The following is a 51,383-nucleotide window of genomic DNA, read 5'->3' on the forward strand; positions in this document are numbered from 1 at the left end:
TCAGACGTGTATAAGAGACAGGTCTGGTACTACCCCACGGACCCCCGCTCCGCGGGCGCCGCCCGCCGCGACCTCGCAGCACAGCTCCACGAGTGGGGGCTCGGCGAGCTGATCGATCCCGCTGTCCTGGTGGTGTCGGAACTGGCCAGCAACGCCCTCATCGCCAGCCTGCGAGCACGAGACCAGCACGGTGACGACGCTGCGGTGTCTCGGGTCGCGGTGCGCCTCACCTACGGCCACCACAACGTGATCGTCGAGGTGTGGGACGGCGTAGCGGACGTTCCGATTCTCCGGGCCGCCGACCCCGACGCGGAGAACGGCCGCGGCCTGCACCTGGTGGCGGCCCTGGCCCGGGACTCGGGCTGCTACCGGGTCCGTGTCCAGGACACCGACGGCGGCCATCGGACGAACGGCAAGGTCGCCTGGGCGATCCTGCCCCACGGCACCTCACCCGCCCGTCCCGTCACGGACACCCCGCCGGACTCGCCGGGCCTGCCACGGCGTAGCCCCGACATGCCTATCAGCGGGAACGCACCGGACCTGGACCCGGACGCCGTCGACCTCGTACTGCTGCAACGGGTGATCGACGGCCTGCGCGCCCTGAACGACTGGACACGTGACGCCACGCCAACCCGATCCGACCGGCCCGCCCTACCGACCTCGAACGGAGAAGCACTCCCATGACCGACGACTTCGCCTGCCCACCCTGGTGCCAGCAGTCCGCCGGGCACCTGCACGTGGAGACTGACGGTCCCGGGGACTACCACACCGCCGAGATCGCCCTGATCGACCTGCCGGAGATCCCCGGGCTCCGTGGGGAGACCGCCTTCGCGGTGCGGGTCGAGCAGTACGTCACCGCGGGGGCGGTCTACCAGCCGGTGATCTCCCTCGGCCTCGGCGGCGCCGGCGAACCGGACGACGACGCTTTCACCCTCGACGAGGCCGACATTCTCGCCTCCGCGATCAGCCGCGCAGTCACCGCGGTCCGCAACGCTCGGACCGGCCGCGACCAGGACGACGATGCCCAGGGATAGCGGCCCGACCGGCGCGGTGGCGAAGGTCAGCGCACCGGAGCCGACCTCGCGCAACGCCGGCCAGAACGGTGCACCGCCGCGCTGGCCCCAGAGCAGCAGCCCGCCCCCGGGAGCGATCGGGGCTGGCTTTCCTGCCCGTCGGAATGAATCAGCCGAATCGGGGGTGCGGTGGACGGTGCTTTCGCGGCATTAACCAACCGGAATTTCCGGCTGTACTTCATGGCGAAATGCGTTTCGCATGTGGGTACCTGGATGCAGCGGGTCGCGCAGGACTATCTGGTGCTGCATCTGGGGGGCGGGGGCACGGCGCTGGGGATCACCGTGGCCGTGCAGTTCGCGCCGACAGCGCTGGGCGGCGTCCACGCCAGCGTGTGGGTGGATCGGCTGGCACACCGGCGTCGGGCGATGGCCGCCGAGCAGGTCGCTGCGGCGATGCTGGCGGTGTTCCTCGGCGTGGTGGCGCTGGCTGGGGGTGCGGTGTGGCAGGTGTACCTGCTGGCGGCCGGGCTCGGGGTGAGCACGGTGGTCTCCAATCCATTGCAGCAGTCGTTGTTGGCGGAGATCGTGGATGGACCGTTGCGTTCGTCCGCGGTCGCGCTGAACAGCGCGGCGTTTACCTCCGGGCGAGTGGTCGGGTCCGCGCTCGCCGGGGTCGTGATCGCTGGGCTGGGGGTGGCCGCTGCCTGCTGGGCCAACGCGGTCTCGTTCGCGGCGGTGCTGGTGGCGCTCGCAGCGATGCGCCGCGAGGAGATGTATCCGGCTCCGCCGGTGCCGCGGGTGCCCGGTCAGGCCCGCGCCGGACTCGCCTACCTCACCCAGCGCGGTGATCTCCACGTGCTGTTTACGGTCACCGCGATCGCCAGTGTGCGGCTCATGCCGTTTCAGACGGTGCTCGTGCCGCTGCTGGTGATGGACACCTTCGGGGCGGGTGCGACCGGTCTCGGGATCGCGGGTGCCGCCCTCGCCGCCAGTGCGGTCGTCGGCCAGCTGGCGGCGGGTCGGCGACCGCCCGACGCGTGCGGAGCAGGCAGCACCCGGACGCGTCAGCCGCCAAACCGTCCTCGCGGGCGGGGGCCAGGTCCACGGGGTTGCCGAACCCGATCTATCCTCGTTGTTCGCCTTGGGCCACAGCGGATGCACGGCCCGGGTAGTGATGGCGGACGGAGCGGGGGATGTGGGCGGACAACGAAACAGATGTTGATCTTCTCGGCTTCGACTTTCTGGTGGACGCGCTTGTCGTCGCCCTCACCGAGCCTCGGCTGCTTCCGCTAACGGTCGGCCTCCTCGGGGACTGGGGTTCGGGCAAGAGCAGCCTGATGAAGATCACGCAGCAGGAGCTGTTGGAGATCCGCGCCGGCAACGAGACGCAGTCCTGCTATGCCTGCGTCGAGTTCAGTCCGTGGCAGTACGAGGACTATGACGATGTCAAGGTCGCCCTGATGACGAAGGTCCTCGACGAGGTCAGCCAGAGGACGACCGAGAAGGCGCAGCAGGAGCAGGTGTCCAGGCTGCGTGGTTTCGTCCAGAATCTGGGCCAGTGGGGACGCAAGGGCGGGCGGCTGGCGCTGACTGCCGCGCCGCTCCTGCTCCCGACCGTGCTTCCCGATATCGACCCGACGCTGGCGGAAGGGATGCTGGCAGGGGTAGCGGGCGGGGCCGGGCGGCTCCTGGAAGAGCCGCAGGACGCGACGGGGGAGGACGATGATCGAGGAGGAGCGCGCCTTGATGCTGGCCGTTTTCGTGCCGAGTTCGCGGAGCTCGTCGCATCGTTGGACGGGACGGACGCTGTCGTGGTGTTCATCGACGACCTCGACCGGTGCCTACCGGGAACGGTGGTGGACACGTTCGAGGCGATCCGGCTCTTCCTGAACACGCCGAAGACCGCTTATGTCATCGCGGCGAATCAGGCGGTCGTCGAGTCCGCGATCGACTCGCGGTACCCGCAGCTACAGCAGCCTGGTGGTGGCGGGATCGGTGCGAACTACCTGGAGAAGATGCTCCAGATCAAGGTGGTCATCCCTCCCTTGGCCGCCCCCGAGGCCGACACATACGTGAACCTGCTGCTCGCCGAGCTGCACCTCGATGACGAGCAGTTCACCGCGGTCTTGGGCGAGACTCGTGGACGTCGGGCCGCCGGGGTCTTGCAGGTGGCGTTCAACCTCGGAGTGGCCGGCGAGGTTCTGGGCGACGTGCCGGTGGAGCTCGTCCGTGACCTGGAGTGGGCCGCCAGCATCTCGGAGGTACTCGGTTCAGGGCTGAGAGGAAACCCCCGTCAGCTGAAGCGATTTCTCAACAACCTGCTTCTGAAGCATCGGAGCGCGAAGCGCCGGGGTGTCACGCTTCAGCTGCCGGTACTGGCCAAGCTCATGGCGTTGGAGGAACAGCACGTCAGCGACTTCCAGCGTCTCTACGCCTGGCAACTCACCGCGCCAGGCCCGATTCCCGAACTCGCGGCGGCGGAATCGGTCAACGCGCCGCCGGCGGATGCCGCCGGAGAGGACCCAGATGAGGAGCACACGGCTGGATCGGGAGAGGGCGGGCAGTCTGACCGGGTCCCCAGTGCTCGAAGGTCCCCAGGGGGTCGAACTCGGCGGCCGACAGACGACCAACCCGAGATCGCCGAGGAAGTGCGGAACTGGGCGGGCAAGTCGCACATCACCGCCTGGCTGCGGCTGGACCCGCCGCTCCGGGAGATAGACCTACGCCCCTACTTCACCTACTCGCGCGACAGGCTGACGCTCGGCGTCGCCGTCACACGGCTACCCCCGCGGTTGCAGGAGCTGCTGAGCAAGGTTCAGTCGGAGGTCGCGGGGGCTCGACGGGGCGCCTGCGGCGAGATCGCGACGCTCCCCGCCGGAGATCGCCTTCACTTGGTGGAGGCCCTGGTCGAAATGCTCATACGGCGGGCAGACAGTCCCGCGTTCGTCGCGGCCCTCGAACTCGCCGAACGCGCCCCCGACACCGTGCGACCCGTCTGCGAGGCCCTGATGCGCATCCCGCCGGCGGCGATCCCGGTGCACCACGCAGGGAAGGCTGCCCGGCTGCCCGGCGACAATCCCGCGGTGGCCTCCCTCCTCGAACGTTGGGAGAACAGCACCGCTCCCGGACTGGCAACCGTCATCCGGCGGGCACGTGAGATGCGCCAACTCTCGGGCAGACGCTGATGGGAACCTCGACCGACCGCACGGCGGGCAGCGGCGGCGCCTGGACTCCCCTCAAACACGCCACCGCGTCCTACACACGAGGACTCGCCACCGGTTCGCCGAACACCCCGACCTTCGCCCGGCGGGTACTCGCCCGCCACGTCCCGGTGCTGGGCGGCCCAGGTGCTGCCGCCAGTGCCAGGGCCGGTAGCACAGGGGTCCAGCGGCTCGGCGCGCTGCTCGCCGGCGTCGGCGGCGAGGGCCTCGAAAGCACCCTGGGCTCTTTCGGATTGTCCGCGCTTATCGGCCGGACACGCTTCGACGTCCTCGACGAGATGATCACTTTCGTCGCCGGGGATGGGGACGACCTCGACTCGCAGGCCGCCCGGGACGCCGTGTGCGACGTCCTGGAGGAGGTGTTCGGTGACGCCGACACCTGGGCCGACCTGACCAGCACGGCCGACGCGACGGTCACCCGGGAGACCCTGGCCGCCCTGCTGGAGTCGTTTCTGGCTCACTACATCTACAACCGGGTTCCGGTCATCGCCGAACGGCTCACCCGCATCTCCGACCCCCACGCCGTGCGCCGGGCGGACGAGGAGATGCGTCAGATCATCCAGACTATGGTCTCGCTCCGGCTTCCCGACGACCCGTTCGCGGTGGACTGGTCGGGTCGTCAGGGGCGGCAGATCGCGGACGACGCCCTCCGCGCGACGTACGAGGCCATCCAAGGGCTGGACGGAGACCAGCAGTGACCGACTATCTGGTGCGAAGCGACCTCACCACGCCCGCTGCGGAGCCTGACGATGTCCGGCTTCTGGACTGGTCGCCGGGCCAGACCGCGGCCACGATCCAAACCGGCGATGCTGGGCCCGAGTTCTTCGCCGGCTGGCGACCGCCCCGCCCGGCCGCCGACCTGATGGTTCTCGGAGCGGCGGTCTATTGCGCGGACAAGACCACCTTGCGACGTGGCACGGTCGACTCTTGGACCAGGGACATCACCCTACGGCTCCCCGTGGGCGATACCGCCAGCTGGCAGCGCGCCGACTTCGAGACACCCCTGCGCTTCCTGACCGGCGACCGCTGGCAGCTCCGGCCTTACCACGCCGCTCGACACCCCTTGACCCAGGTCAGCGATGTTCCCCAAGTCAAGGGAGTGGTCGGACTTGGTGTCGACGGCGTGTGCCTGTTCTCCGGAGGGCTCGACTCGTTGAGCGGCCTTATCGACCTCCTGGAAGCCGACCCCGGTCGGCGTCTGTGCCTGGTGTCCCACCACGAAGGCGGGCGGGCGTCCACCGCCCAGCAGCACCTGCTCGACGCCCTCCGCAGCCATTACGGCGCTGAACGCATCATGTCCCGCCGCCTCTACCTGCGACCCGCCCCAGCGAACGGCCAGCAGGCCCACCCACTTCCCGGGCCGCGTGAGAACACCACCCGGTCGCGATCCCTGCTCTTCCTGGCCGCCGCGTTGACCCTCGCCGCGGCAGAAGGCGCCGACGTGCCGGTTTACCTCCCCGAGAACGGGTTCATCGGCCTCAATGTCCCGCTGACCCGAGCCCGCGTCGGCAGCGCGAGCACCCGTACGACACACCCGCACTTCCTGCGACGGCTCGCGGAGGCCACCACGGCGATCGGAGTCTCGAACCCCATCGTCAATCCATACCGCCTGTCGACCAAGGGCGAGATTCTCGCAAGGTCGGCCAACAGCACGCTACTGCAACGCCTCGCCCCGCTCAGCGTCTCCTGCTCCCACCCCGAAACCGCACGCTATGTTGGGCGCAAGCAAGGCAACTGCGGATACTGCTTCCCTTGCCTCATCCGCCGCGCCTCCCTCGCGCACGTCGGCTGGGACGACGAGAAGTACGCCTACGACGTGTTCGATAACGACGACCTGGCAAGGCTGCTCCGTCGCCGCAGCCGACGCGGCGCGGACCTGCGAGCCGTCGTCAGCGCAGCGGTCACCGACAGCCCGGACCGCGACGTCCTGCGCAATGGCCCACTCCCGTTCGGTGAACGCGCCGCCTTCACCGGCGTCTGGCGGCGCGGACTCGCGGAACTCCGAGCCTGGCTCACCAGCCGAACGGGCACCGACCTCACCGACCTGATGCAGGCCGCACCATGACACCGGCCACGCTTACTGACACGCACTGTCACATCGACGCGTACGACGATCCCCTCGCCGTTCTCGACGAGGCCCGCGCCGCGGGAGTACACGTCGTCGCCGTGACCGAGGACCCCGGCAAGCATCGCCTGCTCCGTGCGCGTCTCGGCCGCCGCGCCGGCGTCGAGGTGGCACTCGGTCTGCACCCCCTCCGTGTTGGCGCAGCGAGTCCTCACGAGTTGACCCGGTTTCTGCGGCTTCTACCTCAGTCGACGTGGATCGGTGAGATCGGGCTGGATTTCTCCCGCGTCGGCGCACAGACCCGCCACCAGCAACTCCGCGCCTTCGAGACAATCCTGGCAATCCCAGAACTGCGGACGCGGCCGGTCACCGTCCACAGCCGGGGTGCCGAACGCGAAACCATCGCCCGCCTCACACAGGCCGGAGTGCCAGCTATTCTCCACTGGTACACCGGACCGCTCGCGGCCATCGACGACGCACTCGCCGCAGGACTGTTCTTCTCCATCAATCCTGCGATGATACGGACAAAGAAGGGTGCAGCGCTCCTCCGAAATATTCCGCGGGACCGGGTGCTCCTGGAGACCGACGGCCCTTTCGCCCGCCACGGCGGGCGGCCCGCCCATCCCGCTGACCTCGTGGGCACACTGAAGCTTCTTGCATCCCTCTGGGAAACATCGGCAGCCGAGACACAAACAACGATCTCGGACAATCTTCGTCGACTGCCCGGAGCCCCCGCTTCCTGAGACAAGCGCACATCCTCACACAGCGTTGAAGGCACGTTAGTCGGTGCCTGCTCGTAGCCTTGGCTACGAGTCCGCCGTGCGGTCCTCTTGCGTCGAGTTCGCCCGCTGGTCATCGATGATCCGGTTCATGAGCTCCACCGTCGACAGGTACAACCAGAATACCCAGTCCAGATAGAAGTCGTCGTAATCACGTTTCTGCTTTGCGTCTTGGTGGCGAATATGGAAGTTGTTGGCGATGTCGAACAAGGCGCCACGGTCGGACTTCGCCAGCACCTCTCGCAGTATCCCGTGACGACGCTCCTCGATCACCAGCGCCAGAGCTGCAACCGCGGAGCGCCTCTGGTGCCGCCCGGCCCCACGGCCGCGAAACAGCGAGATCGCGTGCCGAACCTGGTCGTCCTGCTCGCTTGTCTCTCGGGCAAGCAGCGATCGCACAAGTTCCGAACGTTCGTCGTCGGTCACATCGACGAGTCGACCAACGTCGGCACCTTCATCCGCAAGGCGGTAGCGGATGTCACTTCGACGAAGGAGACTGTTTACTCGCCAACGGTACACCGTGCGGCCGGACGCGAGATCGAACTCGCTATGGTGCCACCCGCACTCGCCGAACGAGTGATGCCGTCGTTGCCGCGGCCGTGCTACAAAATCATGCAGGACCTCGATCATCTGGAAGAGGTTCTCTCGGTCCGTAGCCAGCATCTCCGGGTCGATGGGCCATGTAGTCTCCCCGCCAAACGCGTCTTCAATCAAGTATGCGGGAGACGGGTCATACTGATCGTCGACGCAGTCCTTACCGAATCGCCGCTCGAAGTAGCCCGCGACTTCGAGCTCACGGACGAGATCTACATACTGGCGAGCCAGTGCGTTCATGCTCAAGCTCACCGGCCCACGTCGCCCTCGCGCCCGCTCTCGCCAATAGGGCTCCCGGGGAGGTGGATCTTCGTGGAGGCTTTCGGCATTGACCATGAGCTCGCGCAGGAAGAGCTGCTTTCTCGTGAAAATCTGCCCTTGACGTGGGCCGGATGATCCGAATCCGTAACCCGGTTCGGTTACTTCCCGGAAATCGACGACGGGGCCTCCTGCATAGCCGTGAACAAACGCATCTTCCAGCAGCAGCTCGCATCGGTCGTTCCAGTCGCTCATATCGCGCCTGTTCAAGAGCTCGGCAGATTCTGCTACGAACAGCGCTCGGGGCCAGACCAACTGGTAGTCAGGCTCGGCAAAACGGGCGGTCACCACACCATCATCCCGTACCGTCACGGCGATCGCGCTACTGGCCCGGCCGGCACACCCCTGCTGGTAAGGAGAAGCCGCGGAACGGCACGGACGTAGACGACCATGCCGACGACCTCGACGAGGGTGTGTATGACCACGGCCACCGAGGCCCCCGCCCTCGGACCGCTCCCGCACGCCGCTCTGGCCTCCGTGCCGGTGACGCTAGCGATGCCCGCCTGCGCCGCGTGCTGCGCGCTGCCGCTGTTGGTCGGCGCAGGGATACTTACGGCCGGATTCGCCGCCGCGGTCAACCAGATCCTGATCGCCGCCGCGATCGCGCCGGCCGTCCTCGCGGTTGTCCTGGTGGCATGTCGCCAGCGTCGCAAGGCTGCCGCACACGCCACGCCTGGGGGTCCTGCGACTGCGGCGGAGGATGCGCCTGCTGACACCAAGGCAGGACGGGTCACCGCCCTCGCCGCACTGACCGTGGTCGCCAGGCACAGGCGAGTGGCGAGACGGCCTCCTTGCCATCCGCCTGGCCGCTGTCCGGCGGCCTTCATGCGTCCGCGGCCCGCGAGCAGTACAGCGAGGCCGGCGGGAGTCGAGGTATGACGCCATCGAGAACGCCTGCGGAAACAGCAGCGCCGAGCCGAAGCCCTGGACAAGGCGCGCGACGACGAGAATGTTCTGGTTCACCGCGAGGCCGCAGGCGGTCGAGGCAACGGTGAAGATGTTCACTGACAGCGGCGAACAACCAGTGTTGTCGGCCCTTGGCCGGTTGTCAGGCAGGAGACATGGGGCCTAACGCGTGCGGCACCTCGTCCCATGCGGTGCTCACAGCCGGTTTTGTGGGTCCGGGGCGGCAGGGTGGAAGCGGCGCAGCCGCAGGGAGTTGGTGACGACGAACACGGAGCTGAACGCCATCGCGGCTCCGGCGATGAGCGGGGAGAGCAGGCCGAGGGCGGCCACCGGGATCAGCACGACGTTGTAGGCGAAGGCCCAGAACAGGTTGCCTTTGATCGTGCGCAGCGTCCGGCGGGACAGTCGGATCGCGTCGGCGGCGGCGGTGAGGTCCCCGCGGACGAGGGTGATGTCGGAGGCTTCGATCGCCGCGTCGGTGCCGGTGCCCATGGACAGGCCCAGATCGGCCGCGGCCAGCGCGGCGGCGTCGTTCACCCCGTCGCCCACCATTGCCACCACCTTGCCTTGACGCTGCAGGGCGGCCACGGCGTCGACCTTCTGCTCCGGCAACACCTCGGCGATCACGTCTGCCTCGTCGATGCCGACGGAGGCGGCCACCGCGGTGGCCGCGGATCGGTTGTCCCCAGTGAGCAGGACTGGGCGTAGGCCCAGGTCACGCAGCTGCGTGACAGCGGCGGTACTCGTGGGCTTGACGGTGTCGGCGACCACGAGGACGCCTCGGACCTGGCCGTCCCAGCCGACGAGGACGGCGGTGCGGCCCGCTGCCTCGGCGGTGTCCTTCGCTGCCTGCAGTGTGGCGTCAGGGGACAGGCCCCAGTCGGACAACAGTGCGGCACGACCGATCGAGACCGCATGCGTGAGATCGCCGAGGGTGATGGTGCCGGTGACGCCGAGGCCTGCGGTGGCGCTGAACTCGCCGACCGGTGGAAGGGTCCCGAATTTTTCGACCGCGGCGGCGGCGATGGCCGCTGCGATGGGATGTTCACTGGCGGACTCGAGGGCGCCGGCGAGAAGCAGCACCTCGTCTGGGTCGATACTGGTCGCCGCGTGCACGGCGTGCAGGCTCATCCGGCCGGAGGTGACGGTGCCGGTCTTGTCCAGCACGATGGTGTCGACGCGGCGGGTGGACTCCAGTACCTCCGGGCCCTTGATCAGCAGTCCGAGTTGCGCGCCCCGTCCGGTACCGACCAGCAGCGCGGTCGGGGTGGCCAGGCCCAACGCGCACGGGCAGGCGATGATCAGCACGGCGACGGCGGCGGTGAAGGCGTGGACGCCACCGTGGCCGGTGGCCAGGGTGGCGAGCAGTGTCCCGACGGCCAAGATCAGGACGGCCGGTACGAAGACGGTGGAGATTCTGTCCGCGAGCCGCTGCACTGGCGCTTTCCCGGACTGGGCGTCGAGGACGAGGCGGGCTATCTGTGCCAGCCGGGTGTCCGTGCCAACCCGGGTCGCGCGGACGATCAGTCGTCCCCCGGCGTTGACGGTCGCGCCGGTCACCGGATCGCCCGCGCTCACCTCGACCGGCACGGACTCGCCGGTGAGCAGACTCTCGTCGATCGCCGATGATCCCTCGACGACGACACCATCGGTGGCGATCTTCTCTCCGGGTCGGACCAGGAACGTGTCACCGGGCTGCAGCTGCTCGACCGGGATGCGGGCCTCGACCCCGCCGCGCAGGACCGTGACGTCCTTGGCGCCGAGGTCCAGCAGCGCGCGCAGCGCGGCGCCCGAGCGGCGCTTGGCACGGGCCTCCAGATAGCGGCCGGCGAGCAGGAAGACCACGACGGCGGAGGCGACCTCAAGATAGATGTCACTGGCGCCGTCGCCCGCGCTGGCGGTGAGGTCAAAGTGCATCCGCATCCCGGTCATGCCCGCGTCGCCGACGAACAGCGCGTACAGCGACCAGCCGAACGCGGCCAGGGTGCCCATCGAGACCAGGGTGTCCATCGTCGCCGCGCGGTGTCGCAGATTCGTGAACGCGGCGCGGTGGAATGGCCAGCCACCCCATACGACCACCGGGCTGGCCAGGGTGAGGGACAGCCACTGCCAGTTGTCGAACTGCGCGCCCGGCACCATCGCCAGGACCAGTACCGGCAGGGTCAGGATCGCCGAGATCAGCAGCCGTTGCTGCAATGATGCCGACGGATGAGCGCCTTCGTCCTGGGGTGGGCCCGCTGGTGGTGTGGTGTCGCGGGTGGGTTGCGGGGGTAGTCGGGCGGTGTAGCCGGTGGCTTCCACCGTAGCCACCAGATCCCCGGGGCCGAGCATGGCCGGGTCGTAGTGGATGGTCGCCGTCTCGGTGGCGTAGTTGACCGTGGCAGCGACACCGTCGAGCCGGTTGAGCTTCTTCTCGATCCGCGCCGCGCAGGAGGAGCACGTCATCCCACCGACGGCCAGGTCGATGGCCACGGCCGGCGTGGCCGCCCGGGGCTGTCTGATGGTGAGGTCGCTGCCGGCCATGCGTGGCTCCTCCTGCGATGGTTGCCGCGCGCCTGCTCAGGACGGGAAGTCCGGACAGCCGCCGTGGGGGACGGGGGCGGTCAGACGTCGACGAGCGTGTAGCCGGCCGCGTCGACCGCGCCGCGGATCTCGTCGTCGCCGAATCCGTCGCCGGTCACCGTGACGCGACCGCTCGCGAGGTCGACGTCCACGGCCTCCACACCGTCGATCCTGCCGACTTCGCCGCTGACCGAACTCACACAATGTCCGCAGGTCATTCCAGTGACGGTGTAGGTCATCACTGCCATCTCCGCTGTCCTCTCACGTGAACCGCTTACTCACCAGATGCGCCCCGACGTCCGATGCGGTCCCGATCGCACCTGCAGGGCGCTGTCATCACCACCACCATACCCCAGGGGGGTACCACCTGCTAGGGAGCGTCATCGGGTCAACGCGGTCAACTGGGGCGCCCGGTCCCGCGGGTGCCGCAGCGGTGTGAAGGACGACCGGGATGATCAGGCCGTCACGGAGAAGCCGTGGCGCGGGGCCGCCGTGGTGGGTGGCACTCTGGGCGTCGCGCGCACGGCCGCGCATCCCGACATCACGGTGAACGCCCAGGAGCAGGTCGACGAGGGGTTCTGCCTGACCGGACGGAACGCCGGGCCCGCCCTCGCGGACCAGGACTTCTCATCCAGGTCGTGCTTCCCACAGGTTGGACCGCGTTCAAGGCACTGCGGACCGCCTGGGAAAGGTGAACATCGGGTCGCCAGAACAGTTCGGCGGGAAGGCTAGCCGCGGTATGAGCCGATCGGCACGAGTCCCATGAAGGCTGCGCCGTGGATGCCGGCCGCTCGAAGCAGCCCCCGCTCGTTTCGCAGCCAGCCCGGGAGGCTTCCTGGTGCCCTGGCCGGGCGTCGTTAGTCGGGGGGTTTCAGTCCGGCGAGGGTGACGGTGACGAGTCGGTGGACCGCGGCTGCCGAGGGCAGGTTGCCGGCGGCGGTAAGGGCGTGCAGGCAGTAGCTCGCGAGCTCGTCGGGGACGACGTCGTCGCGGAGGTCGCCGGTTTTCGCGCCGTCGGTCAGCAGGTCCCGGATGAGGTCGTGCAGGTGCTGCTGGGCTCGGATGACGTGACCGCCTCGATGCAGGAGCGCGGCGAGTTCGGTGTCGTGGCGCTCGTGGGCGATGAGCGCCCAGGCGTGCAGGACCGCTTCCAGCCGCTTCCCGGGCGCGGCGTGATCCCGGATGTGAGCGAGGTGCTCGAGGTGGCTGGTGATGTGGCGTTCGTGCCAGGCCAGCAGGATCGCCTCGACGTCGGGGAAGTACTTGTACAGCGTCGCGCGTCCGATGCCGGCCCGTTCGGCGATCGCCGACATCGTCACCGAGGACAGTCCGCGTTCGGCTACCAGGGCCGCGGTGGTGTCCAGGACCGCGTCGCACACCGCGCGCCGGTGCGCCTCGATCGTGTCGCTCCAGATCCTGGGCACGCCCCATAGCGTACGCGGCGACGATGGCCGACAACATGACTCGACATCGACATAGTGTCTCGTAAACTGCGGTGGTCATCAGCAGACCCGTGATCGCAGCACAGAGGACGACTCATGGCCGACCTGCCCTTTCATCCCGACCGCGACAACGACCCCGGGGCGGCGTCGCCGCGTGGCTCGACCGGCCGCAAACCTCGATGGAAGTCCGTGACCGTGGTCGTCCTCGCGGTCGCCGTGGTGGCGCTGTTCGTCGTCCTGCATCTGACCGGCGTCGTCGGTCCCGCCGAGCATTAGACCCGGGACGCAGGCATATGAGCAGGGGAGCCCGCAGATGATCGAGGCGATCGGCCTCAGTAAGCGCTACGGCGCCACCTGGGCGGTCGAGGACCTGTCGTTCACCGTGCCGCCGGGTGCGGTGACGGGGTTTCTGGGCCCGAACGGAGCCGGGAAATCGACGACGATGCGCATGATCCTGGGTCTCGACGCACCGACGTCGGGCTCGGTCACCGTCCACGGCCGGCCCTACGTCGGATACCGCCGTCCGCTGTTCGAGGTCGGGGCGCTGCTCGACGCCCGAGCGGTACACGGGGGGCGCAGCGCCTACAACCACCTCTTGTGCCTCGCGCTCAGCAACGGCATCGGCCGGGCCCGGGTGAACACCGTCCTCGACCAGGTGGGACTGCGCGGCGTCGCCCATCGGCGCTGCGGTGGCTTCTCCCTCGGCATGTCCCAACGCCTGGGCATCGCCGCCGCGCTGCTCGGTGACCCGCGGGTGCTCATGTTCGACGAACCGGTCAACGGCCTGGATCCCGAAGGCGTCGTGTGGATACGCACCCTGCTGCGGGCGTTGGCCGCCGAGGGCCGCACCGTTCTGCTCTCCAGCCATCTGATGAGCGAGATGGCCCTCACCGCCGACCGGCTGATCATCATCGGGCGAGGGCGTCTGATCGCCCAGACGACGGTCGCGGAGTTCCTCCGCGGCGGCTCGGACAGCTACCTGCGGGTCCGCTCGCCCCAGGCCGACGCCCTCGCGACGCTACTGGAAGCCCAGGGCATCGGCGTCACCCGGCAGGACGATCACACACTGCGCATCACCGGCGCCGACGGTGCCACGGTGGGTGAGCTTGCCCGGGTGCACGGGTTCGCGCTGCAGGAACTTTCGGCGCACCAGGCATCCCTGGAACAGCGATACATCGAACTCACCGGCGACGCTGTCGACTACCGCACGGTCGAGGGCACCCGCGTCCCGGCCCCGAACTGAGGCCGGACATGGTCACCCTCGCACCCCCACCGCCATCCCACCGCCCCCTGGCGGGTATCCCCGATATCGCACGGTCGGAGTTCCGCAAACTCCGCTCGGTCCGCTCGACCTTCTGGACGCTCTTCGCCGCCGTGACCTCCAACGTCGTGATCGCGGCCTTCGCCGCGATCTTGCTGCCTGGACAGCTCGGCGCCCACGAGAAAGCCACCGTCGACGCGGTCCGGCTCAGCCTCGCCGGCCTGCACCTCGCCCAGATCGCCTTCGGTGTCCTGGGAGTGCTCGTCATCACCAGCGAATACGGCACGGGCATGATCCACGCGACCGTCAGCGCCGTGCCCCGGCGCCGGACGCTGCTCGCGTCGAAGGCCATGGTGTTCACCGGGACCGCCCTCATCGTCGGGATCACCGCGAGCTTCGCCGCCTACTTCACCTTTCAGGCGTTCCTGTCCGACGACAGCCTGCGATCCTCCCTCGCCGATCCCGGAGTAGTCCGAGCCGTGGCCGGAGGCGGCCTGTTCCTGACGGTCCTGGGACTGCTCGGCCTCGGCCTCGGCGCGATCATCCGGGTCAGCGCCGGCGCAATCGCCGCGCTGTTCAGCCTGCTGTTCCTCCCCCCGATCCTGCTGGACCTCCTGCCCCACTCCTGGCAGACCGACATCGGTCCCTACATCCCCATGAACGCCGGCGGCCAGATCTACCTTCTGCATCACGACGACGGCAACCTCGGAGCCTGGACCGGCTTCGGCGTGTTCAGCCTCTACGCCGCCCTCGCCCTCACTGCCGGATTTATCCTGATCAACCACCGCGACACCTAGACCACGGACCGACCCCAATCCCGGCCGCCCGCAGCGCCGCACCGATCACCCGGCCCAAGGTGAGGAGACGGTATGACCACCAGCCTGACCTGCAAACACTGCGACACAACCATCAGTGCCAACGACGAAGAGGACCTCGTCGCCCAGGTACAAACCCACGTCCAGGACCACGCCGCCGCCCACGGCCGCGTCCACACCGTGTCCCGCAACCATGTCCTCGCCCGCCTCCACCGCCACAATCCCGACGAAGAACCGCCATCAGCCTGAGACCAGCACCAGAAACCCGGGCCCGGGTGAGGCCGGGCCGCTGACCGCTGCGATCGGGCGGACCGCACCACCTGGTCCGATGGTCGAGGTTGCGCGGGCTAGTCCGACCGCCTACTGACGCTGGCCGGCGGCGATTGCGCCGGTCAGGAAGAGCACTGCTCCGGCGGGGTAACCGGCGACGAGGTCGACGAGGCTCGACGGCTGGCCCCCGAACGCTCCCCAGTGAGCCAGAAGGTGGACGAGTGCGACGAGCACGCCGGCGGCCATCAGGATCTGGCCAGCATGGAGTATCCGCCGCTTCCTTCGGTAGCGCTGACGGCGTTCCGCGGCCTTCTTCTCCATCGGCGTCAGCGCCGGCTGATGTGCATCGGCGCGCGGCGGCTTTCCGGCACCACCAGAATTGATCTTGTCGGACATAGTCGCCATCCGATACGCGCGAAGGGAACATAAGCGGCAGAAAGTGAGAGCGCGGTTAAGGTCGGACGGAGGTGGGCCGCCCGAGCGAATCTACTGTCTCTCATAGTACTATTGATCGTAGTGGAGTGGGGAACTTGATGCGCTCTGGTTCGCGTGGGGTGGACGCCGCGCCGCTGGACGGCGGTTATGAGGCGGTGAGCAGTATCGCCGCGGTAGCGGGCGCCTCCGATGGGAGGCAGCCGAAGGCCGGCGGTGTGCATCCGGAGCAGGACCTGGGGCGCAGCCTCACGCCGGGCCGGGCGGGTTCACGTCCTGGCGGCGTTCGCCGGCGTCGGCATTCTGGTCGAGAGCCTCGCGCAGGAGCCGTGCTTCCTCGGGCGGCATGTGCTCGACGAAATGCATCAGGGTCATTGCCCGGTTGGTGCTGCCGGCCAGCGCCTCACTCATGACCTCCGCGCTGTGTACCTCCCGTGAGCGCACGGCTTCATAGAGGTACGCTCGGCCGTCTCGGCGACGACGCAGCCATCCCTTCCGGTGGAGGTTGTCCATGACGGTCATCACCGTCGTGTAGGCGATGCGTCGCTGCTCGAGCAACTCCTCATACACACCGCGGACCGTCCGCGGCTCGCCCGCGGACCACATCCGGTCCATCACGACAGCTTCAAGATCACCGAGTTCGCGCACGCCGGTCGCCTCCCCATCCCCTGCCAACGGGTCGCCGACCCTGCCGCGAAGGCTCACGGTCCTCGGGCCGCTGTTTCGTGTGCTCGCCCCGCGCCGGGACAGCTACTACGACCACCGATCGTAGTTGATGGGCTGGTTCGCGCGGTATGGGTCGTAGTGGCGGGCGGGCGACCGCACGGCGAGGGCGGCCACTCCGAGGAGCGCCCAGCCGGCGGCGATGTCGATCAGGTAGTGGTTCGCGGTGGCCATGACCACGCGGCGGTCAGGACCGGGTAGAGGCCACCGAGGATGCGGGCCCAGGCTCGTTGAGCGTGCCGGGCCAGGTGCCATCCTCTCCACAGTGACCACGCCGCGTGCAACGAGGGCATGGCGGCGAACTGGTTGGTCGCGCTGTCCATGCCGCCGGGGGCGGCGCTGACGTCGCCGCTCCACCAACCCCAGGCGTGGAAGACGGCGAGGGTGTCGTGGAAGCCGGCGCCGGCAGCAGGCGGGGCGGTGGGTAGGAGCACGAAGCCGACGAGACCGAACAATGTGGTGAGGGCAAGCATGCTCCGGGCCGCGCGGTAGCGGGTGGGACGGCCGCGGCGCAGCCAGATGAGTACGGCGGGCGTGATGAGGAAATCGAGGGTGCTCAGGCGCCGGGGGGCGCGACCGCGGGTATCGGGCAATAGGCGGCGTGGGCAATGACGGCCATCGGGCCGGCCGCGACGACGAGGGGTATGAGCAGCAGCAACACGATGACCGTGGCGCCGAGAGCGGTGCGCGTCGCGCCGAGCGGGTTCGCAGGCCGTAGGAGGCGGCGGACGCGTTCCAACGCGGTCGGGCCGCCTGCGGCCAGACTGGCTTCGGGGTGGCCTGCACCGGCGAGGGCGGCGAGCGCGGCGGCGATGGAGCGTCGTTCGTGGTGGCGGCATGCGGCGTCGTCCGCGGCCAGCTCGAGGAGTCGCGCGATCTCGGCGCGCGCCGCGATGAACAGGGGGATGCGCGGGAAGGCGCGGGCGAAGGTGTCGGCACCGGCCAGGATGAGGTGGTGTCGTTCGGCCAGGTGCGCCCGCTCGTGGGCGAGAACGGCCCGCAGCTGCTCGGCGGTGAGCGTCTCGACCGCCGCGGTGGTGAGGACCACCCGGCGGGCGCGGCCGGGTAGGCAGTAGACCGCGGCCGTGGGGTGGGTGAGGACGACCGCGTCGAGGGCGGGAGCGGGTCGAGCGACGACGGCGAGTTTCCGGGCGTGCCGGCGGCGTTCGCGCCCGGCGCGGGCGAGGCCGGAGGTGGCGCAGAAGCCAACACGGAGCAGGAGAATCGTGGTCAGGGTCAATCCGGCGCCCGCGATGCCGGCGCCACCGGGGGTGGCGTACGAGGCCTGCAGGGACATGATGCAGGCGCGAAGCAGCGCGGCGAGGTTGGCGCTCAGACGCGGGCTGGGTAGGGCCAGCGCCAACCCGGCGAGCGCGGCGGCGGCGAGCACGGACATGGACAACGCCTGCCATAGACAGATCCCCAGCCGTGGCGCGCGGTCGGCCCAGGACGCGCCGCGCAGCAACCGGGGTGAGGTGACGGCGAGCACCGTCGCATAGGCCAGCAGGGCGACGGCGACCGTCATGCCATATCCCTCATGGCAAGTCCTCGTACACCATCTGGACGTTCCGAGGTTCCTGCGTAGACCACGGCCTGTCCATGACCGCGGCTTCCAGGTCACCTGCTCCGCGCATGGTCACCGCCTCCCTCTGCCGGCGGCAGACCTGTACGAGATGTGCGGTCCCCGCAGCCGAGTGGGGCTGCCGGACGGCTGCGGCGATGTGGCGATGGTAGACCCTCGCCCGCAAGGTCTGGTTCGCCGCCGCACGTTGCTTCGACCTGCCGTAGAAGCCATGTCAACTATAAGGCATAGTAGATATCGACGTGGGCCCGGTGGAGCATCAGCGGGCGACTGATCATCAGCCGTGGTTGCCGCTGTGGGGCTGCGGGTGGTCGACTCGGACTGAGGAGAGGTCAATGGGCGGGCGCGCGACGGAGCAGCCGCGGGCTGGCGGAGCCACGTCCTGGGGCCGGCCGCGGCGGATCGTGCTGATCGTCGGGGTGGGAGTCGCTGTGCTTGCCGTCGCCGTCGCCGTGCCACTGCTGGTGATGGGCCCGGATTCCGGGGGGCGCGGATCGGGCACCGACCAGGCTGATCAGGTCGGTGGCGTCGTGCACGTACACGGTCTGGGGGTCGATCCGGCGGACGGCGCGCTGTACGCCGCGACTCACATGGGACTGTTCCGGATACCCGAACGTGGAGCGGCCGAGCGGGTCGCAGGTCGATTCCAGGACACGATGGGTTTCACGGTACTGGGCGCGCATACCTTCCTCGCCTCCGGGCACCCGGATCTGCGCGAGGAGGCACCGCCGCTCCTCGGCCTGCTGGAGTCCACCGACGCCGGGCAGAACTGGCGGCCGTTGTCCCTGTACGGCAAGGCGGATTTCCACGCCCTCGCCGCTGCCCACGGGAGGGTCTATGGCTACGACGCGACCGGCGGCGCCTTTCTTGTCAGCGTCGACCAAAAGACCTGGGACGCGCGTAGCCGGCTTGCGATGAGGGATTTCGTCGTCAGTCCCACAGACCCGGATGCCGTACTTGCGGTGACGGAGGAGGGTCTCGCCGCGAGCAGGGACGGCGGGCGCAGGTGGCGGCCGGTCGCGGGTGCGCCGCCGCTGGCCGTCCTCGCCTGGCACTCGGATGGAACGGTGTGGGGCGTTGACGACTCCGGTGGGGTGTGGCGGTCCGAGGACCGTGGAGGTACCTGGGCGCGTCGCGGCACCACCTACGGTGAACCCGAAGCCATGACAGCCGCCGGTGGGGCCCTGTACGTGGCCGTCGCCCGGCGCGGCATCCTCGCCAGCCAGGACGGGGGCCTCACCTGGTCCGTTCGCTACAGCGAGGTGGGACCGTGAAGGTCCTTCACCGGGTCATCGGCCTGTTCCTCGCCTTCCTCGCCGCGGCTTTGCTCGCCGGCTGCGGCGGGCGGAGCGACGGGCCGGTGCGGGTGTCGGCAACCGACTCCGGTGGCTTCGCCGGCACCCGCCTCGACCCGTCGATCCCTCGGCCAGCGTTCACTCTCAGCGACACGGCGGGGAGGACGTTCGACTTCCGTACCCGCACGGCTGGCAAGGTCGCGGTGCTGTTCTTCGGCTACACCCGTTGCCCCGACGTCTGCCCGACCACGATGGCCGACCTCGCCGCCGCGCGGGCACTGCTACCGGTGGAGGTCCGCCGCCGGGTCGACGTCGTGTTCGTGACCGAAGATCCCGCGTCGGACACCGCGCCGGTGCTGCGCCGCTGGCTCGATCAGTTCGACCCCACCTTCGTGGGTCTGCGTGGCGGGACCACCGCGACCGGCGCGGTCCTCGACCAGCTCAAGCTACCCAGAACAGTGATCAAGGAAGGCGTGGGCGGAGAGAGCGTCGAGCACTCCGGCGTGGTGTATCTGTTCAGTCCCAAGGACACCACCACAGTGATCCATACGGGTGGAACGACCGCGCAGCAGTACGCCGCCGACCTCACACGCCTCGCCCATGACTCTTCGTCACTAACCGGATAGGAATCGTCGAGTGTCCCGCGACGGACGACCTACGGCGTGAGGTAGCCCGCCGGCCGAGGGACACGGTCTCCTACAAGGGCGCCTGGAAACCGGTTACGAGGCCCTGCATACGGCTGATCAACTCGGCCCACAGGCCGGTGACCTGCAACAGACCGACCAGGACCAGCATCGTTCCGCCGACACGCATGACGGCGGCGGAGTGGCGCCGGATCACCGAGAAGACCAGCGTCGCCCGTTCGAAGGCCATCCCAGCGGCGATGAACGGCAGTCCCAAACCCAGGCTGTAGGCGAAGGAGAGAAGCGCCCCCCGCCCCGCGGTGCCCGTGTTGAAGGACAGGCTGAGCACCGCGGCCAGCGTCGGTCCGATACACGGCGTCCAGCCGATACCGAACAGCACCCCCAGCATGGGCGCGCCGACCAGGCCCGCGGCCGGCCGATAGCGGAATCGCGCCGTCCGGCCTGCCCATGGCAGCCATCCCAGCAACCCGGCGAACATCAACCCAAGGAGGATCGTGAGAACACCAAGGACCTTGCTGATCACTTGCTGGTGGATCAGAAGGAGCCGGCCGGCTCCACCGAACGCGGCTCCGTAACTGACGAAGACCGCCGAGAAGCCTAGGACGAACAGGATTCCGCCTGCCAGCATGCGGCTCCGCCGCCACGACTGGCTTGGCCGCAGACCCGCAGGTCCGGGGGACGTCGTCGTCCGGACGCGGACCGAGGTGGCAGTGTTCACACCTGTCGCGAGGGCCGGCTCGCCCTGTGCGCTCGAGCCCTCGCCACCGACCCTCGGCCCGTCACTGGAAGCAGCCAGGGACGGGCCGGACACCGCATTGGCTGTCCGGCTGACCTCGGCACCGCTGAGCCCCGTGACGTACGAGAGATAGCCGGGAACAAGCGGCAGGCAGCACGGTGAGACGAACGACACCACCCCCGCCGCAAGCGCGATCGGCAAGGCCAACACCAGCGATCCGGAAGTCACCACCGAACCGACATTCGCACCGGCTGCCAGCAGCATCGGCCCACGTCCCTTCCCATCCCGGCACGACCCATCGCGGTCCACGCCGGGACATCTTCGACCGGCCGTAGAACACATCAACTACCGAGCATAGTAGTTCCTCGTGATGGCTGGAGCGCACGCGACCGAGCCGCTCGACGCGCACCGCGACGACCTCGGGGAACGGCTCCGGCCGCTCCCTATGATCTCCCTGGTGGAGAGCTGCTGACCATCACCGAAGTTCCCTCCGCCTGGTCCGGTGGCTGCGCCGGCCGAGGCGCGAGCCGGCCGCCGCGCTCGAGGCGGTGGACGGCGACCGCGCAGCATCCACCGACAACCATCAGCAGCGCCCAGGGAAGGGCGGGCAGCCCAGCGGTCCGGCCGGCGTCGAGGGCGACGCCGGTGAGCAGGTTGCCGGCGGCGATACCGATGCCGGACAGCGTGTTGTACAGGCCGTAGTAGGTACCGATCATGCGGTTGTCGGCGAGCGTGACAATGGTCGTCATCTCGAACGGATACACGATCATCGTTGCGACTGCGAGTAGGACAGCGGCGGCGAGCACGGGGAGCAGCGCCACGGCCTGCGTCAGCAGCGGCTGCGGGGCAACCCGCGATCCTTCCAGCTGGTTACCGTCGGCGGACGCGGCCACGGCGAGCGGCAGGAATGCCAGGCCCATCAGCACCAGTCCGCGGACCATGGCCTCTGCGGGGGTCCAGCGGGCCTTCGCCCAGGCGGTGAGTCGCACCTGGCCGGCGACGGTAAGCAGCCCGGACACGGCGAACAGCAGCATGACCCCGACCTCGCCGCCGGTCAGCCTGCGCACCTCCATCGGCAGGCCCAGGTAGACCTGGAAGGTGAGCACATACGACCCGATCATGGCGAGGGAGAACAGGAGGAACGGCCGGTTCGCCAGCGCCATGCGCCAGGCACGCAGGATGGAGTCCCGCATCCTGTCGTCGGCGGTGGCTTCGGCGGCGAACGGATCGGCCTTCCTCGTGGGCAGGGCCCGCACCTGCAGCACGGTGAGCACCAGGAACAGGCTGGCAGCGATGGCGCAGATCAGTCGGAAGTCGACGGCGAGCAGGGCGAGCCCGAGAAGGGGGCCGAGCAGGATGCCGAGCTGGTAGAAGACGTTGAACACCGCGAACGCCTCGACTTGCCGTTCCCCGGCTTCCTGGGCGAGGTAGGCGCGCACCGCCGGGTTGAACAGCGCCCCGGCAAAACCGGTCAGGGCCGAGGCGACTATCAGTGCCGGAATAGCGTTGCTTACTCCGAGTAGTGCGAAACCAGCCGTGCGCAAGGCGAGTCCCGCTATGATCATTGGTTTGAAGCCGAAACGGTCGGCGAGGCTTCCTCCGAGCAGGAACATGCCCTGCTGGCTCAGGTTGCGTACCCCCAGGACGAAACCCACCAGCCAGGCGGCGAGGCCGAGCGTTCCGGCCAGGTAGGTGGCCAGGTAGGGCATGAGCATGTAGAAGCCGATGTTGATGCCGAGCTGGTTGACCAGCAGCAGGCGGATCGGCCCGTTGAAGGAACGCGCTTGCGCGAGCGTTGTCCTCATGGGTGGCGCTCCCCGTGTCCGGCGAGCCGAGGATCGGCGAGCGGATCGACGACCCTCGCGCATCGGGTCCACCGGTCGACAGCCCGTTCGGAGGGATGCTCAAGATGGTCGGGATCTTGGGCGGGCACCATACCCAACAGTCCGTGTTCGGCGCAGAATCCGTCGTCGTAGACGGTGCTCCAGTATCGCTGCGGACCGTCGGGGAAGATCGCCACGATGCGGGTGCCGTTCGGTTCGCGCCGCGCCAACCAGGACGCCACCAGCGCGACCGCTCCGACGCTCCATCCACCACTGGCGAATCGTGCTGCCGCCAGCCGCCGGCAGGCCCACACCGCCTCGCCGGGCGCTACCCAGTGGACCTCGCTGAACTCCTGATAGGCGACGTTACGTGGATAGATGCTGCTTCCGAGACCCCGCATGAGCCGCGGTCCGTCTGGCTGCCCGAAGATCGTTGAACTGATCGTGTCGACTCCCACGAGGCGCAGGTCCGGAAACATCTCGCGCAACACGCGCGACACCCCGGCGCTGTGACCTCCCGTGCCGACGCTGCACACCAGCACGTCCACCCGGCCGACCTGCTGTGCCACCTCCCGTGCCAGTCCTTCATAGGCCGCCACGTTGTCCGGGTTGTGGTATTGGTCTGGGCAGTACGCGCCGGAATGCTCGCCGAGCAGTGCCTGGACCCGGTCCCGCCGGGCCTGCTGCCAGCCCCCGGTCGGATGAGGCCGCTCGACGATCTCTAGCCGAGTGCCGTAGGCGGTCAGCAGGCGGTGCATGAGCGGTTCCAGGCCCGGATCGGTCACCAGGATGATCGGGTGGCCGTAGACGATTCCTGCCAGGGCCAGCCCGAGCCCCAGTGTGCCGCTGGTCGACTCGACTACCGCGCGGCCAGGAGCCAGTTCGCCGCGTTCTCGGGCACAGGCCACCATGTGCAGGGCGGGCCGGTCCTTAATGCCACCCGGATTGTGACCTTCCAACTTCGCCCAGAACCCGCCAGCACTACCGAAACAGACGTCGGGAATCCAAAGAACTGGCGTGTCGCCGACCACGCTCGCCGGGGAGTCTGCCATCGGCGGCGTACCGAGCGGCTGGCCCGGGACCGGGGGGATACGTGTAACGACGGTTTTCCGCATAGCGGATATCCTTCACAAGTGAGAGCATCGCGAGATGGTGGAATACCGAACGCATTCGCCGGTTGCGGTCCACATTTTCGCGCCCCCGTCAGGGGGCTGCGACGACGAGCCGGCGCGGGGTCGGCATGCCACCTACTCAACTTCGGCGGTGGCGACCACGCAGGTCACAGCACGCAGGGGCGATCAGACGTCCGTACTCAAAGCGAGGCGAGTATCAGGTTCGCAGCACACACAGCTGTGCCAGCCGACACGGGAGGCGGTCAGGAGCAACCGTCTGGCGCCGGAGGCGGGGACAGCCGGAAACGAACAAGACCAGGGCGGACAGCAGGAAGACGGCTGCAGCCAGCGCGAACACCGAACCCACAGCGGGGATCAAACCCGTGGCGCCCAAGAGAACCAGATCGGCGATCCGGTCAGGGCAATGGAATTCGCCATCATGATGGCTCTCTGCGCCCACCGCGGATGAAGCATGAGGGCGTTCTCCCACGCTCACGAGGCTGGCGCCGCCCAGCGCCTCAAAGCCGCGCGCCGAGTGCTCCGCAGACCCGCACAGCAACGCCGAGAGTAGCGAGCTCGCGAGCGCCGCGAGCAGGAGGAGAGCCGCGACGGATCGCCATCCCAGCATCCTGTCGCGACTGGCCATCACAGCGCCAGGCTATCTCACCGAGAGCAAACGGCCGGCACTGTCAGGCCACCGAGCCCGGCCTGACCACAACGGCCACGATTGTCGCTGCCCCGGAAGAGGTAGTCCAGACGTGGATAGCCTCCCCGAAGCTCGTCCAATGCATGGAAGGTAGGCGCCTGCGCCTCTTCGTCGCCGGCGCCGGTTACCAATATTACCGCTTTGCCTGAAAGTGGCAGGCAGCCCATCGGCGCCGCCAGGAAGGGAAAGCCGATGGGCCGGCCGCTGGCTCCTAGTTCGTCACGTAGGACAGCACAGTCATCATTCCTGCCGCCTGATGGTAGGAATTGTGGCAGTGGACCATCCACTGGCCGGGATTGTCCGCTTGCAGGTCGACCGTGACCGTCTGCATCGGTGGGACAATCACCACGTCCTTGCGGGCTCCATACGACGTTGGCGGCTGTAGGGCAAAGGTGTGCCCGTGCACATGCATCGGATGGTTCATCATCGTTGTGTTTCGGAAGACCAGCCTGAGGCGTTCACCTTGACGCACCTGCAGAGCGGACCGATTCTCGAAGGTCCGACCATTGATCGTCCAACGGTAGCCGACCGCATCAGCACCGAGATCGACGTTCAGCACCCGATCCGGGGGGCGGGCCGGAAGGACGTCGTTCGGCACGGGGGTGAGGTCGCGGTAGGACAGCAGGCGGCCGTTCAGTTCGGCTGGTCGTACCGCTGGATCTGGCATGCTTCCTGCCGCCGTGCGCAGCACGGCCATCGCCATGCCGTCCTTCCCCTCCGGAGCGGCGAAAATGGGGAAGGTCCCGGTGTCGGCCGTGATGACGACGTCGTAACGCTCGCCCATGCCGATCAGCAGCGTGTCGACGGTCACGGGCTGGACTGGCCTTCCGTCGGCGTCGGTGACGGTGAGCTGATGACCACCGACAGCGAGCCGGAAAACCGTGTCCGACCCGGCGTTGACAAGCCGAAGGCGGACCCGCTGTCCGGGCCGGACGGCGAGTGTGTAGGGGACCTCCGGTCTGCGACCGTTGATCAGATAGGCCGGATACTGCACATCCCCGGAGTCCGCTTCGCCCGGACCCATGCCGCCGGTGTGCGGGTCGCCGGAACCCGTACCGTCCATCGAGCCGTGGTCCATACCGGGCATGCCGGTCGAGTCGCTGCCCTTGTCTGACATGCCAGCCATGCCCCGGGCTCGTAGATCCGCGAGCACCTGGTCGGGGGAACGTCCGAGACCGTCGGTCCAGTCGTCGAGCATGAGCACCGCGTCGGCATCGTCATCACCTCGGACCGCGGGATCCTCGACGATCAGCGGTGCGTACAACCCCCGGTCGAGCTGCGTACCGACATGGCTGTGGAAGAAGTACGTACCCGGATGGGATGGGACGACGAAGTCATAGGTGAAGGTCCCGCCCGGCGCCACCGCTGGAGGGCCGCCCGCACCAGGCGCGCCGTCCATATCGTTGCGTAGCTCGAGGCCGTGCCAGTGCAGCGAGGTTTCGGCCGGGAGACGGTTGTGCAACGTCACCCGCAACCGGTCGCCCACCCCCACCCGCAGCTCGCGGCCAGGCAGGACGCCGTCGAGGGTCCATGTGTTCACCTTCCGCCCGCCGATGTCGACCGTCGCCTGACGGGCGGTGATCTCCCGAGTGACGGTCCGACCGGACACCGGACGTGCCCGTTCGACATCGGTCACCTGCTGCGACGATGGGGATACGGATGTTTCGTGGGTGCTGCTCGTCTGGTTCACGACCAGACCGGTAATGACTGCTACGGCCGTGACGGTGACGGCCACGAGAAAAGTGAGCAGCCGGCGGCGGGTGGACCACCGGGACACCGGTGTCCTGGGTCTGTATGAGGACATGCCGATACTCCAGACGTATCGCGGGATCCGGCGGGCGTGGAAACGCCCGGCCGCGTGAGCAGGATCGGTCCCGGGGAGCTACCGGGTCCGACCCTTTACGTCCGGAGAACGCACAACTGTGCGAGTGAAGGAGTCGGTGGTCGCGATCGGCAGGGCATGAGCGAATCTCGTGCGCTGAGCGGCGCATCATCCGCCGTCGATCGGCCGGCGCGCCAGGCGCCGAGGACGAGCAACGACAGCACCAGCACCGCCAGCGCCAGGCAGACGCCGCCGGCGTGTGCTGCCATCCCATCCCGATCAGTCAGCGCGGGGAGGCGCACAGACTCCTGGGCGCCGACCATGTCTGAGCGGGACTCGGCCGTCATGTGGACGGCATGCTGGTCTGGACGGATGACAACGTCGTCGGCGGGCCGGCCGGCGACGAGGGTCGCCATGGTGTGGATAGCGTGCACGTCTCCCACCGGCGGCTCGATCGCCACCGGGGCCAAGCCCATATGCATGGCGACGACACCGACCAGCACTGCCGCTGCGGCGACAGCGAGCCCTACGGACCGCCATGCGGCAGGCCACCGGTCTCTGCTCGGCTGCCTGCCCATGGCCGAGCCCATGCTGCGAGCTTCGTCCGGGGCCGTGACACCCACCTCCTACCATGCATAGTACGACCTGCCTACCGTCGACTATCCGATCTAGATGACGGCGCGCCGGAAGCGCAAGGATGCTCCACGATCATTGCCGAATAGGACCAGCTCACCGCACAGACACAGCTGGGTGCTCGCAGGGAGGGTACCCTGGGAGGGTATGTCTCACGCTCCACGAAAGGGCCGGAAGACTACTACCCAACGTCGTGAGTGGCGTTGGCGTCGACGCGGCCCGCGAGACGAAATGGAGCCAGTCGTGCAGCAGCATCGACCGGACGGCCCTCGCGACGACGGTTCGACCGCCGTCCTGGAGGTCTCGGGGCTGCAATGGGCGACCGAGAAGGCACGCGTCGAGTCGGTGCTGGGACGCCAACCGGGCGTCATCGAGGTAGTGGTCAACCCGGTCGCACAAACCGCGGCGGTGCGGTTCGACCCGAAGCGGACGTCGGCAGCCCGGCTTGCCGACTGGGTACGTGACTGTGGGTATCACTGCAGGGGTCAATCTGTACCGCAGCATGTCTGCGATCCGCTCGCCGAACCGGTCCACCATCACGCCGGGGCACCGGAGACGCCGGTGGGCTCGCCGCACGACGCGATGGGTCACGGTGGACATGGCGGGATGTCGATGGCGGCGATGGCCGCGGACATGCGTAACCGGTTCCTGGTGGCCGTGGTCTTCTCGGTGCCGATCCTGTTGTGGTCGTCGATCGGCCGGGACGTGCTGGGCTTCCACGTGGCTGCGCCGTTCGGGCTTCGTGACGACGTGTTCCAGCTGATCCTGAGCCTGCCGGTGATCGGCTGGGCGTCATGGATCTTCTTCGACGGTGCGGTGCGGGCGTTGCGGGGCCGGACCCTGGACATGATGGTCCTGGTGGCCGTCGGGATCGGTACCGGTTGGACGTACTCGCTGGTCGTGACGTTGACCGGCGGTGGTGACGTCTTCTACGAGGCGTCCACCGTCCTGGCCGCGTTCGTGCTGCTCGGGCACTGGTTCGAGATGCGCGCTCGCGGTGGCGCGAACGACGCGATCCGCACCCTGCTCGAACTGGCGCCGGAGCGGGCCCTGGTCGTCCGGGACGGCGAGCCGGTCGAGGTGCCCACCTCCGAGGTCGTCGTCGGCGACCTGCTGCTCGTCCGCCCCGGCGGAAAGATCGCCGTCGACGGGCTGGTCGAGGACGGCGAGTCCGACGTCGACGAGTCGATGGTCACCGGGGAGAGCCTCCCCGTGCACAAGGCTGCCGGCGCCGGGGTCATCGGGGCCACCATCAACACCACCGGCACACTGCGGGTGCGCGCGACCAAGGTCGGCGCCGACACCGCCCTGGCCCAGATCGTCGCCCTCGTCCAGCAGGCGCAGAACAGCAAGGCGCCGGGGCAGCGCCTGGCCGACCGGGCCGCGTTCTGGCTGGTGCTCGTCGCCCTGTCGGGCGGTCTCGCGACACTGCTGGTCTGGCTACTGGCCAGCGACCGGCCGGCCCGGGACGCCGTCCTGTTCGCGATCACCGTGGTCGTCATTACCTGCCCGGACGCGCTGGGGCTGGCCACCCCGACCGCGATCATGGTGGGTACCGGGCTCGGCGCGAAGCGCGGGATCCTGTTCAAGAACGCGACCGCGTTGGAGTCCTCGGCGCGTATCGGTGCCGTCGTCATGGACAAGACCGGCACCCTGACCAAGGGCGAACCCGAGGTCACCGACGTCATCGTCGACGCCGGCGGTATCACCGAGGACGAGCTGCTGCGGCTCGTGAGCACGGTGGAACGCGAGTCCGAGCATCCGCTGGCCGCCGCCGTGGTCCGCCACGCCGACGCCCAGGGCGTCGCGCGGGCGCGGGCGGAGGGGTTCGTCAATGTCCCCGGGCACGGCGCGGTCGCCACCGTCGACGGCCGGCGGGTCGCGGTCGGCAACCTCCGGCTGATGGCCCAAGAAGGCATTCGGCCGGGAGACCTCGGCGAGCGCCGCGACGCTCTCGCCGCCGGCGGCCGGACCGCGGTGCTCGCCGCCGTTGACGGCCGACCTGCCGGGGTCATCGGGCTCGCGGACGCCCCGCGGCCGACGGCGGCCCAGGCCGTGCGGGCTCTGCACGAGGCCGGGGTCGAGGTCATCATGCTCACCGGCGACAACGAGGCCACCGCGAACCGGATCGCCGGCCAGCTCGGCATCGACACCGTCATCGCCGAGGTCCTCCCCGGCGACAAGGCCGCCACGATTGCCAAGCTCCAACAGGGCGGCCGGCGGATCGCCATGGTCGGCGACGGCGTCAACGACGCCCCCGCGCTCGCCCAGGCCGACCTCGGCATCGCGATCGGCGCCGGCACCGACGTCGCGATCGAGACGGCCGACGTGGTGTTGATGCGCTCCGATCCCCTCGACGTCCCGGCCGCCCTGCTCATCGGCCGCGGCACCCTGCGCAAAATGCGCCAGAACCTGGCCTGGGCCGTCGGCTACAACGCCATCGCGCTCCCCATCGCCGCCGGCGTCTTCGAACCGGCCTTCGGGCTCGTCCTGCGGCCCGAGATCGCCGCGGTGTCCATGTCCGGGTCCAGCATCATCGTCGCCGTCAACGCCATTCTGCTCAAACGCCTCCGACTACCGGGCACCCTCACTACCCCCTCGACGACACCGACGCACTCCGCTGGACGTACAGCGCACACCCCGTCGCTCACCCGCTGAGCCATGTACACCCGCCAGAATCAGGCACATGTGACTGGCTGGAGGTCATCCTCTGGGGCCCGACGATCGGCGCGCTCCGCGCGCAGCCCAGGCAGCCCGCTCACGATCTGACACCCCTGGACATGCCCGGAGGCAAGGGGTCCTGTGAACCTGGGACAGGACTCGGAGAGCCCGGAACCACTGAGAGCCGACCCGATCAACTACGGCTCGTAGTAGGCCGGGGTGCAGATGCTAGGCGCGCAAGGCAAGGCCGGCGGCCTCCTGCGCTCGCTGCAAGCAGTCACCGGTCGCCCCCTGTACTCCGCGCCCGACGGGAGCGTTCGTGCGCTTCGCGGAACTTGGCCCTCTACAGGGTCCCGCGGGCCGCGTCCCTCGTGATCCCCACGCCTGTGGCGGGCCAGCGGTCAACCCCGCCATCGCGGCTCGGCATCTGTTGCCAGTTGTCAACTCGCCCCTCTCTTCCTACTATGGTGCGTAGTGGTAACGTGTTACCGCCAAGCAGCATCGGACCGCACGCCGAGTCCTGTCCCCGGTCCGGTGGCCCCTCCATGCGCAGCCGGGACAGGAGCGGGGGAACCACGTTTCTCCGGGCGTCCCGTCCTCGACGGCCGCCCTCGGGGTGAAGCCGGACGTCGTTGTGCGTTCGGCCGGGCTTCCCGCCCGAACCCGACAGCTCACCTCGCAGGCGTCTGGGAAAGGGCTCACGTGTATTCGGCCGAAATCTGTTCCTCCGAAGGGCGATCTGCAAGATCGGGGCGGGGACGACACCGTGCTTCCTCTTACGCCAGGTCACTGCTCGCGCGGACCTCTACCCGGACGACCGTGGCCGTGATCACCACGAGCACGATGGCGATATCCGGTGTCGCCATGGCCAGCACCTTCGAAGGCTCCCCCGCTGACCCGGAAACCGGGGAAACGAGGGTCGCCGCGGGCGCTCTCGGCGCCGCGGTGGGAAGCAGAACCGTCACTCCCGCGGTCCGAACGTCGCTGGTGCCGCGCCAGAGTGCTCCCGCCATCGCGACCGCACGAGCTTCGGCGTCCCTCGCCCCAGCCGTCGCCGACCTGACAGTCGATGCCGACGAGCCGACCGAGGTCGGATTCCGGCTGACCGACCAATCGGGCAGCGCGGTAGCCAACCAGGACATCCTCGTGCAGGCCCAGTTTTCGACGGGGTGGACGACGTTCAAGATTCTTCGGACAGATGGGCGCGGCTATGCCGGCTATACCGCGAAGGTCCTGACCACCACCCAGGTCAGGGCCTTGTTCGCCGGCAACGACTCGTTCGGGACCGCGACATCTGGGCCGGCGATCATCCGGGTCCGCCCCCGGCCGCAGCCGACTGCGCCGATGACGGCGTCACCAAAACCTGCGTCCAGGGCCGAGACGCGAACCGCGGTCACCTCTACTGAGTCTGCGTCCACGCCTCCCGGACCTGCCACCGGGGCGACGAGCATCGGGGAAAAAGCGGTCTACCTGGCGTCATTGCACGCCGGCAAGCCATACGTATGGGGTGCGACCGGACCGAGCAGCTTCGACTGCTCCGGCCTCGTGCAGTACGTCTACAGGCAGCTTGGTAAGAGCCTTCCCCGTACCACCGACCAACAGTACGCGGCGACCACCCGCATAGCGCAGGGCTCCGAACAGCCAGGTGATCTCATTTTCTTCGGGCAGCCCGGCGGCATCTACCATGAAGGAATCTATGCGGGCGACGGAAAGATGTGGGCCGCCCCGAAGACCGGCGACGTGGTGAAACTCTCAAAGATTTGGACGTCGTCTTACTCCGTCGGCCGCGTTCAGTAGTAACACGGTTGGTCAGGACTCCGAGTGTCTCCCGGGCTGGTGGTCGGGCAGGCACTGAGCGGAAGCCCGGACCACGGTGGGAACGGGATGGTCCGAGCCGATCGCCCGTCGGAAGTGGAACGGTGGTGGCCCTCTGCCTGGGGAGGACCACCACCGAGCGGGGCTGGGCGTGCTGCGCGCGGCTGAACGTCATACACGGATCCTTGGGTCAGCAGGCACATCCGCCGCAGCTGCAGGCTGCGGCGTCTCCGGCCGCCGCGGGGCGGCGGCGCTGGTGCAGTTCCCAGAACGCGACCGCGAGCACGACGATGCCGACCGAGACGGCGACGAGCGTCTGGTTCAACGCCGCGGCGACTCCGTCGGTGAGTAGCCCTTCGCGGATAAGCAGCAGGAGCGCGCAGCACCCCGGGTCAGGCGCAGTGGTAGCCGAGGTCGCTGAGGGCGGGTAGGGCAATGGCCGCGAGAGGCAAGAAGAGGAGCGCAGCGATCCACAGCGCCCGCGCCGCGACCGCGGGAGCGCCGAGTGGTTCTCGTGCGGCGAGCAGGCGCAGGACTCGCTGGCGCACGGCGGTGCCTCCTCCCATGCCCAACGCGGTGGCGGGTGGGGCGGCGAGACGCAGGACGGCATGCGCGACGGCGTCGCGGGGGCAGTGTCGCGCTGCGCCGTCGTCGGCGGCGAGTTCGACGAGCCGCCGCAGTTCGCCGTGCGCATCGGCGAAGAGCGGGACGAACCCGAACGCCCGAGCAAGGACCACCGCGCCGGTGATGACGAGGTGATGACGGCCGTAGAGATGCGTCCGCTCATGAGCTATCACCGCGTGCAGCTCGGCGGGTGGCAGGGTATGCAACGCTCCGGCGCTCAGCACGACGGTCCCGCCTCTTCCCGGCAGGCAGAACGCGCTGGGCTGCGGATGGTCGAGAACGAACACGTCAAGCGTCGGGAGGAAACGGCCCACGAGACGGACGTCGCGGCGGTGACGCAGTCGCGCCCGACGCTGCACGAGAGTCACGCCGACGGTGGCATATCCGAGTCGAAGCAGCACACCGACGATGCCTGCGGTCCCCACCGTCCGCGATACGGTCCAGGTCAGAGAGGGCAGGTGATGGTCGGCCCAGCCGCACCACTGCACCGGCAGGATGAGTAGGTCGCCGAAAGTGTGCGCGGGCACGATCAGCAGCACGAGGGCAAGGAGCACGGCGAGGACGGCGGACACCCCGGCGGCGAGCCACATGGTGATCGCGAGCCGGGGTGCGCGGGACGTCCAGACTGCCCGCCTCAACGGATGCGGCAGTCCATAGACGACGAGCAGGGCGTAGACCGCCAGCAGGGCGGCGATCATGCTGGGGATGCCGAGTCGCCGCCCCGCATCCGCCGCGCCTCGTGCCACTGCACGGCACTGCGCAACGACTCGTACTCCGCCGCGCCCATGGTCTCGACGAAATGGAGCAGCGCCAACCCCCGGTCCTCCGTCCCGGAAAGCACCTCGCTCATCAACCGCGCAGTGTAGGCGCTGCGGCTGAGCGCCGGCTGGTACCGGTAGGACCGGCCCGACCGCTCCCGCCGCAGCCAACCCTTGCGAAAGAGCCGATCCATCACAGTCATCACGGTCGTGTAAGCCAGAGGACGAGCGAGCAGCCCACGGACGTCGCGCACGGTCACCGGCCCCCGGGCGGACCAGACCCGGTCCATGATCTCGGCCTCCAGGTCACCGAGCTGCTCCACCACGTCCGTTTCCTCTCACATCCAGCCCCCGAAACGGCGATCAGTGCCGCTACGGCGCTCTTCGAGCCAACCACATGACCGGCGTTCACCGATCAGGAGTGGCCGTCACGCTCCCAGGCGAGACCGCGTCCGCGAGCCCTCCGACCATCTGACGTCCGAACCATGGTTCCTGACCTCAGTAGTAGTGATGGCAGGTCGGCAATCGTCGCCTCTCCGCCGCTTCTTCCACTCTTCGATGATGCTCCGGCGTTGGGGGGCCGTCCGTTCTCGCCCGATCTGCTACATGTCATAGTAGTACGTATCGGATGGGGGCCAAGGAGGATTGCGGATGGATCGCACTGGTAGGGACGGTCTACCGGCTCGAGACAGCGGGCACGCTGGTGACTCGCGCCTCCTGCGGGGCGCCGAGCAACTCCGTCTACGCTCAGCACGCCTGACACCGGCGCGACGCCGAACGGCGACCCTCGCTCTGATGACCACGGGCAGCTTCGCTGCCGCATCCACCGGCTTCGCCCTGGCCACCTCCGACACCGTCCCGGCGATGCCCTCCACACCGGTCACCGCGGCAGACATGATCGGCCGCCCGCATCCGCCCACGCAGCACGACAAGGCCACACCGCCGGTCGGCGCGATCGCAGCTCCGGCCACGGCGTCCAGTTTCACCGCCCTGTCGATCACTTCCGATCGTTCCACGATCACGCCGAACTCGCCCGTGATCTTCACGGTTCGTGCGGTCAGTGTGGACCGGCAGGCCCCGCTCGCCGACGAAACGGTGCGGATCGCGGTCGTCGACGGCCCGAAGTGGAGCACCACCGCTCGGCTACGCACCAATGGCGCGGGCGAGGCATACATCTCGGCCCGGCTGCTGTCCACCACGACGATCACCGCCGTGTTCGACGGATCGGACGCTCTGCGTCCCTCCCTCGCCGGTGCGGTGACCGTCACCGTCACCGCACCGGCCCCCTCGCAGCAGACCCGCACAGGCACCTCGAGCTCGACTGCGGTTACGCCTTCCGTGGTGAGCGAGGTTCCTGCGAGCGGGATCGGCGCGAAGGCCGTCTACCTCGCCTCACTTCAGAAGGGCAAACCCTATGTCTGGGGCGCCGCGGGACCGTATGCCTTCGATTGCTCGGGTTACGCCCAGTACGTCTACAGGCAGCTCGGCCGGAACCTGCCCCGTACCGCCCAGCAGCAGTTCCAGGCCACGATCCGCATACCCAAATCCGGCAAGCAGCCCGGTGATCTCATCTTCTTCGGCAGCCCTTCCAACATCACCCACATGGGTATCTACGCCGGCAACGGCTACATGTGGGCCGCCCCGCAGTCCGGACGCACCGTCAACCTGCAGCCCATCTACACCTCCACCTACTGGGTTGGCCGGGTCCGCTAACTCGCCGATCTCGCCCCGGCGCAGAAGGATCGGACCCGTCACCTGCGAGCCGACCAGCTTTCCGTCAGGCAGACTGGACCCGTGAGCGCCCGGCCCCACGGCAAGACCGTCACTGCCGGGCTGGCGCCGTTCCTGCTCGTCGTACCCGTCCTCCTCGGCATTCTGCTCATGCATGGCGGACTATCCACGCACCTGGGCCACGACCGCCATGCCACCATCACCGAGCAGGCCGGGGCGTCGGTGATGCACGAGGCCGACGTGCCCGCATCCCCGGCCGCTTCGTCGGCGACTCATCCCAGGCAGCGGCAGGTCATGACTCCGTCCACGACGGGGATGGGTCATGATGGGCACGGCGGTGAGATGTGCCTGGCGTTCCTACGCCTGATGATCCTGCTGGTCGTCGCGTTGCTGCTCACCCGGTTTCTCTCCTCAACATCGGTGCGACGAGCAGCCCTCCGCACTGCCTCCCCCCGCCGTGGGAGAGCACCCCCCAGCCGACCAGCGTTCCAACTGCCCCTCCGCCTCTCACTCTGCGTGCTCCGCCTGTAGACCGACACGTCCTGCCCGGACCTGACGGGCTTCTCCGACGTGCCCCGAACTCCTTCGGGATACAGGCATCCAGCAGACGAGGAACCAGCATGAAACGACTGATACTGCTCATCGTGACGACCCTGGCCGCGATCGTTCTCGCCGCCTGCGGCAGCGACGGAAGCAACGGCACCATGAATTCCGGTACCGCCGATCACAACGCCGCCGACGTCACCTTCGCCCAGAACATGATCCCCCACCACCGGCAGGCCGTCGACATGGCCGACTTGGCCGGAACCCGCGCCAGCAACCCGGAGGTGAAGGCCCTTGCCCGCCAGATCCGCGCGGCGCAGGCCCCGGAGATCGCCACCATGGTCGGCTGGCTGAACGCCTGGAAGCAGCCCACCACACCCCCCGCCGCCAGCGGTTCCGAGCACGGTATGGGCGACCACGGCTCAGCTACCATGATGCCAGGCGACGCCATGACCGGAATGATGAGCGAAGAAGACATGGCGAAGTTGAAGATGGTGACCGGATCATCCTTCGACCGAATGTTCCTCACCATGATGATTGCGCATCACCGAAGCGCTGTCGCCATGGCAGCCACAGAAATCCGGGACGGGCGCTACGCCCCGGCGAAACAGCTCGCCGATAGCATTCAGAAGAACCAGACCATAGAAATCACCACCATGGAGAATCTGCTCACCAAGATCTGATTGCCGGCCGGGTGGTGGCCGCGGACGAGGGTGGGGCCACCACCCCTGCCTACCAAACACGGTCGGAGATCCACGCACGGCGAACCTCCATGTGTCCTGCTCCTCGCCGCCGCCATCGCAGCAAGGCCTCTCGCCCAGGCAAGCTGCCGGCCGACGGCCGGTTGGCGACCGTCACGGATGAGGCTGGACGTCACGTCGTCGACGTCACCGTCCTCGCGGACTTCGCGAAGGATCTGCCTACCGGCGCCGGCGGAGCAGTCGGCTGGGCATCGGATCGTTCGATCGCCTCGACCCGTACCAGACCGCCGACGTGTGCGGAGTTCCCGTCTATCCGCTGCAGGAACTTGGCGACCATCGCGGCCAGTGCTCCGAGGCCGCGATCAGGCACTTCGCCCTCACCCGGAGGACGAAGTGGTCGGCGGCCCTCGTCGCCGCGGGCACCAATCGGATGGTCATTGATAGCGCGTCGCACGAGCAAGTGCGGCGACGCTCAAACCTCGCCCATGAGATCTCGCACCTCGTCCTGGAACACGAGTTCGACACCCTCCTCCTCACGGACGACACCTCCTGCTTCACAGGCGAGGAGAAGGAGGCGATGTTCCTCGCTCGTGAACTACTCATCCCGGAGGAAGCAGCGAAGTGCGCCGCGTTCAGAGGACTCACCAACGAGGAAGTCGGAGTCCGCTTCGACGTCAGCCTTCAGTTCGCCCAGTGGAGGATGTCGGGACCCCGCGTCTACGCGCAACGCGCCCTCTCGCGCCAAGACAGCGCCTCGTGACACCGAACCCACGCCGCGACACTCTGTCGCCGAGACCGAACCTCGAGTGCACCGCGGCTACCCTGGCCGTCGGTCTGCGGTCGGCAGCCCGTGACTCGGCCGCACCGACGCTCAACGCAGGGTCGCCCGATACGGAGCTTGATATGTGGCACGCCCACCATCACGAGGTCGGTGACGGTGCCGACCGTCCGGGTGTCCCCTTGTCGACAGCAGCCCGAGCATCGCGGCGCAGCTGGGCCACCAGACTGCGGGCGGTGCCCGCGCCGACGTGGAGCCGCTTGCGGAGCGTCTCGGCGGAGATCGGGCGGCGGTGGAGCTGCCAGTGCAGGACGTCCTCAGCGCGTGCCCGGTGAAGCAGATCCTGGTACCGCGCGCCAGACCTGTTCCCGTCGTTCGTCACCTCGGCGGACGGCACTCCCTCTCCGACCCGCTGACGAGCCAGCTGCGGAACCACTGGCTGAACCGCCCGGATCGACGCGGACGAGTCGCTCGTCGCCTCGCCGTCCAGCGTTGATGTGCTCGCCTGCATGGCCTGGAGCAGGCTGGGCCCTACCTCGGCCCAGCCGATCAGGAGGAGCGGTCCGACGGCATCGAACGCGGCTTTGCCGTAGTGGCCGGCGATGAGGGGTTCCGCGATGTTCAGGGCAAGCGTTACAGTGCTAGAGAATATGAGCAGACGCCGCGCCGACCGAACCACCCCTGCGGGCCCGCCGTGCAGGACGAGGTGGCGTGTGCCGACCAGAAGCGCCACGACCGAGAGGTCCACCGCCGGCGCCACGAGGAACGCGACATACGTCGGCACCCCTAGGCGGATACCGAGCATTGCGACGTTCCCGAACGCGAAGAGGAACGTCAACCCGACAACGATCCCCACGATCATGGTCACCAGGCGGACCGGAACGCCCGGACCCGCCAGGTGTGCGGAACGGGTGTTCGAATCAGTGGATGATATCTTCGGCCGGACGTTCACTGGACATCGTCCCTGGTCAGGAGCCTCTTGGAGACCGGGCGGACGGTGATTTCAGGACCCTGAACCAAGATCAGACGGTTCTTATTGTGGTGCGTTAGGTCCACCCCGCAGCGTGACGAACCGCCTGACCTGCAGAAACAGGTTGGTTCGCACGTTGTGGACGTGCTCGTGCCCGCCGAAACTGCAGGTCGGCGGGCAGGGCAGGTGGTTCGAGCCTCCTTTGGCTCCGTAGCAGTCGAGTCCTGTCGGTAGTCGCCGCGGCTGGGACTGGGTCAGCATGCGGGTCGTTCGCGGCCTTCGGTGCGAGAGCCGGCAGGTCCGTGGTCGGGCTCCTGCTTACCAAAGTTCGTCCGCACGGCCCCGACCTGCATTGCTGGGCGGTGCAGTCGGCGAATATCGCCCGGATGCTGGGCCTGCGGAGGTTCGTCGCGGACGAGCCGGAGGAGCTGTGACGACGCTGGGACACCTGACGGCCCGGGGCCAGGCTCGATGCCACGCCGCCGACAGCCCCTCCCGCCAGGCAGGTGGAGGCGACGGCGGGGCGGCCCAGGGGACGGGCGCGGGGAACCGAGATGACCTATCCGCCGATCGACGTCCGGCGCGAGGGTCACCTGTATCGCCCTCACGCGGAGACAGTACGAATCGGACCCAGACGCCCACGGACTGTCGATACCGTGTGGGCGAAATTGGCGCGCGGGCGAGCGCGGGACAGTCGGGTGCGTCGGTGGCGATGAAGGTACGGGTGGGCAGGTACGCCTACCTGTGGGAGGGCGCCGAGCCGCTCGTCCCGGGCGACCGCGTGCTCCTGCCCGAGAGCTGGCTCAGTCGTACGATCCACGGCCCCGGGCCCTTCGAGGACACCGTGACCGCCGTCGGAAGCGACTACGACGGGCCGATGTCACGGGTCATTGCCAAGATTGGACGGGATCCGGACTGGAGACGACTGGAGACCGCCGGAGCCGGACATACCACCCGCGCCCCTCGTCTCCCTCGTCCACGAAGGCCGGTACCAGCAGGCGCTGGCCGAATACGACCGCCAGATCGACGAATGGCGCCGGCGTGCCGGTGGCACGGCTTCCGATCCGGTGACCGTCGAGCGGGCCAGGCTCGTCACGTGCCCGAAGTGCGGTGCCCCCGAATCAAGCCCGTGCATGGACGTCCGCGCGGCGCTTCGATCCTGACGCCGCGCACGGCGGGTGCCGGGTAGCGGGCCGGCGGCGTCGGCCCCGGGTTGCCGCCCGGATTTTCCCAGGATCTGGCGGTCGCGCGGTGGCCGTTGCGATGCCTGTCGCGATGGTCGGGAGGATGCGTCGGCCGATCGCGATGGTCTCCGTGATATCAACGGCGATGTCCCGTCGGATGCCAGTGGCGCCCACGCTGAGAAGGTTGACCTGGCGTCGCGACGCCGCCCACGTGTAGAACTGGCCGCAGAGACCTCGCGGCGGCCCGCGGGGCGGCGGGTTTGGCCGGCGGCGCTTCGGCTGTCGAGGATGCCGCCTGGTCGAGCGCTGTCGGCACCGGGGAGAGTTGCACGCCAGTGGAGCGAGGGTGCCGGCGTCGAAGCGGCGCAGGTAGGCCCGCCAGCACACGTCCAGATCTGGGGCGTGGGGGCCGGAGTGCCACAGCCACATGGTCCGGTGCGGACTGCGACCGTCGGGTAGCCGTTCCACCCGCACTTCGACGACGCTGCCCTCGATGATCGGTAGCCGGGTGAACAGCTCATCTCCCAGGCGGGCGAAGTAGCCCGAGCGCGCCACTCTCTGGTGCATGCGGTGCCAGGCCCGGACCTCGACCCGCCCGTAGTTGGTCGTGTCGGGCACGATCAGTAGCTGGTCGGGGCGGCGCAGGTTCACCTTCGCGGCGAGGGCGAACCGCTGGCCGTGGACGCCGTTACGGCCGGGGCCGGGTTTACGGGGGCCGGGGCGGCCGTCGTAGAAGACACGGTCGCCGGCGATCCGTACGAGTGTCTGGACGGGCAGGTCACCCAGAGCATGGGTCAGCGCGGCGGCCGCGTATCCCTGGTCCAGCACGAACATCGGTGCAGCCTGTTCGGGCCGTGTGCCCAGCCGTCGGGTGAGGTCGCGGATCTGTTCGGCTGTCGAGGCCACCGGGCAGGAGTCCTGCGCGAGGCGGCGGGCGTCGACGGGCAGCGTCCACGATGAGCGGCCCCACTCCAGGGCGGTCACCCACTGGAACTCCCAGCCCGGCACAACCTTGCGGTCGCCGTCGCAGCGGCACGGCGCGTAGTGCAGGCCCCGATCCGGGGAGCACTCGGCGTTCGGTCTGGGAAAGGTCGTCGCATCCACACCGAAGATCAGCGGGCCGTCGGAAGGGAGCTGGTCGGCCAGCAGGTCCCGCAGCCGTTCCTCATTGATAGCGCCCTGCGCCAACGCGTCATACAGGGCTCCGTGGCCACGGCGGAACACCGACGCCAGTGACAACTCAACCAGGGACGTCACCGGACCTTCCGTGCAGATCACCGCGTCCGCCAGCTCGAACAGCGTGTCCGCCCGAGCGTCCAGACAGTCGTAGAACCCATCACGGAAACGAGCCAATGTAGACAACGATTCGACATTGGCGTTCTCGCGCAGCAAACTCACCTCTACGACCTTCACGTGGCCCAGGTTGGCCTCGACAAGGAGACACGATTACGCGAAGGCCGCCCACCTGTCCGGCAAACCCGCAGATCCACCCAAAGTCGATCTTGTGGTGGTTAAATCTCAAGCTTGGAACTGATCTCCGAGAGCGCGGATTCCAGCAGGAAACCCGGCAGGTCATAAGCGAGGCGTTCACCATGCTGGTGCCACTGACCTCGATCAAGGCCGCATGCGACCTGCTCGGGATGTCACGGGCAACGGTGTACCGCCGGCGTCATCCCGCACAATCCACCGAACGCCCACCCCGGGCCCCGGCCATCCACCCGGCGGCACTCGACGGCACCGAACGTGAACGGCTCCTGGAGCTCCTCAACAGCGACCGGTTCGTCGACAAGTCCGCCGCCCAGGTCTGGGCGACCCTGCTCGACGACGGCGTCTACCTGGCCAGCGTGTCCACCATGTACCGGCTGCTGCGTGCCCGACACCAGACCGGCGAGCGGCGGGCGCAGGCCGCCCACCCCACCCGGAAGAAACCGGAACTACTCGCGACCAGACCCAACGAAATCTGGAGCTGGGATATCACGAAACTCACCGGACCCGTCCGCGGCGTGTACTTCGACCTGTACGTCATCCTCGACATATTCTCCCGCAAAGCCATCCACTTCGAGGTCCATCCCACCGAGAACGGGGAACTCGCCAAAGCCTTCCTCGAACACGCGGTCACCGCGAACGGCGGGCTCCGGCCGAACGCCGTCCACGCCGACCGCGGAACCTCGATGACCTCCCAGCCGGTCGCCGCTCTCCTGGCCTATCTCAACATCGACCAGAGCCATTCCCGTCCGCATGTCTCGAACGACAATCCCTACAGTGAAGCGAACTTCAAGACACTCAAGTACTGTCCTGCTTTCCCGGGACGTTTCGGTTCCCTCCAGGACGCCCGTGTCTTCTGTGAGGTCTTCTTCAGCTACTACAACAACGAGCACCGGCATTCGGGTATCGCTCTGCACACCCCGGCCAGCGTCCATGACGGCACCGCCCACGAGATCCAGGCCCGGCGGGCCCAGGTCCTCGACGCCGCCTACCTCGCCAACCCCGAGCGGTTCCACCGCCGGCCAACTCCGCCTGCGCTGCCGACCAAGGCGTGGATCAACCAGCCCCCAGCGATCATCGAGACCGAGGAGACGCTACCCACGGACCAAGCCGCCTGATGTCTCACCGGGATTGACAGGCTCCGTGTCGACGCCGCCCGAGAGAACAACCGGATCGAAGCAGACCACGGCCGATCGAAAGCCCGGCTTCGCCCGATGCGCGGAGGGAACTCCTCGATCACCCAAACATGATCGATCGATCACAACAAACCACCGCCAGTTACGCCGAGGGAATACCGAGTATTACAGACCGGGTGGTCCTGTGGGTGATCTACACCTTGCTTCGGCCGCTGCCATCCGCGGTCAGTAGGAGCTCTTGGCCGTCCCGCGTGCCGCCAACTTTGGTCCGTAAGGGGCAGAATCCAGCCATGCCCCAGCCTTGGACCCCGCTACAGCTACGGCCGCAGCGGCACGCCGCCGCAACCAGACCGAAGGGCGGTGTGCCAACATATGCTCCAACGCCGCACCGGCACAGGACCGATTGTACTGAGCCGCTTCCTTCCGCTCCGCCTCGAATCGCCGGATTTCCGCCGCAGCAGCCTCGGGACTGGCGGCCGACAACGCTTCGCATACGGCGTGTACCGCTCGTATCGCGTCTGGGATGCTGGAGTTCATGCCACGCGCACCAAAAGGGGCGAAAAGGTGAGCAGCCTCACCCGTCAGCAGTACCCGGGAGTGGTCGTCGGTAAATCGATCGGCCAACTGCTGGGCGAACCGGTAAGTCGACACCCAGCGCACTCGCTCGCTGTACGACTCGGGCATAACCCGGGGGATCCAGTCACGCAGACCCTCCGGCGAGGTGAACTTCTCCGCCGCATCATTCAGCAGGAGGTTAAGGTCGACCCGCCAGCCGCCCGCGAATGGAACGAGTAGCACATTCCGGCCGTCGACCCTCGGGTGCTTGTAGTGGAACACCCGCTCAAGCGGCATAGGCTGAGCAGGGTTGTCGTCGAGATCGACTACCACAAAAGTATTTCGAGATCGCGGCCCCTCCAGACGGCTGCGGATGGCGGATCTTAGCGCCGACCGCGACCCATCCGCTGCAATCACATAATCCGCCTCCCACGCGGCGCCCGCGGAGTCCACCAATCGAACGCCGTCCGGAGAGCTCTCCGCCGACGTCACCTCGACACCCCAGTGGAACAGCACACCGCGATCCCGGCATGCGGCGGCCATGAGATCCTCCGTGCGCACCTGTGGAAGACTGGTGAACGGCGGCAAACCGTCCCGTTGCAACGGCGGGTAGGTTCGGGTGTAGATCTCCCGCCCGGCCCAGTACGACCGCTTGGTGGCCCACATCACGCCGTGGTCAGCGATTTCCTGTCCGAGTCCAGGACGAAGTTGTTCCAGTGCCCGCAGCGATGCCCCGTGCAGATAGGCGGCGCGGCTGCCTGGCCGAACCGTCCCCTGAACGCGGCGGTCCAGGACCGTCGCGGGCATACCTGCGGCCCGCAATGCCAGTGCAGCGCTGAGTCCGGCCGGTCCAGCGCCGACGACCAGCACGCTATTGCGGAGCGTCCGACCGGGATCGGCGGTGCTCACTTACTCCTCCTCCGCTAGGTGGAGCGTCTCGGAGGTGAAGGAGATGATTCGGCCGTTGAGGCCGCCGGTCAGCGCGGCGTGCCACAGCGCGGTGCGGATTCCGGTCGCATTGCGCCGCAGCACCAACTCCCGCTCCGGGGAGGTGAGCTCAAGATAGTCGCCGATGCGACGGAGATCCATACCTGCGCCTTGCGCGGTGCGGACCAGGGGTTCAAACTCCGGCACGTCGAGTATATATAGCGCGAGCGTCACAGGGCCGACTCCTCTGCGTTCTTGCGCACAAGTTCAGCCTTTCGCTGCCACAACGCCTCAGCCGAGGGATGAGGGAAGTCGACTATGTCGACAAGCGCTTTCAACGTCAACTCCGCATCGCGGACATCGATATCCGACATCTCGCGTATCGGCCGAGTGATCTCCAACTGGATGCCGTTGGGGTCATCGAAGTAGATCGACTCGATCAGCTCGTGCGCCAGCGGTGTACTGACCCGGACTCCGTGTGCCTTGAGTCGGGCCCGCCAGATCAGCAATTCCTCCTCAGTATCGACGTGAAAAGCGAGGTGTCGGGAGCGGTGCATCAGATCGCTCGGCGGCTCCTCTCCGGGCAGGCCAAAGTAATAGAAGAACGCGAGCCGGTTTCCTCTCCCCAGATCGAAGAAGAAATGCACAAAATCCGGATAGTCCGCAGTGACCCACCCGGTGGCCGTGATTGCGTGCACCAGGGGCATCGCCAGCACTTGGGTGTAGAACTCATAGGTCGCCCGCGGTCTCCAGGTGACAAAAGCCAGATGATCAACCCCGTCGACACGCAGGCCGGGCTGACCGGCCGGTGAGCGGGGGGACGATGATGCAGTTGCCACATGATCCTCCTGGAGACTGGGCGGCGGAAGAAGTGCGGTCCCGGTTCGGTTCAGCGCCCTTGGGCGGGGATGCGCCCACGCAGCGACGTACCGGAGACGAGCGCCCCGATCAGTAGGACTCCCCCACCGACGAGCAGTGCGATGCGGGTGCCGGTGGCGTTGGATGAGGCCACGCTGAGGATCACACCGAGAACGGCAACACCAAGGGAGGCCCCCACTTGACGAGCGGAGTTGAGCGCTCCCGCGCCGATCCCGGCGAACTCGACCGGCACAGTGCTGGCCACGCCGGCGACCAGGGCGGGCAACGTGAAGGAGATTCCGAACCCGAACACCAGTAGACCCAGCACGGTGGCCGCCAGCGCGAGGCCCGAGTCACTGGTGAACGGCGCCTGGATCAGTGCGCCGACCCCCATGAGGACGAAGCCGATCGTGGCTGGACGACGCGGACCGATCCGGCCGACCAAGCGCCCGGTGAATATCGGGTTGACGGCGGTGGGGAGGGTCAGCGGCAGGAAGGCCAGACCAGCGCTGAACGCGGAGTACCCGCGGGCGTCCTGGAAGAACAGGGACAAGACGAACAGGAGTCCCGACAGGCCGAAGTTGGCGAGTAGTCCGGCCACCAGCGCAGCCGAGAAGCCACGGCTGCGGAACATGCGTGTCGGCAGCATCGCCGCGTCGCCCGCCCGCATCTCGGCTCCGAGAAAGACCGCCGTCGCGGCCACCATGATCGCGAAGGCGGCCAGTACCTCGGCGGCCCCCCAGCCCTTGGCCGGGCCCTCGACCAGCCCGTACACCAGAGCGGCCAGCGCGATGACGCCGCTGATCTGCCCGGGCAGATCCAACCCGCTGCGCTGCTTACGCGCGGTCTCCGGTGCCAGCCGCACCGTGATGATCAGACTGATCAGCGCCAACGGCACGTTGACCAGGAAGATTGCGCGCCAGCCGACCGTCTCGGTCAGCACGCCGCCCACCACCGGACCGGCGGCAAGTGCCGCGCCCGTGATCGCCGCCCAGGATCCCACCGCGCGGGCACGCTCGGCAGGATCGGTGTAGGCATTGGTGATAACAGCGAGTGAGGACGGGAGCAGCAGCGCGCCAGCGGCGCCCAAGGCCAGCCGGAGCACCACCAAGACGGGAAGAGTCGTCGCGGCGGCCGAGACGCCGGAGAGCACCCCGAACGCGAGCAGTCCCCACAGGAAGACGCGCCTGCCGCCGAAACGATCCGACAGCCAGCCCGCAGTGAGCAGCAGGGCGGCGAAGGTCACAGTGTAGCCGTTACTGACCCACTGCAGTCCACTCAGCCCGACGTGCATGCTTCGAGAGATCGCGGGGAGCGCCACCGAGACGATCGTCAGGTCCAGCAGGACCATGAAGTAGCCGAGCGAGAGCCCGATCAGTAGGGTCCGCGAGGGCCTGCCGAACCGCGCTGGAGCCGCGGCAGGCGGCGATCCCACCTGCATTGCCATATGTTCTCCCGGTTTCCAGGTTCACTATTTTCGTCACCAGACCCGCGGTTGCCGGGCGGCGGTACGAGACATTCAACCGGAACCTGAACGGAAATTAAAGATAGCGGCGTAAGGAATGCCCGCTAGATACAATCGGGTGAGCCGATGGGTACCGAAGAGGGAGTCAGGATCATGGAGCTCAGGCATCTACGAACGTTTGAGACGGTTGCCCGGACGCTCAGCATCACGCGGGCGGCCAAGGAGCTGCATTACGCGCAGTCCAGCGTCAGCGATCAGATCCAGTCGCTCGAGCGCGAGCTCGAGGTGAACCTGCTCGACCGGTCGCAGCGTCAAATACGGCTGACTCCGCAGGGAGCGGTGCTGTCGGAGTACACCGCCAAGATCTTCAACCTGCTCGAGGAGGCGCGTTTCGCGATCTCGCGGCCCAGCACGGAGCTGGCGGTCGGCGCGTTGGAAACGGTAAGTGTGCATCTGCTGCCGGCGGTGCTCGCGCGTCACCGTTCGCTGTACCCGCAGGCACGGGTGCGGGTGGGGCAGAACAACCGCGGCGCGCTCTACCAGGCGGTGCGCCGGGGCGACCTGGACCTCTGTCTGACCTTCGGTGAGCCACCTCCCGACGCGTCCCTCCGCTCGGAGACCCTGGTCAAGGAACCCCTGGTGGTCATCGTGCCGTCGAAACATGCGCTGGCCGATCGCGGTCGGGCCGGTCTCGCGGAACTCCTCGGAGAGCCCTTCCTGGCCACCGAGAAGGGATGCGGCTTCCGGGAGATGTTCGACGACGCCTTCGGAGCCGTCGCGACCAAGGAGCCCATCGCGGAGGTTGCGAGCATCGGCACGCTCAGCGCGTGCGTGGCGGCCGGAATGGGCTGCGCGCTGCTTCCGTGGATCTCTGTGCGCGCCCAGGCCGATCGAGGCGAGGTCGCGGTGGTGGAGATCGAGGGCACCGACCTGCACACGACAGTGACCATGGCGTGGCTGAACCGCAACTCCACGAATCCGAACCTGCAGGACTTCCAGACGGTGCTGCGCCAGCAACTGGACAGCTGAGTGGGAACCTCCACCTCTGATCACTGTGCCGCCTCCGCCGGCTCGGACACGGCCGGAGGCGCGGCGGCCAGTGGCTGCAGCGGGACCGACATCAGCCGAGCGCGCGCGATCTTGCCGGTGACCGTTGTTGGCAGCCGGTCGACAACGATCAGCTCTTCGGGAAGCTTGTAGGTGGCCAGTCCCTTCCGGGCCAGATGTCCGTTCACCTCGTCCAGAGTCAGACGGGCTCCGTCGTGCAGCACCGCCAGCAAGCACGAGCGTTGGCCCAGGCGCAGGTCGGGTTGTGCCACGACCGCGTGCTGAGCCAACTGCGGTAGGTCGTTGAGCAGTTCCTCCACCTCGAGCGCGCTGAACTTCAGGCCGCCGCGGTTGATCAGCTCGTCTGCGCGGCCCCGGTAGCTGACCGAGCCGTCGGGGTTGAGAGTGGCAAGATCACCGGAACGCAACCAACCATCGGCCGTGAGCGCGGCCCGGGTCGCCTCCGGCGCACGAAAGTAGCCACTGAACATATAAGGACTCCGGTACTGCAGATCTCCGGTCTCGCCCGGTTCAGTGAGTGATCCTGCCTGGTCCACCACTCTGACCTCGCCGCCTGACACCGGCCGCCCCACCGTGGCGGTCGCCTCTGGCGGGTCATCAGGGCGGGTGCACGTCCCCGCACCGATCTCTGTCATCCCCCACTGCACGACGACCCTCGCCCCCAGCGTCCGCCGCACCCCCTCGACCAGCTCTTGGGACACCGGGGCGCCGCCAGTACGCACCTCCCGCAGTAGGACTGGCGAGCGGCCGTCCGCCGGGCCCTGCTCCAAATGGACCACCAGATCACGAAGCTGGGCCGGTACCGCAAAGGCCACAGTGGCCGGGATGGAGCGAAGCGAGTCAAGGAACCGCTGCGGATCCCAGCCGTCGACGAGTCCGACACCCCCGCCGACGACCAGGGCCAGGTGTACCGAGAGCAGACCGAAGGCGTGGCTGAGCGGACTCGCCGAGACGATCGTGTCGGTATGGACGAGGCCACCATCCGCCGCTACGGCTGCGGCATTAGCGAGCAGGCCACCATGTCGGTGCACGCACAGCTTCGGACGCCGAGACGTAGTACCGGAAGATGCGAGAAGCAGGAGAGGAGCCTGCGGATTCCGCGTGATGGGCGGAAGCTCCTCGACCAGTTCCGGGCTCGCCTCCAGCAGTTCCGCCGAACTCGGCAGGTCAGTGGTCCTGGGACTCACGTTGTCGGCGCCAGAACCGGGTGAAAGCCACACGTGCCGTAGGGCGGGACACGACTCGCGTACGGCGGCGATCTCTTCGACGCGGTCACGGCCGCGATAGGAGCGCCGTGCCACCAGCGCAACCGCGTCAGCCTGTACCATCAGCGATTGCATCTCGTGCACACCGTAGGCGGAATGCAACGGCAGCAGGATTACGCCGAGCCGCGCGGTGGCGGCGTGCAGCACCAGGAGTTCCCAGGAGTTCGGTAGCTGGGTGGCAAGAACGTCACCGGCCCGCAGCCCCCAGTGATGCAGGGCTCCGGCGGTTTGGTCGGCCTGCTGCAGGCACTCACGCCAGGTCCTCCATCGGAGGCTGTCCCACACCGCGGGATCCGTACGGCGGAGAGCAGCATGCTCCAGAAGTTCAGTAAAAGTCAGGAAAAGTGCCGTCGATTCCACTGCGGGAGCATCCACCGAGAACCTCCGACTGCGACAGGAAGGAAAGCCTAGCTCGCCGATTTTTGCTACGGTCCTGGACGCTCGAACCGCACATTCAGTGGGCGCCTATAACGACTCTCAATCGAGACGGACGCATCGAACGCGATCAGGATTCATTGTTCCGGACCGGTTCCGCACCATCTCTCGCCCCGACCAGGACGTCATCGGGTGGGAAGCCGCCACCCCGCTGGCAGGCCGCAAGATTCCTACAATTATTCTGAGCTTCCAGAAACGGCCGGAAATATCGGTCTCAAATTATCCGACGGAGAGCTGGCCATGTGTCTCGACCGACAATCCTGTCTGCGCGACTCCTGGCCATGGACACCAGGTAGACAGACTCGGCGATTCCATCAACGGAATTAGCTGCCAACGACGGTTTGTTCAGCCATCGGCGTGGGTGATAACGGCTGAGGTGAAACTCGGGAATCGCCCCACCCCAGCCGGGAAGAAGAGGTCGTCACGCAGACACCCTCAAAAATATGGAACAGCCTGCTAGACCGTCAGTTCTCGGGATGAAAGAGAGCGAACACGGTGTACGCATGCGGGTCGGGCTTGGCCAGACTGGCCGCCTTGTCCCGGCCGATCTGGACATCGGGATCGGACATGGTTGCCTTGATATCGGCCTTACTGCGCCACTGAGCGAAGTAGGCGACCCGCTTGCCGTCGATGCTGGAGAGGATGTTCACAGAAATGCAGCCGGGACGGTGCCGGATGAACCTCTCAGCACTCTCACTCAACACCTCGGCCAGTTCCTTCTGCTTCTCTGGTTCAACCTCAAATATATTGATCATGGAGAAGGTGTCGTCGCCGGAGCGAATGACAGTCTCACTCATCGTGTCAATTCCTTTGTTCGCGCATGGACATACTTGGTATCAATCGTGTCCGGCGTGAGCGGCATCGCCCACGCATGAACGACATCCACGGGCTGGGCCGGATCTAGGCGACGGGTTCGGCATTTTGAATCGGAGCCGGCACGCCCTTCGGACCAGACGTCACCACGTCCTACTCGGAATCAGCCCAGACGCACTGGGCCCAGTCGGGAAGAGGCTGTCCCGACCTGGTGCCCGGCAGGCATCACGAAGGTTTCGGCGACGGCCTGGATTGTTGGGATCTGTATGTGGTCAGCGTGAGCCGGCCCGGACTCGCGTCTTGGTTCCACCCCGGCACACGGGGCGAGAAGCTCCTTGGGGCTGCATCACCGGACCGGTCCTACGGCCAAGTTTGCACCCTGAGACTGCACCCAGCGTGGCGGCTGCATGGCCGTCCCCGTGATGTCGTCCACCTGCCGATCGACGCCGATGGGAGGTAGGACTCGCACTGTTCTAACGTCCCCTCATGCCGGAATCTCCTCGAGTGGCCGGCACCGGGCCATGGTTAGGCCGTCCGCGACCGGCAGCATGACCAGGTCGACGCGGTCATCCTGGCGGGCATGCTCGTTGAAAGCGCGGATGGCGGCGGCCTTCTCGCCCGGGTGCTCGTCGATCACCTCCCCGTTGAAGAGGGTGTTATCGACTAACAACAGCGCTCCCGGGCGCATGCGCGGCACCAGCTCCTCCCAGTAGCCGATGTAGCCCGGCTTGTTGGCGTCGATGAAGGCGAGGTCCAGGTGTGGTTCGGCGGGCAGGGCACGCAGTGTGTCCAGCGCCGGACCGAGCCGCAACTCAATGCGGTCGGCCACCCCATCACGGATCCAGAACTCACGGGCGAGCTCGGTCCAGTCGGCGGAGACATCGCAGGTGATGAGCGAACCTCCGGGGGGGAGGCCACGGGCCAGACAGAGCGACGAGTACCCGGTAAAGGTACCGATCTCTACCAGTTGCACAGCCCCTAGAAGTCGAACAAGAAAGGTCAGCAGTGCGCCCTCCTCGGGCGCGACGCTCATATGCGCCTGCTCGGGGACGACCTGTTGAGTACGCTCGATCAGCTCGGCCAGCAGCGGATCAGAGGTCATCCGGCCCTGCGCAAGGAGATAGCCATAAAGCTCGGATGTGACAGGCAGAGTCCGGTGGGTCAAGGTGTCGTTGCGCAGCACGATTTTCTCCCAGGTGTGCAGGGGAATGGTGCGCGGTTCCAGTCCAAGGAAGACCTCAGACGGATGCGTACGAGACGCCCTCTTGCCACGCATCGTAGGCGCGATCGACCGCCTCGATCTCCAGGGGAACCTGAACGATTGCGGTCCTATGGTCACCGGCACAGTGCAGCTCGAATCGGCGCCGCCGGCCCGGGTACTCCTGATCGCGGACGAAGTACAGAACAGTGGACCCTTCCGGACCACCTTGGTAGGGGTTGTAGCCGCCCCCTTCCCGCAACAGCCCGGCCTCGGTACGCCAGGCGGCAATCAGTACGGCCAGCAGTTCCGCCGTGGGATGGTTCACCGTAAACGCAGTGTGGCACTCAAAGTCACGCAGGGCCTCGGATTTCTCGATCTTCCCATCGAATGCGGGGCTGTCACGGGGAAAGAGGAAGACCTCAACCGCGGCATGACGTCGTCCGTTCGGTAGCTGCAGGTGAGTACGTGCGATATGAATGTCACCCTCCGTCAGCTCTATTTCATAACGCTCACTCAGCCTGCGCCGGACCACTGTGCTCGGTATCGTCGGGAGCGGCGCCAAGCCGCACCGAACCAGGTGGCCTAGACCCGCAGCGAGAGTCCGAGGGAAGAGTAGCACGGCACTGTGGTCGAAAACACAGTTTTGCTCGGTCAAACGCGCGGCTTCACCGCCCGCCGGGACTGGCTCCAGAAGCGACGATGCTGACGCCGTTGAAGCAAGCCAGGCGTCACCAATTGTATGAGACAGTCGCCGCAGGTCGGAATCGGAGAATACATCGTCCCCGGAGACTTCATTGACGGCTTCGCCGGAGCGACAGGAACCGGACACTGACACCTCCCGTGTGGGGATCCATTGGCATCTTGCAATGTTTCTCTGGCAAGGGCAAGACCAAACTTGACCGCATACTCGACATCAGGTAACCCGTTTGACCGGAAAGCCACCCGAATGGGCCCTTGACCAGGAAGGACATGGTATTTCAGTGTTCCCGATTCCTGTCATCGGAACTACCGAATGATCAATTTCGGGACTCCCTGATACGAGTCCGAATACTTGCTGTATCTTCTCTGGTTCGACGCCGCCCGCGGGGCGCTAAAAGTCGACTGGGCCCGTGAGCTGGGGCAATGCGCCGGCACGGAGCCGCAACGCTTCGGCGTGTTCGCGATCTGACTGGGTTTATGGTCAGGGGAAGCCAGGAGGGTGAGCGCGACGGTTGGGGTGGTGTGGGCGCGTCGGCCGGCTTGGACACCGTTCCGATAGTGACGCCCTTGGCGACCTTGATCGACGTCGATGAACGCCGCAGGTCGTGCAGTCGGCGGTGGTAGAGTAGATGGTCACCGAGTTCGACGCCCCGCTCCAGCGGGACCGGCAGCGGCTCTGCGAGATGGAGCAACGCGCCAGCGCAAAGGCGCCGCATGCACCCGATCACGGTCACATCGCCGATGGGTGTAGATCCTTCCCAGTGAGATCGTCGGCTGGATGATCTCGGGCTGCTGGGCTGGGGTTGATCGCGAAAGGGCTCCTTGTCACTACGTTCGCGGGTGTCGAATCCAGAACGTGTCGTGAGCAAGGAGCCCGGGTGTCAGGGTATGAGGAGCCGCCGGACGGGGCGGCGGGTGTGTTCGGCCGGTCGGACGAGCTGTATGAGGGGCTGAGGG

General features: G+C 67.6%; 49 protein-coding genes, 1 pseudogene and 1 riboswitch. Of the genes and pseudogenes, 22 read left to right on the forward strand and 28 right to left on the reverse strand.

Features of this window, described 5'->3' with window-relative positions:
* The 7 genes from NBZ83_RS04075 to NBZ83_RS04105 form a co-directional block, all read left to right on the forward strand.
* On the forward strand, window positions 1-684 hold a 684-nt coding region (locus NBZ83_RS04075), incomplete at its 5' end, for an ATP-binding protein (protein WP_261574367.1).
* Window positions 681-1,034 (forward strand): DUF6907 domain-containing protein, encoded by a 354-nt coding sequence (locus NBZ83_RS04080; RefSeq protein WP_256790454.1) that lies wholly within the window; start codon window positions 681-683, stop codon window positions 1,032-1,034. The genes NBZ83_RS04075 and NBZ83_RS04080, both read left to right, overlap by 4 nt.
* A gap of 168 nt (window positions 1,035-1,202) precedes the next feature.
* A complete protein-coding gene (locus NBZ83_RS04085; protein WP_256790453.1) occupies window positions 1,203-2,306 on the forward strand; it encodes an MFS transporter in 1,104 nt (367 codons plus the stop codon).
* On the forward strand, window positions 2,207-4,198 hold the full coding sequence (locus NBZ83_RS04090; RefSeq protein ID WP_261562170.1) for a KAP family P-loop NTPase fold protein: 1,992 nt from the start codon (window positions 2,207-2,209) through the stop codon (window positions 4,196-4,198). Before NBZ83_RS04085 ends, NBZ83_RS04090 begins: the two co-directional genes overlap by 100 nt.
* Window positions 4,198-4,932, forward strand: a complete 735-nt coding sequence (locus tag NBZ83_RS04095) for a Qat anti-phage system associated protein QatB (protein ID WP_256790096.1) — start codon at window positions 4,198-4,200, stop codon at window positions 4,930-4,932. Before NBZ83_RS04090 ends, NBZ83_RS04095 begins: the two co-directional genes overlap by 1 nt.
* Window positions 4,929-6,299 carry a Qat anti-phage system QueC-like protein QatC gene (gene qatC, locus NBZ83_RS04100; protein WP_256790095.1) on the forward strand — a complete coding sequence of 457 codons (1,371 nt, stop codon included), beginning with the start codon at window positions 4,929-4,931 and terminating at the stop codon, window positions 6,297-6,299. Before NBZ83_RS04095 ends, qatC begins: the two co-directional genes overlap by 4 nt.
* Complete coding sequence (locus tag NBZ83_RS04105) at window positions 6,296-7,042, forward strand: TatD family hydrolase (protein ID WP_256790094.1); 747 nt, start codon at window positions 6,296-6,298, stop codon at window positions 7,040-7,042. Before qatC ends, NBZ83_RS04105 begins: the two co-directional genes overlap by 4 nt.
* Window positions 7,043-7,105: 63 nt before the next feature.
* Here the strand turns inward: NBZ83_RS04105 and NBZ83_RS04110 are convergent, their stop codons facing one another.
* The 4 genes from NBZ83_RS04110 to NBZ83_RS04125 form a co-directional block, all read right to left on the reverse strand.
* Complete coding sequence (locus NBZ83_RS04110) at window positions 7,106-8,278, reverse strand: hypothetical protein (protein WP_256790093.1); 1,173 nt, start codon at window positions 8,276-8,278, stop codon at window positions 7,106-7,108.
* A gap of 813 nt (window positions 8,279-9,091) precedes the next feature.
* Window positions 9,092-11,419, reverse strand: a complete 2,328-nt coding sequence (locus NBZ83_RS04115) for a heavy metal translocating P-type ATPase (protein ID WP_256790092.1) — start codon at window positions 11,417-11,419, stop codon at window positions 9,092-9,094.
* Between the two features lie 80 nt (window positions 11,420-11,499).
* The gene (locus NBZ83_RS04120) at window positions 11,500-11,706 is read right to left on the reverse strand and encodes a heavy-metal-associated domain-containing protein (protein WP_256790091.1); all 207 of its coding nucleotides are present in this window, start codon (window positions 11,704-11,706) and stop codon (window positions 11,500-11,502) included.
* Window positions 11,707-12,315: 609 nt separating this feature from the next.
* On the reverse strand, window positions 12,316-12,882 hold the full coding sequence (locus NBZ83_RS04125) for a TetR/AcrR family transcriptional regulator (protein ID WP_256790090.1): 567 nt from the start codon (window positions 12,880-12,882) through the stop codon (window positions 12,316-12,318).
* 114 nt (window positions 12,883-12,996) lie between these two features.
* Here NBZ83_RS04125 and NBZ83_RS04130 point away from each other — a divergent pair, with 114 nt between their 5' ends.
* The 4 genes from NBZ83_RS04130 (at window position 12,997) to NBZ83_RS04145 (ending at window position 15,225) form a co-directional block, all read left to right on the forward strand.
* Entirely contained in the window at window positions 12,997-13,176 is a 180-nt protein-coding gene (locus tag NBZ83_RS04130) for a hypothetical protein (RefSeq protein ID WP_256790089.1), read from the forward strand.
* A 37-nt stretch (window positions 13,177-13,213) separates the two neighbouring features.
* Window positions 13,214-14,143, forward strand: a complete 930-nt coding sequence (locus NBZ83_RS04135) for an ABC transporter ATP-binding protein (RefSeq protein ID WP_256790088.1) — start codon at window positions 13,214-13,216, stop codon at window positions 14,141-14,143.
* Window positions 14,144-14,151: 8 nt separating this feature from the next.
* A complete protein-coding gene (locus NBZ83_RS04140) occupies window positions 14,152-14,958 on the forward strand; it encodes an ABC transporter permease (protein ID WP_261574368.1) in 807 nt (268 codons plus the stop codon).
* A gap of 72 nt (window positions 14,959-15,030) precedes the next feature.
* Window positions 15,031-15,225 (forward strand): hypothetical protein, encoded by a 195-nt coding sequence (locus NBZ83_RS04145; RefSeq protein ID WP_055751195.1) that lies wholly within the window; start codon window positions 15,031-15,033, stop codon window positions 15,223-15,225.
* Window positions 15,226-15,336: 111 nt separating this feature from the next.
* On the opposite strand, the gene NBZ83_RS04150 is transcribed toward NBZ83_RS04145, so the two are convergent.
* The 5 genes from NBZ83_RS04150 to NBZ83_RS04170 form a co-directional block, all read right to left on the reverse strand.
* Window positions 15,337-15,642 carry a hypothetical protein gene (locus tag NBZ83_RS04150; RefSeq protein ID WP_256790085.1) on the reverse strand — a complete coding sequence of 102 codons (306 nt, stop codon included), beginning with the start codon at window positions 15,640-15,642 and terminating at the stop codon, window positions 15,337-15,339.
* 285 nt (window positions 15,643-15,927) lie between these two features.
* Window positions 15,928-16,326 (reverse strand): BlaI/MecI/CopY family transcriptional regulator, encoded by a 399-nt coding sequence (locus NBZ83_RS04155; RefSeq protein WP_256790084.1) that lies wholly within the window; start codon window positions 16,324-16,326, stop codon window positions 15,928-15,930.
* Window positions 16,327-16,431: 105 nt separating this feature from the next.
* A complete protein-coding gene (locus tag NBZ83_RS04160) occupies window positions 16,432-16,575 on the reverse strand; it encodes a hypothetical protein (RefSeq protein ID WP_157734378.1) in 144 nt (47 codons plus the stop codon).
* The gene (locus tag NBZ83_RS04165) at window positions 16,551-16,994 is read right to left on the reverse strand and encodes a phosphatase PAP2 family protein (protein WP_256790083.1); all 444 of its coding nucleotides are present in this window, start codon (window positions 16,992-16,994) and stop codon (window positions 16,551-16,553) included. Before NBZ83_RS04165 ends, NBZ83_RS04160 begins: the two co-directional genes overlap by 25 nt.
* Window positions 16,958-17,926: a M56 family metallopeptidase gene (locus NBZ83_RS04170; protein ID WP_256790082.1), complete on the reverse strand. Its 969-nt coding sequence runs from the start codon at window positions 17,924-17,926 to the stop codon at window positions 16,958-16,960. Before NBZ83_RS04170 ends, NBZ83_RS04165 begins: the two co-directional genes overlap by 37 nt.
* Before the next feature lie 392 nt (window positions 17,927-18,318).
* Between NBZ83_RS04170 and NBZ83_RS04175 the strand changes: the two genes are divergently transcribed.
* Both NBZ83_RS04175 and NBZ83_RS04180 read left to right on the forward strand, forming a co-directional pair.
* Window positions 18,319-19,257 (forward strand): F510_1955 family glycosylhydrolase, encoded by a 939-nt coding sequence (locus NBZ83_RS04175; protein ID WP_256790081.1) that lies wholly within the window; start codon window positions 18,319-18,321, stop codon window positions 19,255-19,257.
* Complete coding sequence (locus NBZ83_RS04180; protein ID WP_256790080.1) at window positions 19,254-19,904, forward strand: SCO family protein; 651 nt, start codon at window positions 19,254-19,256, stop codon at window positions 19,902-19,904. The genes NBZ83_RS04175 and NBZ83_RS04180 overlap by 4 nt, the downstream gene beginning before the upstream one ends.
* Window positions 19,905-19,974: 70 nt before the next feature.
* Here NBZ83_RS04180 and NBZ83_RS04185 read toward each other — a convergent pair whose 3' ends face one another.
* The 6 genes from NBZ83_RS04185 to NBZ83_RS33640 all read right to left on the reverse strand — a co-directional run bounded on the left by NBZ83_RS04185 (window position 19,975) and on the right by NBZ83_RS33640 (window position 26,711).
* The gene (locus tag NBZ83_RS04185) at window positions 19,975-20,922 is read right to left on the reverse strand and encodes a cytochrome c biogenesis CcdA family protein (protein WP_256790078.1); all 948 of its coding nucleotides are present in this window, start codon (window positions 20,920-20,922) and stop codon (window positions 19,975-19,977) included.
* A gap of 179 nt (window positions 20,923-21,101) precedes the next feature.
* Window positions 21,102-22,463 (reverse strand): MFS transporter, encoded by a 1,362-nt coding sequence (locus NBZ83_RS04190; protein ID WP_256790076.1) that lies wholly within the window; start codon window positions 22,461-22,463, stop codon window positions 21,102-21,104.
* A complete protein-coding gene (locus NBZ83_RS04195; protein ID WP_306281909.1) occupies window positions 22,460-23,533 on the reverse strand; it encodes a PLP-dependent cysteine synthase family protein in 1,074 nt (357 codons plus the stop codon). The genes NBZ83_RS04190 and NBZ83_RS04195 overlap by 4 nt, the downstream gene beginning before the upstream one ends.
* Before the next feature lie 277 nt (window positions 23,534-23,810).
* The gene (locus NBZ83_RS04200; RefSeq protein ID WP_261574369.1) at window positions 23,811-24,239 is read right to left on the reverse strand and encodes a hypothetical protein; all 429 of its coding nucleotides are present in this window, start codon (window positions 24,237-24,239) and stop codon (window positions 23,811-23,813) included.
* Window positions 24,240-24,510: 271 nt separating this feature from the next.
* The gene (locus NBZ83_RS04205) at window positions 24,511-25,908 is read right to left on the reverse strand and encodes a multicopper oxidase family protein (protein WP_261574370.1); all 1,398 of its coding nucleotides are present in this window, start codon (window positions 25,906-25,908) and stop codon (window positions 24,511-24,513) included.
* Window positions 25,909-26,198: 290 nt separating this feature from the next.
* Window positions 26,199-26,711 (reverse strand): DUF6153 family protein, encoded by a 513-nt coding sequence (locus NBZ83_RS33640; RefSeq protein WP_368861361.1) that lies wholly within the window; start codon window positions 26,709-26,711, stop codon window positions 26,199-26,201.
* A 286-nt stretch (window positions 26,712-26,997) separates the two neighbouring features.
* Between NBZ83_RS33640 and NBZ83_RS04210 the strand changes: the two genes are divergently transcribed.
* Together NBZ83_RS04210 and NBZ83_RS04215 are read left to right on the forward strand one after the other, a co-directional pair.
* Window positions 26,998-29,412 (forward strand): heavy metal translocating P-type ATPase, encoded by a 2,415-nt coding sequence (locus tag NBZ83_RS04210; protein ID WP_256790070.1) that lies wholly within the window; start codon window positions 26,998-27,000, stop codon window positions 29,410-29,412.
* A gap of 544 nt (window positions 29,413-29,956) precedes the next feature.
* Window positions 29,957-30,115, forward strand: a riboswitch (cyclic di-AMP (ydaO/yuaA leader).
* 125 nt (window positions 30,116-30,240) lie between these two features.
* Complete coding sequence (locus NBZ83_RS04215) at window positions 30,241-31,212, forward strand: C40 family peptidase (RefSeq protein ID WP_261574371.1); 972 nt, start codon at window positions 30,241-30,243, stop codon at window positions 31,210-31,212.
* A gap of 208 nt (window positions 31,213-31,420) precedes the next feature.
* Here the strand turns inward: NBZ83_RS04215 and NBZ83_RS04220 are convergent, their stop codons facing one another.
* The 3 genes from NBZ83_RS04220 to NBZ83_RS04230 all read right to left on the reverse strand — a co-directional run bounded on the left by NBZ83_RS04220 (window position 31,421) and on the right by NBZ83_RS04230 (window position 32,938).
* Entirely contained in the window at window positions 31,421-31,555 is a 135-nt protein-coding gene (locus tag NBZ83_RS04220; RefSeq protein ID WP_256790068.1) for a hypothetical protein, read from the reverse strand.
* A gap of 67 nt (window positions 31,556-31,622) precedes the next feature.
* Window positions 31,623-32,552, reverse strand: coding sequence for a M56 family metallopeptidase (locus NBZ83_RS04225; RefSeq protein ID WP_055751209.1), 930 nt, complete (start codon window positions 32,550-32,552; stop codon window positions 31,623-31,625).
* Window positions 32,549-32,938, reverse strand: a complete 390-nt coding sequence (locus tag NBZ83_RS04230) for a BlaI/MecI/CopY family transcriptional regulator (protein WP_498041039.1) — start codon at window positions 32,936-32,938, stop codon at window positions 32,549-32,551. Before NBZ83_RS04230 ends, NBZ83_RS04225 begins: the two co-directional genes overlap by 4 nt.
* Window positions 32,939-33,506: 568 nt before the next feature.
* On the opposite strand from NBZ83_RS04230, the gene NBZ83_RS04235 reads away from it, so the two are divergent.
* The 4 genes from NBZ83_RS04235 (at window position 33,507) to NBZ83_RS04250 (ending at window position 36,347) form a co-directional block, all read left to right on the forward strand.
* On the forward strand, window positions 33,507-34,325 hold the full coding sequence (locus NBZ83_RS04235) for a C40 family peptidase (RefSeq protein ID WP_261561823.1): 819 nt from the start codon (window positions 33,507-33,509) through the stop codon (window positions 34,323-34,325).
* A gap of 81 nt (window positions 34,326-34,406) precedes the next feature.
* Window positions 34,407-34,874: a DUF6153 family protein gene (locus NBZ83_RS04240; RefSeq protein ID WP_256790065.1), complete on the forward strand. Its 468-nt coding sequence runs from the start codon at window positions 34,407-34,409 to the stop codon at window positions 34,872-34,874.
* Between the two features lie 89 nt (window positions 34,875-34,963).
* Window positions 34,964-35,569 carry a DUF305 domain-containing protein gene (locus tag NBZ83_RS04245; protein ID WP_055751211.1) on the forward strand — a complete coding sequence of 202 codons (606 nt, stop codon included), beginning with the start codon at window positions 34,964-34,966 and terminating at the stop codon, window positions 35,567-35,569.
* A gap of 310 nt (window positions 35,570-35,879) precedes the next feature.
* Window positions 35,880-36,347 (forward strand): ImmA/IrrE family metallo-endopeptidase, encoded by a 468-nt coding sequence (locus NBZ83_RS04250; protein ID WP_256790063.1) that lies wholly within the window; start codon window positions 35,880-35,882, stop codon window positions 36,345-36,347.
* Between the two features lie 160 nt (window positions 36,348-36,507).
* Here NBZ83_RS04250 and NBZ83_RS04255 read toward each other — a convergent pair whose 3' ends face one another.
* Both NBZ83_RS04255 and NBZ83_RS04260 read right to left on the reverse strand, forming a co-directional pair.
* A complete protein-coding gene (locus NBZ83_RS04255; RefSeq protein ID WP_261561953.1) occupies window positions 36,508-37,227 on the reverse strand; it encodes a hypothetical protein in 720 nt (239 codons plus the stop codon).
* Window positions 37,228-38,456: 1,229 nt separating this feature from the next.
* The gene (locus NBZ83_RS04260; protein WP_261568422.1) at window positions 38,457-39,917 is read right to left on the reverse strand and encodes a transposase; all 1,461 of its coding nucleotides are present in this window, start codon (window positions 39,915-39,917) and stop codon (window positions 38,457-38,459) included.
* 194 nt (window positions 39,918-40,111) lie between these two features.
* On the opposite strand from NBZ83_RS04260, the gene NBZ83_RS04265 reads away from it, so the two are divergent.
* Together NBZ83_RS04265 and NBZ83_RS04270 are read left to right on the forward strand one after the other, a co-directional pair.
* Entirely contained in the window at window positions 40,112-41,122 is a 1,011-nt protein-coding gene (locus NBZ83_RS04265; protein ID WP_261568423.1) for an IS3 family transposase, read from the forward strand.
* Window positions 41,123-41,149: 27 nt separating this feature from the next.
* Window positions 41,150-41,227 (forward strand): annotated as a pseudogene (locus tag NBZ83_RS04270) (IS6 family transposase); the annotation flags it as partial.
* Between the two features lie 138 nt (window positions 41,228-41,365).
* On the opposite strand, the gene NBZ83_RS04275 reads toward NBZ83_RS04270, so the two are convergent.
* The 4 genes from NBZ83_RS04275 to NBZ83_RS04290 form a co-directional block, all read right to left on the reverse strand.
* Entirely contained in the window at window positions 41,366-42,604 is a 1,239-nt protein-coding gene (locus tag NBZ83_RS04275; RefSeq protein ID WP_261568424.1) for an FAD-dependent monooxygenase, read from the reverse strand.
* On the reverse strand, window positions 42,605-42,784 hold the full coding sequence (locus NBZ83_RS04280) for a hypothetical protein (protein ID WP_261568425.1): 180 nt from the start codon (window positions 42,782-42,784) through the stop codon (window positions 42,605-42,607).
* A 68-nt stretch (window positions 42,785-42,852) separates the two neighbouring features.
* The gene (locus NBZ83_RS04285) at window positions 42,853-43,461 is read right to left on the reverse strand and encodes a VOC family protein (RefSeq protein ID WP_261568426.1); all 609 of its coding nucleotides are present in this window, start codon (window positions 43,459-43,461) and stop codon (window positions 42,853-42,855) included.
* Between the two features lie 50 nt (window positions 43,462-43,511).
* Window positions 43,512-44,927, reverse strand: a complete 1,416-nt coding sequence (locus tag NBZ83_RS04290) for a DHA2 family efflux MFS transporter permease subunit (protein ID WP_261568427.1) — start codon at window positions 44,925-44,927, stop codon at window positions 43,512-43,514.
* Window positions 44,928-45,098: 171 nt separating this feature from the next.
* Here NBZ83_RS04290 and NBZ83_RS04295 point away from each other — a divergent pair, with 171 nt between their 5' ends.
* The gene (locus NBZ83_RS04295) at window positions 45,099-45,974 is read left to right on the forward strand and encodes a LysR family transcriptional regulator (RefSeq protein ID WP_261568428.1); all 876 of its coding nucleotides are present in this window, start codon (window positions 45,099-45,101) and stop codon (window positions 45,972-45,974) included.
* A 20-nt stretch (window positions 45,975-45,994) separates the two neighbouring features.
* Here the strand turns inward: NBZ83_RS04295 and NBZ83_RS04300 are convergent, their stop codons facing one another.
* From NBZ83_RS04300 to NBZ83_RS04315, 4 genes are all read right to left on the reverse strand, one after another.
* Window positions 45,995-47,653 carry a class I adenylate-forming enzyme family protein gene (locus tag NBZ83_RS04300; RefSeq protein WP_261568429.1) on the reverse strand — a complete coding sequence of 553 codons (1,659 nt, stop codon included), beginning with the start codon at window positions 47,651-47,653 and terminating at the stop codon, window positions 45,995-45,997.
* A 524-nt stretch (window positions 47,654-48,177) separates the two neighbouring features.
* Window positions 48,178-48,510 carry an antibiotic biosynthesis monooxygenase family protein gene (locus tag NBZ83_RS04305; protein WP_261568430.1) on the reverse strand — a complete coding sequence of 111 codons (333 nt, stop codon included), beginning with the start codon at window positions 48,508-48,510 and terminating at the stop codon, window positions 48,178-48,180.
* A gap of 500 nt (window positions 48,511-49,010) precedes the next feature.
* The gene (locus tag NBZ83_RS04310) at window positions 49,011-49,709 is read right to left on the reverse strand and encodes an O-methyltransferase (protein ID WP_261568431.1); all 699 of its coding nucleotides are present in this window, start codon (window positions 49,707-49,709) and stop codon (window positions 49,011-49,013) included.
* Window positions 49,710-49,764: 55 nt separating this feature from the next.
* A complete protein-coding gene (locus NBZ83_RS04315; protein WP_261568432.1) occupies window positions 49,765-50,259 on the reverse strand; it encodes a hypothetical protein in 495 nt (164 codons plus the stop codon).
* Between the last annotated feature and the right edge of the window lie 1,124 nt (window positions 50,260-51,383).

Origin of the sequence: Frankia gtarii, from assembly GCF_025403375.1 — a bacterium.
Classification (GTDB): domain Bacteria; phylum Actinomycetota; class Actinomycetes; order Frankiales; family Frankiaceae; genus Frankia; species Frankia gtarii.

Excerpts from the sequence above, each read along its gene's own strand:
- NBZ83_RS04190 (WP_256790076.1), bottom strand. The coding sequence starts at position 22,463 with ATGAGGACAACGCTCGCGCAAGCGCGTTCCTTCAACGGGCCGATCCGC.
- NBZ83_RS04280 (WP_261568425.1), bottom strand. The coding sequence starts at position 42,784 with ATGGATCTCCGTCGCATCGGCGACTATCTTGAGCTCACCTCCCCGGAG.
- NBZ83_RS33640 (WP_368861361.1), bottom strand. The coding sequence starts at position 26,711 with ATGGGCTCGGCCATGGGCAGGCAGCCGAGCAGAGACCGGTGGCCTGCC.
- NBZ83_RS04305 (WP_261568430.1), bottom strand. The coding sequence starts at position 48,510 with ATGAGTGAGACTGTCATTCGCTCCGGCGACGACACCTTCTCCATGATC.
- NBZ83_RS04245 (WP_055751211.1), top strand. The coding sequence starts at position 34,964 with ATGAAACGACTGATACTGCTCATCGTGACGACCCTGGCCGCGATCGTT.
- NBZ83_RS04135 (WP_256790088.1), top strand. The coding sequence starts at position 13,214 with ATGATCGAGGCGATCGGCCTCAGTAAGCGCTACGGCGCCACCTGGGCG.
- NBZ83_RS04175 (WP_256790081.1), top strand. The coding sequence starts at position 18,319 with ATGGGCGGGCGCGCGACGGAGCAGCCGCGGGCTGGCGGAGCCACGTCC.
- NBZ83_RS04105 (WP_256790094.1), top strand. The coding sequence starts at position 6,296 with ATGACACCGGCCACGCTTACTGACACGCACTGTCACATCGACGCGTAC.
- NBZ83_RS04265 (WP_261568423.1), top strand. The coding sequence starts at position 40,112 with ATGCTGGTGCCACTGACCTCGATCAAGGCCGCATGCGACCTGCTCGGG.
- NBZ83_RS04195 (WP_306281909.1), bottom strand. The coding sequence starts at position 23,533 with ATGGCAGACTCCCCGGCGAGCGTGGTCGGCGACACGCCAGTTCTTTGG.
- NBZ83_RS04235 (WP_261561823.1), top strand. The coding sequence starts at position 33,507 with ATGATCGGCCGCCCGCATCCGCCCACGCAGCACGACAAGGCCACACCG.
- NBZ83_RS04200 (WP_261574369.1), bottom strand. The coding sequence starts at position 24,239 with ATGGCCAGTCGCGACAGGATGCTGGGATGGCGATCCGTCGCGGCTCTC.
- NBZ83_RS04170 (WP_256790082.1), bottom strand. The coding sequence starts at position 17,926 with ATGACGGTCGCCGTCGCCCTGCTGGCCTATGCGACGGTGCTCGCCGTC.
- NBZ83_RS04080 (WP_256790454.1), top strand. The coding sequence starts at position 681 with ATGACCGACGACTTCGCCTGCCCACCCTGGTGCCAGCAGTCCGCCGGG.
- NBZ83_RS04095 (WP_256790096.1), top strand. The coding sequence starts at position 4,198 with ATGGGAACCTCGACCGACCGCACGGCGGGCAGCGGCGGCGCCTGGACT.
- NBZ83_RS04295 (WP_261568428.1), top strand. The coding sequence starts at position 45,099 with ATGGAGCTCAGGCATCTACGAACGTTTGAGACGGTTGCCCGGACGCTC.
- NBZ83_RS04160 (WP_157734378.1), bottom strand. The coding sequence starts at position 16,575 with ATGGCCACCGCGAACCACTACCTGATCGACATCGCCGCCGGCTGGGCG.
- NBZ83_RS04090 (WP_261562170.1), top strand. The coding sequence starts at position 2,207 with ATGTGGGCGGACAACGAAACAGATGTTGATCTTCTCGGCTTCGACTTT.
- NBZ83_RS04140 (WP_261574368.1), top strand. The coding sequence starts at position 14,152 with ATGGTCACCCTCGCACCCCCACCGCCATCCCACCGCCCCCTGGCGGGT.
- NBZ83_RS04150 (WP_256790085.1), bottom strand. The coding sequence starts at position 15,642 with ATGTCCGACAAGATCAATTCTGGTGGTGCCGGAAAGCCGCCGCGCGCC.
- NBZ83_RS04290 (WP_261568427.1), bottom strand. The coding sequence starts at position 44,927 with ATGGCAATGCAGGTGGGATCGCCGCCTGCCGCGGCTCCAGCGCGGTTC.
- NBZ83_RS04145 (WP_055751195.1), top strand. The coding sequence starts at position 15,031 with ATGACCACCAGCCTGACCTGCAAACACTGCGACACAACCATCAGTGCC.
- NBZ83_RS04130 (WP_256790089.1), top strand. The coding sequence starts at position 12,997 with ATGGCCGACCTGCCCTTTCATCCCGACCGCGACAACGACCCCGGGGCG.
- NBZ83_RS04115 (WP_256790092.1), bottom strand. The coding sequence starts at position 11,419 with ATGGCCGGCAGCGACCTCACCATCAGACAGCCCCGGGCGGCCACGCCG.
- NBZ83_RS04185 (WP_256790078.1), bottom strand. The coding sequence starts at position 20,922 with ATGCTGCTGGCAGCCGGTGCGAATGTCGGTTCGGTGGTGACTTCCGGA.
- NBZ83_RS04255 (WP_261561953.1), bottom strand. The coding sequence starts at position 37,227 with ATGATCGTGGGGATCGTTGTCGGGTTGACGTTCCTCTTCGCGTTCGGG.
- NBZ83_RS04225 (WP_055751209.1), bottom strand. The coding sequence starts at position 32,552 with ATGATCGCCGCCCTGCTGGCGGTCTACGCCCTGCTCGTCGTCTATGGA.
- NBZ83_RS04120 (WP_256790091.1), bottom strand. The coding sequence starts at position 11,706 with ATGGCAGTGATGACCTACACCGTCACTGGAATGACCTGCGGACATTGT.